Below are 56,490 nucleotides of genomic sequence, written 5' to 3'. Positions count from 1 at the left end.
TGCGATGGGCTTTGTCGGCCATCTCGGATCCACGTGAAGGGGCCGCTTCGGTTGTCCTGTCACTCGGGCTCGGGTTGTCCGTACTGGCCGCCGTCGGTCAAATCGACGGTACATTGCGCAACGCGATATCAGGCAATCTGCCTGACGTGGCTCCGTCGTATTTCTTTGTCGACATCCAGAAAGACCAAATGCCCGGCTTTAGTCATCGGTTGGAATCCGACCCCGCCGTCAGCCGCATCGAAAGCGCTCCAATGCTGCGCGGTATTATCACCCAGATCAACGGCCAGCCCGCCCGAGAGGTGGCCGGTGATCACTGGGTTTTGGATGGCGACCGAGGCGTCACCTATTCCACCACGCAACCCCAAAATGCCCGTATCACAGCCGGAGAATGGTGGCCCGAGGACTACACTGGCACCCCGCAAGTCAGCTTCGCCGCCGAAGAAGCCGAAGAAATGGGCCTCGCCCTTGGCGACGAATTGACAGTGAACATTCTAGGACGCGACATCCGTGCCGAAATAACATCTCTTCGCGAAGTCGACTTTTCGACTGCAGGTATGGGCTTCATCATGTCGATGAACCCCTCTGCTTTGGCCGGTGCTCCACACAGTTTCATCGCCACCGTCTATGCCGAGGAACAGGCCGAGGCCGCCATTCTGCGCGATCTGGCCGGACAGTTCCCGAACATCACAGCCATCCGGGTGCGCGATGCGATTGATCGTGTCTCGGGCCTGCTGGCCGGGCTGGCTGCGGCGACCTCTTACGGCGCAGGTGTTTCCTTACTGACCGGCTTTCTGGTTTTGATTGGAGCCGCCGCTGCGGGAGAAATTGCGCGCCAGTATGAATCCGCGATCCTCAAGACTCTTGGCGCGGACCGTCGGCGCATCCTTCTCAGCTTTGCGCTGCGTTCGATTCTGCTCGGCGCGGCGGCAGGCGGCGTAGCGCTGCTGACAGGCATATTGGGAGGTTGGGCCGTCGCCACCTACATCTTCGACACCGGCTTCACGGTCATCTGGACCTCAGCCTTGGGTATCGTTCTGGCCGGAGTCCTCGTAACTTTGGGCGCGGGCCTTATCTTTGCTTTGCGCCCGCTCGCGGTGCGACCGGCCCGTATCTTGCGCGCTGCCGATTAGCGGACGCAGGCCACAGGTTGCAATATCTGCAACAACCGGTCGTTGTCGCAGACCAGTGCGTCCAGCGTGATTTCGTCCAGCGAAGCGTAGAACACCTCGGCCGCGTCCCGCAGGGCCACACGCAACCGACAGGCATCTGTCAAGGGGCAGGTGTTGTCGGCATCGGCAAAACACTCCGCAATTGGCAGGTTGCCTTCGACATGACGAAAGACGGACCCAATGCGGATCTGATCCGCCGGGCGCGCCAGCGACATACCGCCGTTCCGGCCGCGTTGAGTACTCAGATAGTTCAGTTGGCTCAGTTGGTTGATCACCTGTGCCAAATGATTTTCCGAGATATTGCACACGTCTGCGATCTCGGCCTTTGTCACCAACCGATCCATATGAGCGGCGCAATACATCAAAAGACGCACTGCGATGTTTGTCCGTTTGGTAATCCGCATGATGGCCTCCCTGACTTCAACGTGAGACCTTATTGCATGTTCGGGAAAAAAGCGGTTTGACATACATCAATCGCTTTCAAAGGACTTAGAGCCCGTGGCAGACCCCTATTTCTTTGGCTATGGCAGCCTTGTGAACCTCTCGACCCACGATTTCCCCGACCCTCATCCGGCCCGGCTGAAAGGCTGGCGGCGCGCGTGGCGGCACACCGATCTGCGCCCGGTGGCATTTCTAACCGCGGTGCCGGATCCGGCTTGCGAGATCGAAGGAATGATCGCTCATGTCCCGAAAAACGACTGGGAAGCGCTGGATGAACGGGAATGGGCCTATGACCGGGTTCCGGCAACACAAGCGACTACACATCCCCTAACCCATGATGTCGAAATCGCCGTCTATGCGGTGCCACATGGCCGTCACACCGAACCCAGCAATCGCCACCCGTTGTTGCTCAGCTATATCGACGTGGTTGTACAGGGATATCTGCGCGCTTTCGGAGAAGACGGTGTAGATCGGTTTTTTGAAACAACCGACGGGTGGGATGCCCCGATCTTGAATGACCGAGCCGAGCCCCGATACCCACGCCACCAGCAGTTGAAACCGTCCGAGACTGTTATAGTGGATGACCGCCTGAGCCACCTCTCGGCGCGGATCGGGCAGACAGCATAAAAAAGGCGGGGCTGTAGGACCCCGCCTCTTTGGAATTCAGTGTTATCACGATCAGCCGCGCGCGCGGATCACCTGCAGCAACGGCAGTAACGTTGCCATTTCCGGACCGCGCTCCATGCCCGTCAGCGCCTTGCGCAGCGGCATGAACAAACCTTTGCCTTTACGGCCTGTGGCCTCTTTTACAGCCTTGGTCCAAGTGCCCCAGGTCTCGCCGTCAAACGAGCCTTCGGGCAACAGAGCCATCGCTTCGGTGATGAACTCACGATCCTCATCAGCGATCAGTGGCTCGGCCCCATCGCGGCACAGCTCCCACCAACCTTTGAGGTCGGCCAGAGTTGAGATGTTCTCGCGCGCCATTGCCCAGAACGGTTCCGCCAATTCCGCCGGAACACCAGCATCGGCGACTGCATCCGCCACATCGGCCAGCGGCAGCGACTGCAGGTGCTTTGCGGTCAGCGGGAACAGGTCCTGCACGTCGAACTTGGTCGGCGCGGCGCCAAATCGGTTCACATCAAAGCCTTCGATCAACTCGGCCATCTCCGAGCGCAGCTCGACTGGATCAGACGACCCCAGACGTGCCATCAGGCTCAGCAGCGCCATCGGCTGCACGCCCTGTTCGCGCAAGTCACGCAGCGCCAGCGTGCCCAGGCGTTTCGACAGCGCCTCACCCTGCGGGCCGGTCAGCAGCGAATGGTGCGCGAAACGCGGGCAGGTGCCGCCCAGCGCCTCGATGATCTGAATCTGCGTCGCGGTATTGGTCACATGGTCCGAGCCGCGCACCACATCGGTGACGCCCATCTCGGTGTCATCCACCACCGACGCAATCGTATAAAGAACCTGTCCATCGCCTCGGATCAGAACCGGATCGGAAACCGAGGCCGCATCAATCGAGATATCGCCCAGAATGCCGTCGTTCCACTCGATCCGCTCATGATCCAGCTTGAACCGCCAGACGCCATTGCCGCGTTCGGCGCGCAGCGCCTCTTTCTCTGCTTCCGACAGGTTCAGCGCGGCACGGTCATAGACCGGCGGTTTGCCCATGTTCAGCTGTTTCTTGCGCTTCAGGTCCAGCTCGGTCGGCGTCTCGAATGCCTCGTAGAACCGGCCCATCTCGCGCAGTTTGTCAGCAGCTTCCGCATAGCGGTCCAAACGGTCGGACTGACGCTCAACCCGGTCCCAATGCAGGCCCAGCCACTCTAGATCCTGCTTGATCGCGTCGACATATTCTTCTTTCGACCGCTCGGGATCGGTGTCGTCGATGCGCAGGATGAACGTGCCGCCGGCCTTGCGGGCGATCAGATAGTTCATCAGGGCAGTTCTCAGGTTGCCCACATGGATGTAACCGGTGGGCGACGGGGCAAAACGGGTGGTGGTCATGGAGTTCTCCTGTTGGCGCGGCTCATGTCACAGGATGGACGTTTTGTCCAGCAGAGGCGTTCAGGTCGGCTCGACCGGCCAGTGTCGGTTCAAGTCCTCCAGCCCGGCGCAGATCAGTTCGGACAGAACATCCAGATTGATATCTGCCAGCTTGTTCACGTAAAGACAGGATTTGCCCAGCTTGTGCTTACCCAGACGGGAAAGGATATCGCCAAAATCCGCATAGCCGGGCATGATGTAAATCGACAATGCAGCCTTGCGCGGAGAAAACCCGGTGGCTAGGAAATCGCCCTCGCGCCCGGATTTGTAGCGATAGTGATACCGGCCATAGCCCACGATAGACGGGCCCCACATGATCGGTTCGAACCCGGTCACCTTGCGGAAAAGTCCATCCAGAGCCCTGGCATCTCCGGCCTTTCCGGATGGCTGCACCTCGGAAAGAAAACTCTCAACACGCTGGCCCGTTGGGACAGTCTTGTTCTCAGATCGCGGCATAAACAAAAATTAACACGCATTGTTCATCCGCGCAGCCCATATCTCTGGTGTATAAACTGGCAAGAGACTCGCACCGACCTAACTCACCTAAAGGTGTTCTGACAGGGAGAACCACAATGACCATCAAACTAACACGCCGCACGGCACTGGGTTCCGCGGCGGCTTTGCCATTTGCTGCAGCCGCGACCCCGCTTTTGGCCGCAGGAACTGAGACCAAAGTCAATTCGGCCATCGCCAAATCTTTCACGCTGGGCGATTTCACTGTCACGACGTTGCTGGACGGCAGCCTGCCCCGCGACGGAGCGCAAGGAATTTTCGGCGGCGGCGCCTCGGACGAGGATTTTGCCAAGGTATCGGCTGACAATTTTATCTCACCGGACGTCGCCCAGTTCTTTTTTACCCCGACGCTGGTCAATACCGGGTCCGAGCTGGTCCTGTTTGACACGGGCCTCGGCCAAGGCGGTATTCAGGCCGCCCTGGCGGATGCAGGTGTCACACCGGACCAGATCGACGTCGTTGTCATCACCCACATGCACCCCGACCATATCGGTGGCATGACGACCAATGATGCGCCGACCTTCCCGAACGCACGTTATGTGACCGCATCACCCGAATATGACTTCTGGGCCGCTCAGGACGCGGGCAATCGCGTAGGGGATCTGGTCGCTGCAAAAGTCACTCCGCTGGCCGAGAAGATGTCCTTCCTTGAGGATGGCGGCGAAGTGACGTCAGGCATCACCGCAGTGGCCGCTTATGGCCATACACCTGGCCACACTGTGTATCATCTGGAGAGCAACGGCCAACGGTTGGTGCTGACGGCAGATCTGGCCAACCACTATGTCTGGTCCTTTGCGCATCCGGAATGGGAAGTGCGATTTGACATGGACAAGGCCGCAGCCACCGCAGCGCGGCGCAACGTGCTGGGAATGCTGGCCGCCGACAAAGTGCCGATGATCGGCTATCACATGCCCTTCCCGGCTGCTGGGTTCGTGGAGACCCGCGGTGACGGCTTCCGGTTTGTGCCGGTCAGTTATCAATTGATGGGTTAAGCCCCTAGTAATCTGGGTCCGGCCGCACCTTTGAGCCATCCGTGAAACGGGACAGGCGAAAGGCGGCCGGATCGACACAAGGTGTGGTTTCGGCGACGAGGTCGGCCATCAGACGACCCGCCGCCGGGCCGATGCCGAAGCCGTGGCCTGAAAAACCGGTCGCTATGAACATGCCCGGCATGTCTTCGACCCCAGAGATCACAGGTACCGCGTCTGGCGTGACATCAATCATGCCCGCCCAGCTTTGAACGATCTCGGAGTGATCCAACATAGGAAACCCTTTGCGCGCCTGTGCCCAAGCGCGCCGCAGCACCTTGGCTGAGGGTTCAGGGTCCAGAACCCGGCACTTTTCGAATGGCGTCACATCGGTGGGCAGCCAACTCCGATCCTCCTGCGTTTCAATGCTCCAGCGATTGGAGAGCCGAAAGCGCAAGGATCGCCATTCCTGTGCAAAGGCGGTCAGGAATTGTCGGGCCAAACGAAAACTGTCAGGCACGATATCAACCGTATTTTCATGACCGGATGCGATTGAATAACCACCATCCGCGCGCTTGCGCATGGCGAACTCATCAGCCCAAAGTGCTGCCTCTGGCCCCTCAACCGGCGACGTGCGCAGAACCGTGTTCAGAACCTTCAGCTGAGGCAGATCAATTCCTGCATTTCCGGCAAATAGACGCGACCACGCTCCCCCTGCCAAAACAACATAATCACAAGCCACACGACCGCGTTCCGTGAAGACACCCGTGACGCGACCTCCCTCGGCATCGACACTGCGCACCGCGCAATTGGTCATCAGCACCGTACCCTGTTCCCGCGCCGCCTCGGCAATCGCGGGTGCCGCCCATTGCGGCTCTGCCCAACCGTCCTGCGGCATATAGAGGGCGCAGTCAAAGTCAGTCTGGTTGCCCGGCAACAAAGTGTTCAGTTCGGCCCCATTCACCAGTTTCGCACCGGTCTGTAACCCGTCCACGTTACGCAACCAGCGTTCCAGATGCCCACTGCTGCGCTTACCCGAGGCACCAAACAGGATGCCTGAACGGGTGTATCCGGTCTGGCGCCCGATCCGCTGATCCATCCCCTGCCACAGGTTCAAGGCCTCGGCCATCAGCGGAATCTCCCGAGGATCACGCATGCCCAGACGCACCCACCCCCAATTGCGAGAGCTTTGCTCTCCCGCGATCTGTCCCTTTTCGCAAAGCAGAACCCTGGCGCCGCGTTCAGACAATTCCAAAGCCGTCGAAGCGCCGATAATACCGCCACCGATGACAACGACATCGACGGTTTTCGGAAGGTGCAAATCAGGTTCAACGGGGGTTGGTTTTGGACCGGGCATCAACCGCTCATATTTCATGGCTCGGACCACCATGAATGCCCGAGGGCGCCGATCTGGCAACACGGCTTGCGCGACTAAGCTCCCGTTTTCTTTCACCTGTGGCCAACACGCAAAAGCGGTGCGAGCAACTCGCACCGCTACACTCGAAAACAATTGTTTCTTAAGCTGCGCCGCGCAACTCAGCCCACTTCTGAAGCAGGACCGCTGTAAACCCCGTTTCTTGTGGCCGGGCCTCCTCATTGATCTGAGCCTGCTCAGGCAATTCCGGGAAAGCGCGCTGAACTCTCTCAGCTTCTTCTGCCGGCTCAGGTTCCTCGCGTTCTTCTTCCTGCAAAAGATCGGCAATCGCCGAATCCAGCTTGGATTCGTCCAGAACGCAGCCCTGTGACTCCATGGACTTATACTTTAGCGGCGGATGGAGAGGTTTGTCATATTCCTCGTACATAGTAACACCAAATCGTTAACCCAGACATTCAACCACTTGCGCGACGCATGCAGGGGTTAAGCACCTGACCACCTGCCAGCAAAACAACTGAAATGTGTCGCAACGCCCCATGTGGGGCATCAATTAAGCCAAATTGTGGCAAGAAAATGTCGCAATTTCAAGGCGTCAGTTGGTCGACATCTCTGAAAATAAATTCACCGTCAACGATGGGGAAACTGTACCTTCCCCGCGATAAGCATTGGGTCTCAACAAGAAACAGCAGGATTGCGCCGGCGAATCCCGGTGAGATCAGCTTCGATCCCGCCAGCGGTTGATGATCGGGTACCTGCGATCCAGCCAAAACGCCCGGTTGCTCAGGCGGGTTCCAGGGGCGGACTGAAAGCGTTTGTATTCGCTGATGTAGATCAGGTGCTCGACCCGGCGCGCTTCAGCTTCGTCAAAACCAGCGGCCACGCAATCGGCAATCGAGCCATCCTGATCGACCAGAATATCCAGAATCGCGTCCAGAACCGGGTAATCCGGCAAGCTGTCACTGTCTTTCTGGTCTTCGCGCAGTTCCGCGCTTGGGGGTTTGTCGATGACGGACGGGCGGATCACTTCGCCTTCAGGGCCCATCATCCAGTTGCGGTGATTGGCATTGCGCCAGCGGCACGTCTCGAACACCCGCGTCTTATAGAGGTCCTTGATCGGGTTATATCCGCCATTCATATCGCCGTAGATAGTGGCATAGCCCACCGCGATCTCGGACTTATTGCCAGTGGTCAGCAACATCTCGCCGAACTTGTTCGAGATTGCCATAAGCAGCAAACCGCGCAGGCGGGACTGGATGTTTTCTTCGGTCAGGTCAGCCTCCCGCCCGGCAAACAAACCGGCCAGAGTGTTGGTCACAGCAGCCCGACTGTCCGAGATCGGCACATAGTCAAAGTGAACGCCCAGTGCCTTTGCGACCGCCTCGGCATCATCCAGCGAGCCTTGGCTGGTGTATTCCGAAGGTAGCATCACGCAGCGCACATTCTCAGCCCCGATGGCATCCACGGCAATCGTCGCAACCAAGGCGGAATCGACCCCGCCGGAAAGACCCAGCAGCGCCTTTTTGAACCCGGTCTTACCCATATAGTCGCGCAGGGACTGCACCATCGCGCGATAATCCTGTTCCCACTCATCTGGCTGAGGCACGATTTCAGTGGGTACGATGCGCCAGCCCTCGTCGCCACGTTCAAGATCAACATGAGTCACGGCCTCATCAAAAACGGGCATCCGGAACGCCAATTCCCCGCCCGGATTCAGACCAAACGTGGCTCCGTCAAACACCTGATCGTCCTGACCGCCCACCATATTCAGATAGATCAGCGGCAGGCCTGTCTCGACTACACGAGCCACCATGTGGTTCAGTCGAATGTCGTATTTGTTACGGAAATAGGGCGAGCCATTAGGAATCAACAATAACTCGGCTCCGGTCTCCTCAAGCGTTTCTGCCACATCCGGGTGCCAGCTGTCTTCACAGATCGGGCTGCCGATGCGCGTATTGCTGACCGAGTAAGGCCCGCCCAGAGGCCCGGCATCATACAGGCGCACTTCGTCAAACACGGTTTCATTCGGAAGGTGGTGTTTCAGAGCCTTGCTGCTGACACGGCCGCCTTTGAGGATCAGGTAGGCGTTGAAAAGACTATCGCCTTCGACCCACGGCCCGCCGATCGCAATCGCCGGACCATCAGCGCATTGGGTTGCCAGTTCTTCGACCTTGGTCATCGCAGCCTGATGAAACACCGGCTTCATCACCAAGTCCTGCGTATTGTAACCGGTAATGAACATCTCGGGGAAAGCCACCAGGTCAGCCCCGGCATCGCGCGCCTGTTCCCATGCGGCCAAGGCCTTGGCGGCGTTGCCGTCGATATCCCCCACAGTGGGGTTGAGTTGCGCCAGAGTGATACGGAAACGGTCGGCCATTGTGCCCTCTTGCCCTCGTCAGTGTTATTGCCATTTAGCAGATCATTGCACGAGTGAAAGGCAAATGCGGCAAAACCCGTTGCTCTGCCCCCACGGGTACCTTAGTTTTGAGCAAAAGGACGAATTCCGGGCAGGCAGGACCAAACATGAACGCTTTCCGCATTTCCATAGCCGCTTCAGCAATGGCTTTGATCGCTGCAAGTGCCGCCGCGCAAAGTGATGATGTGATCGTCGCCGACGACGATGTAGGCGGCGTCTATGAAGGCACTTTCGAAAACGGACTACGCCACGGAACGGGCACGTATCGCCTGCCCGACGGGTTTGAATACCAAGGCGAATGGGTTGAGGGCGAAATTCAAGGCAAGGGTGTCGCGCGCTATGCCAATGGTTCTGTCTACGAAGGCGATTTTGTCAAAGGCCAGCCCGAAGGGCGGGGCAAGATCACCTATCCCGATGGCGGCACCTATGACGGCGAATGGTCCGAAGGCACGATAAATGGTCAGGGCGTAGTGAGCTACGCCAACGGCGCGCAATACGAAGGTGGCTTTCGGAACGCTCTGCATCATGGCAAGGGTGTGCTTACCGACCCCAGCGGGTACAGCTATGACGGGGATTGGGTCGATGGCGTCAAGCAGGGCAAAGGCAAGATCACCTATTCCAAAGGCGGCGTTTACGAAGGTGACATCCAGGATGGCCAACGCCACGGTCAGGGAACCCATACATCTCCGGACGGTCAGGTTTACACGGGCGCATGGGTTCTAGATCAGGCCACCGGGAAAGGTCGAATACTGCAGGCCAACGGCGATCTTTACGAAGGCGACCTCGTGAATTGGCGCCGGCAGGGGCAGGGCAAGGCCACCTATGCCAATGGTGCGACTTACGAGGGGGAATATTCTGACGACCGCCGCCACGGCAAAGGGCGATTTTTGGGGACAGATGGGTTTGACTATACCGGTGAGTGGCAGGACGGCCAGATCGAAGGATTTGGCGAGCTGACATATCCCGACGGCTCGACCTATATCGGCGATTTCAGCGCCGACCTACCTCATGGTAAAGGTATGCATACTTTCGCTGACGGTATCATCTACGATGGGGAGTGGATCGCCGGAATTTTCGAAGGCAGCGGCAAGGCGACCTACCCGAACGGAGTTGTCTATACCGGTCAGTTCCAAAACGGCGTGAGCCACGGCACTGGTGTTCTGACCTTTGCCAACGGATACCGCTATGAAGGGGGATGGGCCAAAGGGGTCCGACAAGGCAAGGGCAAAGCCGAATTCCCCGACGGCACAATCTATGAAGGCGATTTCAAGAACGGCCAGCGCCACGGGCGGGGCACCATCACCATGCCAAGCGGCTACACCTATACCGGTGATTGGGCCGAGGGCAAAATCAGCGGCAAAGGCGTCGCAACCTTTGCAACCGGAGACGTCTATAGGGGCGGTTTTCTCGACAACAAGCGCCACGGGGACGGTACAATGCGCTATGCCAATGGCGAGGAAGAATCCGGCATCTGGGAAAACGACGCCCTCGCGACGCCAGCCGACGTTGAACCCGATGCCATTCCCGAAACCACCCCGGATGACACCAGCAGCTCGGGCGGATGAACCCGGGCCTTTACCAAGGTACAGGTTTTCCCGCCCAATCATAAAAGCCACCGGTATCGTCCGGCGTCAAACGCTGCATTACGGACAGTAAATTGGCGGCTGCGGTGCCCGGTGCGACCGCTGGGTGACGACCAAGGTATTTCCGGGTGAACTCTGTTTTTACGGTGCCGGGATGCAAAGCAACACAAATTGCCTGTTTGTGTGTGCGGGCGAGTTCTATGGCCGCTGTGTGAACGATCTGATTCACCGCCGCCTTAGATGCACGATAGCTGACCCATCCGCCCAACCGGTTATCCCCAATCGAACCGACACGCGCGGAAAGCACCGCAAAAACGGCGCGACGGTCGCGCGGTAACAGGCGAGCGGCATGGCGCAAGATCAATGCCGGCCCAACGGCATTCAAAGCGAACTGGTCCATCATCGCCTGCGCCGAGAGGGTCCGGAAGGACTTTTCTGGTTCAGCACCGTTGATCTCTAACGCGCCAGAAGCAACGAAAATCAAATCGAAAGAACCTGAGAGCTCGTTAAGAGTGTGGTGGACCCCGTCAGGGTCAGTGAGGTCAAACCCGTTAGTTGAACGCGACAAGGCGGTTACGTCAAAACCCTGCCCCTTTAAGCGCCATGAAACTGCCTGTCCAATTCCCCCAGATGCGCCAATGACCAATGCTTTTTTCATGGCGCATCACCTAGTCGTATGCGCCAGCGGATCAATGCAGCGCAGAAAAGAAAACATCTCAAAAGCAGTTACACAACAAATGGGTCTTTTCATTCTGCACGGGCGCTGTATAAATTCCGCCCATGATCAACCGCGCAGATATCCTTGTTGCCGACACCGCCCTTCGCGGTGCGTCGCTGCGTGGCCTACTGATCCTAATCCGCCTCTGAGCGTGCCATCCGGCGCGCCCGCTCAGAGGAGGACGCCCGCGCGCCAAAGGCTTTAGGACAGAAGAAGAAAGAGAATCCCATGACCAACGTGACCGACCAAGACCGCGTCTTGATCTTCGATACCACTTTGCGCGACGGCGAGCAGAGCCCCGGCGCCACCATGACCCATGACGAAAAGCTCGAGATTGCCGAGCTGCTGGACGAAATGGGCGTCGACATTATCGAAGCTGGTTTTCCCATCGCATCCGAAGGCGATTTCAAAGCCGTCTCCGAGATTGCCCAACGGTCGAAAAACAGCCGTATCTGTGGCCTCGCCCGCGCCAACTTCGCCGATATCGACCGCTGCTGGGAGGCGGTGAAACATGCCGGCAAGAACCGGATTCACACCTTCATCGGCACCTCTCCGCTGCACCGCGCCATTCCGAACCTGACACAGGACGAGATGGCCGAGAAAATCCACGAAACCGTCAGCCACGCGCGCAACCTGTGTGAAAACGTGCAATGGTCGCCGATGGATGCGACCCGGACGGAATGGGATTACCTGTGCCGTGTAATCGAGATTGCGATCAAGGCCGGAGCCACCACGATTAACATCCCAGATACCGTGGGCTACACCGCCCCGCTGGAAAGCGCAGATCTGATCAAACGCCTGATCGAAACGGTTCCGGGTGCGGATGAAGTGGTATTCGCGACCCACTGCCACAACGATCTTGGCATGGCGACCGCAAATTCGCTGGCCGCTGTTGCCGGTGGTGCGCGTCAGATCGAATGCACCATCAACGGCTTGGGCGAACGCGCGGGCAACACCGCGCTGGAAGAGGTGGTGATGGCGCTGCGCACCCGCAACGACATCATGCCCTGGACGACAGGCATCGATACCACCAAGATCATGCATATCTCGCGCCGGGTGGCGACGGTGTCGGGCTTCAACGTACAGTTCAACAAGGCCATCGTCGGAAAAAACGCGTTTGCGCATGAAAGCGGCATCCATCAGGACGGTATGCTGAAGAACCGCGAAAACTTCGAGATTATGCGGCCCGAGGATATCGGCCTGTCCGGGACGTCTTTGCCGCTGGGCAAACACTCGGGCCGGGCGGCGTTGCGCGACAAGTTGGAAACGCTGGGTTATGAGGTCGGCGACAACCAACTCAAGGACATCTTCGTGCGGTTCAAGGATCTTGCTGACCGTAAGAAAGAGGTGTTTGACGACGACCTGATCGCATTAATGACGCTGGACGACGATGAGGCCAACGATCATTTGCAACTGGTGTCGATGAAGGTCACCTGCGGCACCGGTGGTCAGGCGGAATCGACAGTCGAGCTTGAAGTGGACGGTAAGGACATTATCGCAACGGAGCACGGCGACGGCCCGGTGGACGCGACCTTCAAAGCCGTACGCGCGATCTATCCGAACAAGGCGCATCTGCAGCTGTATCAGGTGCATGCGGTGACAGCTGGGACCGATGCGCAGGCTACCGTTTCGGTGCGCCTCGAAGAGGACGGCATGATTGCAACCGGACAATCGGCCAACACCGATACCGTGGTTGCGTCGGCCAAAGCCTATATCCACGCCCTGAATCGCTTGATCGTGCGCCGCGAAAAAACCGGCCCCGGTGCCGATGCGCGTGAGATCAGCTACAAAGATTTGACCTAGATGCGATAGGTGGGCTCCCGCACCCGTGGCGGCCCGGCTCCGCCGAACCTTCTTGGGTTTTGGGCCCGGCGCCGCGCCGCCGGGCCCAACTCTATTGGCTGCATCTCTGACACGGACAAGCGAAGCAGAAGCCCCCCGTTTTGGAACCTAAGTTCAGAGCCCTTCAAACAGGCTCGTTAGGCGAGCCGCCTCGTCTTCAAGCCCATAGGGCGCGTTGATGAAAAACATGCCCGACCCGACCATGCGGTGCCCCTCTCGCACCGCGTCGAAGCGCACTTCGTGACACAGGGTTTTGGGCAAGTCTTGCGTCCTCAATGCGGAAACCATTGCGCTGTGCCGATCGTCGGTCAGGATCGGATACCACAACGCTATCACCCCAACATTCCATTTGCGATGCAGTTTGGCGATGATGCCCGGCAAGCGGTCATATTCCGATTTCACCTCATAACTCGGGTCTATCAGCAACATCCCACGCCGCGGCGTCGGCGGCAGCAGAGACTGCACCAGCTCGTACCCATCCTGCCGATGTACTTTCGCACCATACGGTGACATGGCCAGAGCCAGAGCCATATGTTCCTGCGGATGCAATTCGGCAAAGTGCAGCCTGTCCTGTTCTCGCAGCAAACTGGCGGCGATCAGGGGCGAGCCCGGATAGGCCGCCGCACCTTCTCGTAGCTGAACCGTTTCTATTGCACGGCTCAGTGGATGCTCCGCGCCAAACCATTCAGCTTTTTGGACGCGCTGGATGCCTGCCTCAGCTTCGCCTGTGCGTACGGCCTCAGCAGCGTCCAGCTTGTACAGACCCCGCCCCGAGTGGGTTTCGAGATATGTCAGCGGCTTGTCCTTGCGCGTCAGATAATCCAGCGCAACTGCCAACAAACTGTGCTTTTGCACGTCAGCCAGATTTCCAGCGTGGTAAATGTGTTGATAAGAGAGCATGTTGCCTTCTAAAGTCCCTCTCAATAAGGCGGAAAGGTGCTGATTGTCGCGGAATCAGCCCTTTTACCGAGCGTGCTGGCACCCTATAAGTCATCCGTCCCGGAACCGTCGAGTCGCGGGCAGTAGAAAAACTGACATACAGGATCAGGGGAATCATGGGGATCTTTGGCAATCTGGGCGGCCTGTTCACAGCGGACATGGCTATCGACCTTGGGACAGCGAACACGCTGGTTTATGTCAAAGGGCGTGGTGTGATCCTGTCTGAACCTTCCGTGGTGGCTTACCACGTGAAAGACGGTGTCAAAAAGGTGCTGGCCGTAGGCGAGGATGCAAAGCTGATGCTGGGCCGAACCCCCGGTTCCATCGAAGCGATCCGCCCGATGCGTGAAGGTGTGATCGCTGATTTCGACACCGCCGAGGAGATGATCAAGCATTTCATCCGCAAGGTGCACAAACGGTCGACCTTCTCGAAACCCAAGATCATAGTTTGCGTTCCCCACGGCGCGACACCCGTTGAAAAGCGGGCGATCCGTCAATCGGTTCTGTCCGCAGGTGCACGTCGTGCCGGGTTGATTGCCGAACCGATTGCAGCGGCGATTGGTGCCGGGATGCCAATCACCGACCCGACCGGCAACATGGTCGTCGATATCGGCGGCGGTACCACCGAGGTTGCAGTCCTGTCGCTGGGCGACATCGTCTATGCCCGCTCGGTCCGTGTTGGTGGCGACCGGATGGACGAAGCCATCATCTCGTACCTGCGCCGTCAGCAGAACCTGCTGGTTGGTGAATCTACTGCTGAACGCATCAAAACAACCATCGGTACTGCACGGATGCCCGATGACGGGCGCGGACAGTCGATGCATATCCGCGGTCGCGATCTGCTGAACGGCGTGCCGAAGGAAATCGAGATCAGCCAGGCCCAGGTGGCCGAGGCATTGTCTGAACCCGTCCAGCAGATTTGCGAAGCGGTGATGACCGCGCTGGAGACCACGCCGCCCGATCTGGCGGCAGACATCGTGGACCGGGGCGTGATGCTGACCGGCGGGGGCGCGTTGCTGGGCGATCTGGATCTGGCGCTGCGCGAACAGACCGGTCTGGCTGTGTCGATTGCCGATGAAAGCCTGAATTGTGTGGCTTTGGGCACCGGCAAGGCCTTGGAATACGAAAAACAACTGCGCCACGCGATTGACTACGAAAGCTAAGGCGCGCACCCTTTGCAAATAGGGTAAACTCGGCACGAGCAGCACGGGAAGGAGTCCTGTGGCAAAAGACCGATCACAGCGCGACGAATACACCACCCCCTTGCGCCGCCTGCTTTTGGGGATCGTGGTGCTGTGCTTGCTGGCTATCTTTCTGGTCTGGCGCATCGATAGCCCACGCGTGGAGCGGTTCCGGGCGCAGGTCGTGGACAGGGTCGTCCCCTCGATGGAATGGGCCATGGTTCCGGTCACCGCTGTGGTCAATCTGGCCCGTGATTTCCAAAGCTATCAACGCCTGAGTGAACAGAACCAGGAACTGCGTAGCGAATTGCGCCTGATGCGCGCCTGGAAAGAGGCCGCCTTGCAGTTGGAACAGGAAAACGCGCGCCTGTTGGATCTGAACAATGTGCGCCTCGACCCGCGTCTGACTTACATCACCGGTGTCGTCATGGCCGATAGCGGCTCACCGTTTCGGCAGTCCGTTTTGCTCAACGTGGGCGAGCGTGACGGCATAACCGACGGCTGGGCCACCATGGATGGGATAGGTGTGGTCGGACGTATTTCTGGCGTGGGTCCGGATACGGCGCGGGTGATCCTGTTAACTGATGCCTCCAGCGCGATCCCGGCAACCATCCAGCCCTCGGGGCAGACCGCCTTGATCACCGGTGACAATACATCGGCACCGGCAGTGGATTTTCTGGAAAACCGAGAGCTAGTCCGTCCTGGTGACCGCGTAGTGACCTCGGGCGATGGCGGCGTGTTTCCTGCGGGCCTGCTGATCGGTCAGATCACTGCCGATCCCGGAGGCCGCTTAAGGGTCCGCCTGTCAGCGGATTTCGAGCGACTCGAATTCCTTCGAGTGCTGCGATACCAATCAGCGCCACTTATCCGCGACCCCGGTGATATCGTCGGCCCGAGAAGCCCCGAAACAGCCCTAAGCCCTGCCGAGGTTGGGGATGGATAGCGCTGCCTCGCAACTTTGGTCCAAACGGGGGCTATACCTATGTCTGGCCGCGCTGATCTTGTTTCTGCATCTGCTGCCGCTGGACACAAAACCGGATCGCTGGCCCTTTCCGGACCTTCTGATCGCCCTGACCTTTGCTTGGGTGCTACGGCGGCCTGAATTTGTGCCAACCCTGCTGGTGGCCCTCGTGATGCTGATGGCGGACCTGTTGTTGCAACGCCCGCCCGGCCTGCTGGCAGCGCTGGTGGTTCTGGGCGCGGCTTATCTGCGCTCGGCCGCGTTTGGATTGCGGGATTCCGGTTTTGTCGGCGAATGGTCGACCGTTGCCGTGGTGATCACGGCAGTTTTCATGCTGAATCGCATCATTCTTGCTATTCTGTCAGTGCAACAGGCAGCATTGGGGCCAGTGGTGATACAAGTGGTTCTGACAATTGCGATTTATCCTTTGATCGTTCTGCTGAGCCAGAATGGATTCGGTGTGCGCCGCAGATCATCGCCTGATGGCGGCACAGTGGGGGCTTGAGGATGAAGCAGCGCAAACCCACACCCCAAGGCCTTGCACATAAGCGCCTTCCTCGCAGGGCTTTGATCTTGGGCGGGCTGCAAGCTGTCTTTATAGGCGGTCTTGCAGCGCGGATGCGCTATATGCAGGTAGATCAGGCGGACGAATACCGTCTACTGGCCGAGGAAAACCGGATCAACATCCGCCTGATTCCACCAACCCGCGGACGGATTTATGACCGGAACGGAGAGATCATCGGCCAGAACTCCCCCTCGTACCGGATCGTCATGGTGCGTGAAGATGCTGGCGACGTTGATCAGGTGATCGCCAAACTTACGGATCTGATCCCCTTGACCCAGGATGAAATCGAGCGCGCCAAGACGGAAATGCGCCGCTCAGCCCCCTTCCTGCCCGTCACGCTGGCCGATCAGGTCACGTGGGAAGATATCTCAAAGGTTGCCGTCAACGCTCCCGCATTGCCCGGTGTGATCCCCGAAGTAGGGCAGACCCGGCAGTACCCCCGGTACGAAGACTTCGCCCATGTGGTCGGTTATGTCGGCCCGGTCAGCGATTATGACCTTAGCCAGATCGAAGACCCTGAGCCGGTGCTGCGTATTCCCCGTTTCCAAATCGGCAAGGTGGGGCTGGAAGCCAAGCAAGAGATCGCCTTGCGCGGCAAGGCCGGGGCGAAACGGGTCGAGGTCAACGCTACTGGCCGCGTAATGCGCGAGTTGGACCGGCAGGAGGGCGAGGCTGGGGCCGATCTGCAGCTCTCGGTCGACGCGGACCTGCAACAGTATGCACAAGCACGACTGGCAGGAGAAAGCGCCGCCGCAGTGGTGATCGATTGCGAAACCGGTGATATCCGGGCCATCAGCTCTGCCCCCAGTTTCGACCCGAATCTGTTCGTGCGCGGCATATCGGTCGCCGATTACCGGGCACTGACCCAGGATAACTACCGACCGCTCGCCAACAAGACGGTGCAGGGCACCTACCCGCCGGGCTCGACCTTCAAGATGATCACCGCCATGGCCGCGCTGGAAGCCGGAGTGATCGGGCCGTCCAACACGGTCTACTGCCCAGGTCACCTGAAAGTCGGCAGCCGCCGCTTCCACTGCTGGAAACGTGGCGGGCATGGCACGGTTGATTTGGAAACCTCGCTGAAGCGAAGCTGCGATGTTTACTACTATGACGTGGCCCTGCGAGTGGGGATCGACAAGATATCCGAGATGGCGCGCATCTTCGGGCTGGGCGTCAAACACGATATCCCGATGTCCGCCGTGGCCGCCGGACTGGCACCCAATCAGGAGTGGAAACAGCGCGTGCACGGGCAAGACTGGCTAGTGGGTGACACCGCGAACGCCTCGATCGGCCAGGGCTTCATGCTGGCTTCGCCTTTGCAATTGGCAGTCATGACCGCGCGCATTGCGACCGGACGGGAGGTGAAGCCGCGCCTGGTGCGATCAATCAACGGGATTGAGCAACCCTCGGGTGCGGGGGAGCCGCTGGCGGTGAACCGGAACAACCTGGAACAGGTTCGTCAGGCGATGTGGTCGGTGTCGAACGACCGGCGCGGCACTGCCTATCGCAGTCGCATCATCGCGGATGATTTCCGAATGGCGGGCAAGACCGGCACCAGTCAGGTGCGCAATATTACCAAGGCCGAACGGGCCGCCGGTGTGATCCGCAATGAAGACCTGCCATGGGAACGCCGCGACCACGCGCTGTTTGTCAGCTTTGCGCCCTATGACAACCCGAAATACGCTGTGGCCGTTGTGGTGGAACATGGCGGTGGCGGCTCCAAGGCTGCGGCTCCGGTGGCCCGGGACATCATGCTGCAGGCGCTCTATAACGGCACACCCCCGCTCGAGGCCTATCCGACCGCCGATCGGGACCGTATCAAGGAACAGCAAAAACGACTGGAAGGGGACCGCCGCCCCAAAGCGCGTCCGACCGAGAAGGACCGCGCATGAGCTATCTTGAATACGCCGTAAAGTCCCCGCCCTCGGGGTTCCGCAAGTTTCTGTATATGAACTGGCCGCTGACGCTGCTTCTGATCAGCGTGGCGAGCGCCGGGTTCCTGATGCTGTATTCCGTGGCCGGCGGGTCATGGACGCCGTGGGCCGAGCCCCAAATGGAGCGTTTCGGGCTGGGGCTGACCGTTATGTTCATTATCGCACTGGTGCCCATCTGGTTCTGGCGCAACATGTCGGTGCTAGCCTATCTCGTCTCAATCGCTCTGCTGGTGTTTGTGGAGTTCTTCGGAACGGTCGGCATGGGTGCGCAGCGTTGGATCGACCTTGGCTTCATGCGACTTCAACCCTCCGAAGTCATGAAGGTCGCGCTCGTCATGGTTCTGGCGGCCTATTACGACTGGCTGCCACCTCATAAAACGTCGCGCCCACTTTGGGTGCTGATCCCCGTTATCCTGATCCTGATCCCCACATTCTTTGTTTTGAAACAACCCGATCTTGGCACGTCGATCTTGCTATTGGCGGCGGGCGGAGGACTGATGTTCCTGGCTGGGGTCCACTGGGCCTATTTCGCCGCCGTCATTGCCGCCGTGGTCAGCCTGATTGCAACTGTCTTCAACAGCCGCGGGACAGAGTGGCAGTTGCTCAAGGACTATCAGTTCAGACGGATCGACACTTTCCTTGACCCTTCAACCGATCCGCTAGGGGCCGGCTACCATATCACGCAGTCCAAGATCGCACTGGGATCCGGCGGCTGGAATGGGCGCGGGTTCATGCAGGGCACGCAATCACGATTGAACTTCCTGCCCGAGAAACACACCGACTTCATCTTTACCACCCTGGCCGAGGAGTTCGGCTTTGTCGGCGGCATCACCCTGCTAACTCTCTATGGCCTGATCCTGATCTTCTGCCTGGTCACTGCGCTTTCAACGAAGGACAGGTTCTCGTCTCTGGTGACGCTGGGCATCGCGCTGAACTTCTTCCTGTTCTTCGCCGTCAATATGTCAATGGTCATGGGTCTTGCCCCGGTTGTGGGCGTTCCCCTGCCAATGGTCAGCTATGGTGGTTCGGCCATGTTGGTTCTGATGGCAGCCTTCGGCATTGTCCAAAGCGCCCACATCCACCGCCCCCGCTGATCTGAAAGGCCCGTCATGACCGTGAACGTCCTATTTTCCGCGCGCCCTACCCTGTGGCCCGTGTATGAGCCATTGCTGACCAAAGGTCTGACTGAGGCCGGGGTGGATTTCCGCCTTGGCCCCGACTTCGAACCGGATCAGGTCGATTACGTCGTCTATGCCCCAAACGGGGGATTGTTGGATTTCACCCCCTATACGCGGCTGAAAGCCGTGCTCAGCCTCTGGGCCGGGGTTGAGAAAATCGCGGATAATGACTCCCTGACCGTACCGCTGGCACGAATGGTGGATCACGGATTAACGCAGGGAATGACCGAATGGGTGGTTGGCCACGTGCTGCGCTATCACCTTGGGATGGATCAGCACATCACCGTTCAGGATGGAAACTGGACGCCTGATGCCCCGCCACTTGCGACAGAGCGTCAGGTCTGTGTGCTGGGGCTGGGTGCCCTCGGCAAAGCCACTGCCCACGCATTGGCTGCACTGAATTTCAACGTTACCGGTTGGAGCCGTTCAGCCAAAGACATCGCCGGCATAACCTGCATGCACGGCGAGGAGGGGTTGGGTGCCGCTCTGTCGCAGGCCGAGATCGTTGTTCTGCTGCTGCCCGATACACCAGCGACCGTGAATACCCTGAATTCTGAAACCCTGGCCCTGCTGCCCAAAGGCGCGTGCATCATCAATCCGGGCCGGGGCCCGTTGATTGACGATGACGCGCTGCTGACCGCGCTGAATTCCGGACAGGTCGGCCATGCCACGTTAGACGTTTTCCGGGTGGAACCCTTGCCGCCCGAGCACCCTTACTGGGCGCATCCGAACGTGACGGTAACGCCGCATATCGCTTCGGAGACCAGGCCCGTCACTGCAGCGCAGGTTATCTGCGAGAATATTCGCCGAGGTGAGGTGGGCGAACCCTTCCTGCACCTCGTCAATCGCGACCTAGGGTATTAGGCGGCAATTAAGCCGCGCCCTTTCAGCAAAGCCTCAACCCCCGGCAGGCGCCCGCGAAAGGCCAAGTAAAGTTCCTCTGCCTCGCGAGAACCACCGGTGGACAAGATGTTGTTCTCCAGTGCTCTGGCGCGTTCCGGATCGAATGCGCCACCCGCCTCTTCGAATGCAGCAAAGGCGTCGGCATCCATGACCTCGGACCACATGTATGAGTAGTAGCCCGAACTATAGCTGTCACCCGCAAAGACATGCGCAAAGTGCGGCGTTGCGTGGCGCATCCCGATGGCCTGCGGCATCCCGATCTCGGCCAACACCTCGGCCTGTTTTGCCATCGGATCGGCAGGCGCGGCCCCATCGTGGAACGCCAGATCGACCAGCGCCGAAGCCACGTACTCCACCGTCTGGAACCCCTGATCGAAATTGGCGGCCTTAAGTACTTTCTCCAGCATTTCCTGCGGCATTGCTTCGCCAGTCTGAGCATGCGTAGCGAATTCCGAAAGAACCTCAGGCACCTCCAGCCAATGTTCGTAAAGCTGGCTTGGCAGTTCGACGAAATCCCGCGCCACGCTGGTACCCGAGATGCTTTCATAGGTCACATCGGACAGCATTTGGTGCAGCGCGTGGCCGAATTCATGGAAAAGGGTCCGCGCGTCGTCATAAGACAGCAATGCTGGGTCGCCTTTGGCGAAGTTGCAAACATTGATCACGATGGGCGCCTGGACCTTGGGAAACTTGGCCTGAGACCTCATTGCACTGCACCACGCACCTGACCGCTTTGATCCTCGGGCGAAGTAGTCGCCAATAAACACCGCAATATGCTGGCCGTTCCGCGTCACCTCCCACGCGCGGCAATCGGGGTGATAGAGCGGTACGTCCAGAGGCGCGAATTCCAGCCCGAACAGGCGATTGGCGCAGGAAAAGGCGGCCTCTATCATTCGGTCCAACTGCAGGTAGGGCTTTAACGCAGCCTCATCGAGATCATGCTCGGCCTTGCGGCGTTTCTCGGCGTAGTAGCGCCAGTCCCACGCTTCCAGAGGACCATTGACGCCATCTTCTTGCATCATCTGCGTCATGGTTTCTGCGTCTGCATCAGCGCGCAATTTGGCTGGCTCCCACACCTGCATCAGCAAGTCACGCACCTTTTCGGGCGTACGGGCCATTTCGGTTTCCAGCTTGAAATCGGCAAAGCTGTCATAGCCCAGCAGTTTCGCGCGCTCTTCCCGCAGGTTCAGAATTTCAGCGGCGATCTCCCGGTTATCTGTCTCACCACCATTTGCTCCTCGTGCGGTCCAAGCCTGATACGCCTTTTCCCGCAGATCACGGCGAGACGAGAATTGCAGGAATGGCACGATCAACGACCGGGACAAGGTAACAACGGCCCCATCCGCACTCTTTTCCTCTCCGGCGGCTCGGGCGGCATCCACGACGAATTCCGGCAGACCTTCCAGATCATCCTCAGTCAGAGCCATGTACCAGTCCCGTTCATCGGCCAGAAGATTCTGGGTGAAAGAGGTCCCTAGCGAGGCCAATCGCGCTTTGATTTCCTGCATGCGGGCATCTTCCTCACCCTGCAGCGCCGCACCTGCGCGGACAAACCCGCGATGAGTTAGCAAAAGAACTCGGGCCTGTTCTTCGGTCAGGTCCAATTCATCCTTGCGCGCCCACAGATCGGCCACGCGTTGAAACAAGGCCTTGTTCGAAGAAATGCCCGAGAAATGCGCCGCCAGCTTGGGTGAAAAGTCTCGTTGCAACTCCTCGCGTTTGGCGTTGCTGTCTGCACCTGCGACAGTAAAAAACACCGACAGAACCTTATCCATCTCCTCGCCTGCGGCCTCAAGCGCCTCGATCGTGTTGCTGAATGAGGGAGTGTCCGCGTTGCTTGCGATCGCGTCAATCTGGGCGTTGTGGGCCTGCATGGCCTGGTCCAGCGCAGGGGCAAAATCGTCATCGGAAATTGCATTAAACGGCGCGATTTCAAATGGTGTTGTCCAGTCGGACAGGATCGGGTTGGTCATGCGGATCTCCTTTGCCCGTCAAGCTAGGGAGGCCGGTTGGAATGGTCCAGAGGGCGCGCGACAAACCCGTCACTTTCTGTCGTTAAACTTCTTGCTCAATCCATGCGTCGCACGCAGGGTCAGCAGGAAAGGAGACAGGATATGAGCAAATCAAACCGATCTGCGGGGATCATGACGACGGCTATTCATGCGGGCGATCCGCCCGATGCTTCGACCAACGCCTCTGCACCCCCGATTCACATGAGCTCGACTTATGTCACAGAAGACCTTGCCGGGTTTTCAGCCCATGACCTGACTCCCGACAGCCCCTATGTTTATTCCCGCTGGGCCAATCCGACCGTGGCTGGGCTGGAGGCAAAAATCGCCGCGTTGCAGGGGACCGAAGCATGTCTCGCCACGGCGTCGGGAATGGCGGCTGCGTCTGCGATCTTTTTCACCTTTCTGTCAGCCGGCGACCATTTAGTGATTTCGGACGTTTCCTATGCCGGTGTGGCAGAAATTGCGCGGGAAACCCTTCCCCGCATGGGCATTGAAGTGTCTGCCGTGAACATGTCCGATCTGACCGCGGTGGCGGCGACGATCCGCCCGAACACACGGTTGATCCACACGGAAACACCCGTCAATCCGATCAACCGCCTAACCGATCTGGCTGAGATTTCGAAGCTGGCCAAACAGGTTGGTGCGCTGCTGAGCTGCGACGCGACCTTTGCCTCGCCTCTTGGGATGGATACAGTGGCGCTGGGTGTCGACCTGACCATGCATTCGATCACCAAATATATTGGGGGTCACGGGGATGCGATCGGTGGAGCCGTGGCCGGACCGAGCGAACTGGTCTCGAAAATGCGCGCCGAGGCAGCTATTCACCACGGCGGAATATTATCACCTTTCAATGCCTGGCTGATCGCGCGTGGAGCATCGACCCTGCCCCTTCGGATGAAAGCCCATGAGGTCGGCGCCAAGGCGGTTTCTGACTGGCTGGAGGCTGATCCAAGAGTGAGCCGCGTGATCTATCCGGGTTTGGCCTCACATCCGCAGGCGGATCTGGCAAAACGGCAAATGACCAACATGTCAGGCATGATCTCGTTTCAGGTCGGCAGCACCGCAGATGGTGAGCGTGTCGCACAGCAGATGATTGAACGGCTGAAGGTCATTCACTACGCGGTGTCGCTTGGTCATCATCGCAGTTTGATCTTCTGGATGGGGACCGACGCGCTGATGGAGACATCGTTCCAATTGCAGGGCGCGCAGTTGGAGGATTACCGACGTTATGCAGGCGACGGAATTTTCAGACTGTCGGTCGGCTTGGAGGATGCAGAGGACCTGATTGCCGATTTGGATGAGGCGCTGGGATAGATACTCCCGCCCCCGCAGCGCGCACCTAAGATGCGCCTTGGCGGGGTTGGGCCAAGCCGCGCGCTGACGCGTGCGGCGATTGTACCTAGCTTTGAGTTCGCGAGCAGATCGGACAATCGGCGCGGCGGGACAAGGTGATCTTGCGGCTTTCACCGTAGAGTGCATCGTAGATCAACATCTCACCGCGCAAGGCTTGCCCTGCGCCGGTGATCACCTTTATCGCCTCAACCGCCATCATCGACCCCACCACACCGGGCAGAGGGCCAATCACCCCGGCCTCGGCGCAGGATGGAGCCAATCCGGGGGCCGGAGCCTCGGGGAATATGCACTGATAGCAGGGGGAGTCATTGGCCGGGTCAAAGACACTCAGCTGGCCTTCCCACTGCGACAGCGCGCCAGAGATCAACGGTTTGCCGAGCGCCACCGCTGTGCGATTGGCCAGATAGCGCGTGTCGAAATTATCGGTGCCGTCGAGGATCACGTCAAAATCGTCAAACAGCTCGGACGCGATCTCATCAGTCAGTCGGCGGTGATAGGGCAAGACAACCACATTAGGGTTTTGCGCTTGCATCGCCTGCTGTGCCGAGAAAACCTTGGGCATGCCGATATCAGCGTCGCGATGGATCACCTGCCGTTGCAGGTTGGCGTTTTCAACCTCATCATCGTCGATCACGCCGATGGTGCCGACTCCGGCGGCTGCCAGATATTGCAGGGCGGGCGCGCCTAACCCGCCGGCACCGATGACCAGCACCCGCGCCTGTTTCATCTTCTTCTGACCCGGCCCGCCCAACTCACGCAGGACGATGTGGCGGGCATAGCGTTCAAGCTCGATTTCAGTGAACTGGTCGGAAGGCATCGCGGGCTCCTGGGCTGAGGCTGGCGCCGCGCGATTGCGCAACACTTTCAGCACTTGCCCATAGAGCAGAACCAGCAACGCGGTGCCAGCTAATATCAGCCACATCGCCGCAGAATCGCCGGTCGCCTCGCGCAATGGATGGCCATCTGGAAGGACCAACTGCGCTGTGATCACCCCCAGTAACAGGACACCGACCGACGTCATGCGCGCGATCCGGGACACGCCGGCCAGATAGCCGATACCCCACAGGCCCGCAGCCAGGATCAGAACCAGCAGCATCAGCCGCGCCCGGTCGACCCGAAACCACCCGCGCCACGTGCTGTTTCGCTAAGCGCATCAGCGACGTCAAACGAAGCCTGCACGACGGGAGCTACGACCAGTTGCGCGATACGCTCACCATGGGTGATCTCGAACACCTCTTGCCCGGCGTTCAGAACGATCACACCCAGCGGACCGCGATAGTCGCTATCAATTGTGCCCGGCGTGTTGGGCAGGGTGATGCCGTGTTTCAGTGCCAGGCCCGAGCGGGGTCGGACCTGCACCTCGAACCCTTGCGGGATTTCGATCCGCAAACCAGTCGGCACGAGGGCGCGCTGGCCGGGTTCAAGCTTGATCGGAGCCCCATCCGGCAGGTTCGCCCGCACGTCCGCACCGGCGGCCCCGGCGCTTTCATACGATGGCAAAGGCACCGCCGGATCAGCGCCCTCCTCGCGGATCACACGAATTGCAACCATCACTGCTCCTCTTGTCTAGCTGGTCAAAGCGTCAGCGATCTTGAGCGCCAGGCGCTCGGCGACCTGATCCTTGCCCATGCGCGGCCATTCCTCGGCCCCTGCGTCCGAAATCAGGATCACCGCGTTCTCAGACCCACCCATAATCCCCGTAGCCGGGCTGACATCATTGGCTACGATCCAGTCGCAGCCCTTGCGCCCGCGTTTGGCGGTGGCGTGTTCAATGACGTTGTCTGTTTCGGCGGCAAAGCCAACAACCAATGCGGGGCGACCCTTTTCCAAATGCGAGATGCGCTTCAGAATGTCGGGGTTTTCGGCAAACTCCAGCGCGGGCAGCCCGTCGCGGCTTTTCTTCAATTTCTTGTCCGAGGCGCTGGCCACGCGCCAATCCGCCACTGCGGCTGCAAACACGCCTGCATCCACTGGCAGCGCGGCATCTACTGCGTCGGACATCTGTTTGGCGGTTTCAACTGACACAACCTGCACTCCCTCAGGCGGGGGAACGTCTGCTGGGCCGGTCACGAAGATCACTTCGGCCCCCAGCGCTGCCAGCGCCCGAGCCACTGCCGTACCCTGCGCCCCCGAAGACCGATTTGCGATGTACCGCACCGGGTCGATAGGCTCATGCGTCGGGCCGGAAGTCACCAGAACGCGTTTGCCGCTGAGCGGGCCGTTGCCAAGTTCCGCTTCGATAGCCGCAACAATCTCCAAAGGTTCCGACATGCGGCCGGGTCCGTATTCACCGCAGGCCATATCGCCCTCGTTTGGTCCAATAAAACGCACTCCATCAACCTGCAACTGCTTCAGGTTGCGCTGCGTTGCGGGGTGATCCCACATCCGAACATTCATCGCTGGCGCACATAGAACCGGCGTGTCCGTCGCCATCAACAGAGTCGAGGCCAGATCATTCGCCAGCCCCCCGGCCATCTTGCCCATCAGATCAGCGGTCGCCGGGACAACCACAATCAGATCGGCAGAGCGCGAGAGCTGGATATGGCCCATCTCGGCCTCATCCGTCAGATCGAAAAGATCGCGATAGACTTTCTCTCCAGCCAAAGCTGACACAGACAGCGGAGTTACAAATTCCTCGGCAGCGCGGGTTAATACAGGAGTGACTGATGCTCCACGTTCCTTAAGTCGCCGGATCAGATCCAGCGACTTATAGGCCGCGATCCCGCCGCCGATGATCAGCAGAATGCGTTTCGATGCCAACATGTTGAACCCTTCCCGTCCCGGTCGGCCCCGACATTAGGCAAGGGAACCGGACAGTTCCAGCGGTTAATTCTGAGTCTTAAAGGCCAAGCAGGGGTCTTCGCGTTCGATGCCCGGGCTGTCAATCACCGCGTCGAATTCGCCCTCGACCATGCCTTCCTCGGATTGGCCCAGCACAAACACGGTCAGACCCGGGCTCAGACGAGACAGAAAGGTCGGAATACCCCGGTCCTTGCGAGCGTGACCGTTGCCCGTGATCACCGCGACCGGGCCGCCGGTTTCATCGGTGGCGCGTAGGATGGCGCGGGTCAGCACCGCATCACGCAGACGTTGAATGGCGACCAGTTGCGGCAGGGCGCTTTCCGGGATTGCGTCACAATGCGCCGCCAGTTGATCGGCCTCCCGTGCCGCCTGTTCTTCGGTCGGCAAGGGAACGGTCAAACCATATCGCGCGGCATCCGCACCAAGAGCGGTGGCAGCGCCCCGCTCCATTGCGGCACGAGCTGCGGCGCGTGGCACCATCGCCCCATAAACCGGTGCGTCCGACGCCTGAAAAACCGGGTAATACATGCTGAGCGGCGGCCAGCCGGACTCGAGCCATTCCAGAATTCTTGAGAGTTCCTCTGGGTCGGATACCGCCTTATCCGCGAGGCGCTGCGCGCCCTCTTCTGTCACCATCTCCCACACAACAGCCGAGGGCGTGATCGCCTTCAAGGCCTCTGCCTGAATGACATGGTGCTGTGGGTTGTCGTGAATCTCGCCCAAGATAACTACGTCTGCCGATGTCATCGCAGACAAAATATCTTCAGGTATCAGGTCATCGGCATGGCTGGGGCTGGCCATAACCACAAGTGCACAAAGCAGAATCGCAAGCTGTCTCATGCGATGAAGTGTTGCACCTCACGCGATTGAGCTTCAAGGTTCTTGCGCATTTTAACGAAAGCTGCGGCTTCAAGCTGGCGCACACGCTCCTTGGACAGCCCAAGCTCCTGCCCCAAGCTTTCCAGCGTCCGGGCCGGTTCACGCAATTTGCGTTCCCGCACGATGAACCGTTCGCGATCGTTCAGCGCCTGCATGGCGATCACCAGCCATTCGCGCAGTTGCTCGGTGTCGTGGCTGTTTTCCACCGTCTCGGCAGCCTGTTCGCTTTCATCCTCAAGCGCATCTATCCATTCGCGCCCGTCCTCGTCCGCGGATTGTACGGCGTTGAGCGAGAAATCCGAGCCGGACAACCGACCTTCCATCATCTCGACATCACGCAGAGGCACGCCAATCTCGGCGGCGATCAACTGGTGAAGTTGGTGGCGATCCAGGTCCATTCCTTCTGTCGCAGCCTCGCGTTCCAGCCGCGCCTGGACCCGACGCATATTGAAAAAAAGCGATTTTTGGGATGAGGTCGAGCCGGTCCGCACCATCGACCAGTTGCGCATAACGTAGTCCTGGATGCTGGCCTTGATCCACCAGACCGCATAGGTCGAAAAGCGAACGCCCCGGTCAGGGTCGAACTTGTCGGCCGCTTTCATCAGGCCCAATCCAGCCTCTTGAATCAGGTCATTCATCGGCGCGCCATAGCGCTTGAACTTGGCCGCCATGGAAATCGCCAACCGCATATAGGCCGTGATCAGCCGGTGCAGGGCCTGTTCGTCGCGTTCATCGCGCCACGCATATGCCAGCTTGAGTTCGGTCTCCGCGTCCAGCAGTTCGGCCTTCATCGCTTGACGGGACATCGAAAAATCGTTCGCATTGTCCAGTGCCATTGAAATCTCCCCTTTTCACAGGCGCGGGCCGGACTTGCCTTGCCGACCTAGGGTCGATACGCAGAACAAAACCGGGTGGATCACCAGAAAGGTAATTATAGTGTATCCGGATTTAACCTTTGTGTTGGGCGGCGCGGCCTCGGGGAAGTCGGCATTTGCCGAACAACTTGTTGTATCTGCAAAGAAAAAGAGGGTGTATCTCGCCACATCACAAGTGTTTGATGACGAGATGCGCGACAAGGTCCAGCGTCATATCTCTCAGCGCGGCGCAGGTTGGACGACAGTCGAAGCCCCGTTCGACCTTGGCCCTGCTTTGGGTGATCTGACACCGGAAGACGTATGCCTGATCGACTGCGCCACCATGTGGCTAACCAACCATCTGCTGGTCGAGAACGATCTGGAACAGGCGCAGGTCGACCTGTTGCAGGTGCTGAAGTCCTGCCGCGCACCTGTGGTGATCGTCTCAAACGAGGTCGGCCACGGGATCGTGCCGGACAGCGCCCTGTCCCGCCAGTTTCGTGAGGCGCAGGGTCGATTGAACATTGCTTTAGCGTCACAGGCCGATCTGGTGGTACAAGTTACCGCTGGATTGCCACTGGTGTTGAAAGGGCAAATGCCGTGACCCGCCTGCATATGGTCCGACACGGGCCAACCCATGCAAAGACGATGGTCGGCTGGTCCGATTTGCCCGCCGACCTCAGCGATCACGGCGCTATCGCACGCCTGCACGATCACCTGCCGGCAGATGCACTTGTGATCTCCTCCGATTTGTCTCGCGCCGCGGATACGGCATCGGCCATCCAGGGTTCGCGCCAGCGTCTGCCCCATCACGTCGACCTGCGCGAAATCCATTTCGGCACGTGGGAGTTGCGCGGCTTCAAAGAGATCGAGGCTGAAGACCCCGACCTCGCCTTCGCCTATTGGGATAACCCCGGTGACGTGCGCCCGCCCGAAGGCGAAAGTTGGAACGACGTTCGAGCGCGCGTCGACGTCGTGATCGACCGCCTGATCGCCGATCATACAGGCCGCGATCTGATCATCGTCGCCCATTTCGGCGTGATCCTGACGCAGGTCCAGCGCGCCCTTGGACTCGATGCCCAAGAGGCGTTCAGCCACCGGATCGACAACCTTTCGGTCACCGAAATCACCCACCACGGCGACCGCTGGTCAGTAGGACGAATCAATCACTGTCCGTGATCACACACCACACAAATCACTGATTTACGGAACAGTCACACCGCGCCATCCTTGTAGCATGACTTATGATTTGTTTATCGGAGACCGCCTGTTTTCCAGCTGGTCCATGCGTGGCTGGCTGATGCTGGAGAAGTTCGGTCTGCCTTATCGAAACCACATGATCGGCCTCTATTCCGGCACCATGACCGAGGATATGAAGCCCCTCGCCCCGGCGCGTCTTGTGCCCGCCCTACGCCTGCCCGACGGCACTGTGGTGGGCGAAAGCCTCGCCATGGCCGAAACGCTGGCCGAACGCCACCCAGAGGCCGGGCTGTGGCCTACTGACCCCGCCGCCCGCGTCGCCGCGCGGTGGCTATGCGCTGAGATGGTCGCCGGGTTTGCTTCTTTGCGCGGGGAGTGCCCGATGCAGCTGAAACACTGCTGGCAGGAGTTTGAGCCGTCGCACAAGACGCAGGCCGATCTGAAACGGATTGAGACCCTCTGGGCGCACGCACGCAATGTCTTCGGCGCGGCGTCTGGCCCGCTGTTCGGCAACTATTCCCTAGCGGATGTCTTCTACACACCGGTCGCGGCACGGATCATCGGGTACGGCCTACCGGTGTCAGGGGCCAACCGCGACTACTGCTTGGAATTGCTGTCCGACCCCACGGTAAGACAATGGCGGGCGATGGGGATGACCGTGGACTACGACCCGTTCCCCTACGCGCTGGCTCTGCCTTCCTCGGCCTGGCCAATCGGTGGCCAATCTGAAGCGCACACGGTCGAGGGAGGCCCATCGGTTAACGACACCTGCCCTTATTCCAGCAAGCCAGTTACGCATTTTCTAGAGTTGAACGGGCAGTGTTGGGGCTTTTGCAACCAATTCTGCCGTGACAAAACCGTCGCGGACCCGGGCGCTTGGCCGAAATTCACCGAAATGATCACCGCCGTTAACCATTCTTAAACCGCAGCCATGGCAGCAACGACTTGTTAACCAAAAAGGTCGTTCATGGTCGCCCGTTCTCATACTGTTGCTTTTCAGGGTGTCGATGCACGCCCGGTCGAGGTGCAATGCGCCGTATCGCCGGGCCTGCCCGCCTTTTCCATCGTCGGCCTGCCTGACAAAGCCGTTTCCGAAGCCCGCGACCGGGTACGCAGCGCACTGAGTTCTATGGCCATCGCGCTACCGTCGAAACGGATCACCATAAACCTGTCGCCCGCCGACTTGCCTAAAGAGGGCAGTCATTTCGACCTGCCAATCGCCGTGGCATTGCTGTCGGCCCTTGAGATCATCCCAGCGGATGCCGCCGAAGGGGCAGTTTCCTTGGGTGAGCTATCGTTAGACGGCTCGCTGGTGCCTGTGGTCGGTGCCTTGCCGGCCGCCATGACCGCTGCCGCCGAGGATCGCATATTGCTCTGCCCCCGCGCCTCCAGTGCCGAGGCCGCGTGGGTCGATGCTACGCAGGTGATCGGGGCAGGCTCTCTGGGCGATGTGGTGCGCCATTTCTCCGGCCAGTCGCCCTTGCCCGCCGCCCAGCCCGGAGAGGTCAACCTCGTACCCAGCGCCCGCGATCTGCGGGATGTGAAAGGGCAGGAACGAGCCAAACGCGCGCTCGAGATCGCGGCCGCTGGACGGCACCACCTGATCATGATCGGCACGCCGGGGTCGGGCAAGTCCATGCTGGCCGCCCGCCTGCCCGGAATTCTGCCACCGCTGACCCCGACCGAGGCACTGGAAACGTCGATGATCCAGTCCCTGTGCGGATTGCTGGACGAAGGTGGCATCAGCCGCACCCGCCCGTTTCGCGAGCCGCACCACACTGCCTCGATGGCTGCAATCGTCGGGGGCGGCAAAGGCGCGAAACCGGGGGAAATCTCACTAGCCCATAACGGCGTCCTGTTCATGGACGAATTCCCCGAGTTTCCCCGCACGGTTCTGGAAACCCTGCGCCAACCCATCGAAACCGGAGAAGTCATGGTTGCGCGCGCCAATGCGCATGTGAAATACCCCTGCCGGTTCATGCTGGTGGCTGCCGCCAACCCTTGCAAGTGCGGATACCTGACCGACCCGGCCCGCGCCTGTTCGCGCGCGCCTGTCTGTGGCGAGGATTATCTGGGTCGCATATCCGGCCCGTTGATGGATCGGTTCGATCTGCGGATTGAGGTCCCGCCGGTCGGGTTCACTGATCTCGATCTGCCACCTTCGGGTGACAGCTCGGCCACGGTTGCGACGCGCGTCGAAGCGGCCCGCGCCATTCAGGCAGACCGTTTCGCGGGCACATCAACCCGACAAAACGCCGACGTCGAAGGCAAGATGCTGGAAGAGATCGCGGCACCGGACGCCGAGGGCAAGGAGTTGCTGTTGAAAGCCGCCGAGCGTTTCGGCCTCTCCGCCCGTGCCTTTCATCGCATTCTGCGCGTGGCGCGGACGATTGCTGATCTGGAGGGCGCATCCGACGTCAGACGCCCCCACGTGGCCGAGGCGCTGAGCTTTCGAATCAGCGCCAAAGTAGCATCTTAGACCTTGGCCTCAATCGCCTGCCAGATCTTTTCAGCGACGTTCACGCCATCGAACCGCTCCAGTTCCTGAATACCGGTCGGAGATGTCACGTTGATCTCGGTCAGATAGTCCCCAATCACATCGATCCCGACGAAAACTTGTCCTTTTTCCTTCAGCAAGGGGCCAATCGCGGCGCAAATCTCAAGATCGCGCTCCGACAGGCCGATCTTTTCGGGACGCCCGCCCACATGCATGTTCGAGCGTGTTTCACCCGCAGCCGGAACCCGGTTGATCGCGCCAACGGGCTCACCATTCACCAGGATCACTCGTTTGTCGCCATTACTCACATCGGGCAGGAATTTCTGAACGATCAGCGGTTCGCGCGAGAAACCGGTGAACAGCTCATGCAAAGAGGTTAGGTTGCGGTCATTCGCATCCAGCCGGAACACACCCGCACCGCCATTGCCATAAAGCGGCTTGAGGATCACGTCGCCGTGCTTTTCCTTGAACGACTTGATGGTCTGCAAATCGCGCGCAACCGTTGTTGGTGGCGTCAGGTCGGGGAAGTCCAGAACCAGCAGCTTCTCGGGGTAATTGCGCACCCAAAACGGATCGTTCACTACCAGCGCCCGCCCTTTCAGACGATCCAGTAGGTGGGTCGAGGTGATGTAATGCATGTCGAACGGCGGGTCTTGACGCAGCCAGATTACGTCAAAATCGGCCAGATCAACCTCACGCTCAGGCCCTAGTTCGGCCGGCTCGCCCGCCACGCGCTGGACTGTCAAGTCGTGTCCACGGGCAGTGATGCGCCCTTCCTGATAGGCCAGTTGATCGGGCCCGTAGAAAAACAGCGTATGCCCGCGCGCCTGTGCCTCTTCGGCCAGTCGGAAGGAGCTGTCTGCATTAATGTCCACGGCCCCGATTGGGTCCATCTGAAAGGCGATTTTCATAGCGTGTCCCTCAGTTTCACGCCAGATACATGGCCCAGCGGGGCCGGGGGTTCAATGGGGATCAGGCCTGACCAAAGGCGTTTTCGATGATTTGAACGGCCCCGGTTGCGTCCACCAATGCGGCGTCAAACCGGGCGTTGGTCAGTTGCCCTTCAGGTTCAGTTTCCAGAAACTGCGCGGCAGAGGCATAGATGCGGTCCATCTGACGGCGGCTGATCCGGGTCGCAGCAACCTCAAAGCTAGTGCTTTTCTTGACCTCGATGAAAACGACGCCGTCTGCATTGCGGGCGATAAGATCGATCTCACCCCCGGCGCCGCGCCAGCGGCGATGCGCGATTGAGAACCCGCGCCGTTCGTATTCGGACGCCACCTGCTGCTCCGCCGCCTGTCCGGCGTGATAGGAAACCGAACTTCGGACGGATCGCGTGGTCATGTCACCCCTTTCCCAGTTTCAGGGCCTTCTGGTAAATCGGACGGCGCGGCAGCTTGTACATTTCCGACACCAAATCCGCCGCGTCCCGAACCGAATGCTTCTCTAAGGCCCGCTTCAAAGCCTCTTCTACGTCGGATTCGTTAACAGATTCCGAATGGCTGCGATCCACCAGCAAAACGATCTCACCCTTGACCGTCTGTCCCTGCAACGCCGCTGCCAATTCGCTCAAGGACCCGCGTCGCACCTCTTCAAATTTCTTGGTCAGTTCGCGGCATAATGCTGCCTGGCGGTCGCCACCCATAACCTCGGCCAAATCAGCCAGGCACGCCGCCACGCGTTTTGGCGATTCGTAGAACACCAACGTGCCTGGGATGTCCCGCAGCGCTTCGATCCGCGTCCGGCGCGCACCAGACGCGTTGGGCAAAAATCCCGCAAAAAAAAACGCATCCGTCGGCAATCCCGCAAGCGTCAGTGCCATCAACGCCGCAGAGGGCCCGGGCGCGCAGGTTACCATATGACCGGCTTCTGACGCCTGCCGACCCAGATCATAGCCCGGATCGGCGATCAACGGCATTCCGGCCTCAGACGCATAGGCAACCGATTTACTTTCAGCCAGCGCATCAAGGATTTTCCCCCGTGCGCCCGCGCCGCTGTGATCGTGATAGGCCAGAATGCGCCGCCCCTCTAGCGGGACTCCGTGAATCTCCATCAACCGGCGCAGGCTGCGCGTATCTTCCGCGGCGATCATATCCGCCGAAGCCAGCACATCCAGTGCTCTGAGCGTGATGTCGCGCGCCGTCCCGATCGGAGTGGCAACAAAATACAGGCCAGCGCCCAATCTGACTTTTTGGAAATTCAAAGCTGGACCCTCACAGCGTGACGTTTATTATCGCGGCGCAATAGATTGGTGGTACCCCAAACCGCCGGGACAGGGAGTTTTCATTCAGATGTTTACCGTTTGCAAGCCCGTTCGCAAACTGGCGCGTACCGCAGCCATTCTGACAACCGCAGTATTTCTTGCCGCCTGTGACGTCGGCACTATCGGTGGCGGGCCGTCTATCAACACGTCAGAACCGGTCCCTGTAGCTCTGCTGGTGCCCGCAGGATCAGGACAAGCTGGTGATGCAGCGCTGGCACGCAGCCTCGAGAATGCGGCCCGTCTGGCGATGGCTGATCTGCAGAATGTTAAGATCGACCTGCGGGTTTACGATACACGTGGCAGCTCGAACACAGCCGCCGAAGTTGCCCAGCGGGCGGTCGCCGACGGGGCCAAAATCATCGTTGGACCCTTCTATTCCCAAGCAACAAACTCGGCTGGCCTAGCCGTGCTGAACAGCGGTGTTAACGTTCTATCCTTCTCAAACAATACAAGCATTGCAGGCGGCAACGTCTTTGTCCTGGGGTATACGTTCGACAACACGGCCAACCGCCTCGTCAACTTTGCCGGTCGCCAAGGCAAGAACGCCGTTGTGATCGTCCACAGCAACGATACCGCCGGTCAGTTGGGGCAATCCGCAATAGCAAACGCGCTCAGCAACAGCCGTGTGAATAACGCAGGCTCGGTCGGGTATGACCGGTCGCAGCAAGGCGTTATCAACTCTATACCAAACATTAAGGCAACCGTTGACGCTTCGGGTGCTGACTCAATCTTTCTAACGGCGACGACGGCGGGCGCGCTGCCGCTGTATTCCCAGCTGCTGCCGGAAGCGGGCGTATCCCCGGCCGCCACGCAATATATCGGCCTGACACGCTGGGATATCCCCGAGCAAACCTTGGATTTGCCAGGGGTACAGGGAGGCTGGTTCGCACTACCGGACCAAACAAAGGCCCAAACCTACCGCCAACGATACAACAATACCTATGGTGAAGCCCCCCATCCCAACAGCAGTTTGGCGTATGACGGCATCGCCGCAATCGCTGCACTGGTTAGCCAGGGCAAATCCAACGCGTTGACCGCCTCGGCGCTGACGCAAAATGCCGGTTTCAAGGGTGCTGGCGGTATCTTCCGCCTGCGTCCAAACGGTACCAATGAACGAGGTCTGGCTGTCGCCACGATCCAGAATAAACAGGTAGTAGTGATTGACCCTGCCCCACAAAGCTTCACAGGCGCCGGTTTCTGATCGACCGGGCCTGACGCTGCCCCCCAAGGGTGAGCTGATTTGCCCCGCCGATGAGATTTTCGACAGCGTTGCCGTCATGGCGCAGCTGTCGGAAGCCTTCGACAATACATCGGACAATGCCACCCGCAGGAATGAAACCGTGCGCATTCTGCGTGACGCCCAGAAATCTGGGCGTCAGGCCATTGCCGATGCCTTTGCCAAACACCCCTTCGACGCGCGGCCATTGACCCATTCCTACACGTACCTGACAGACGGGCTGGTCTGCACTGCCATGAAGGTCTCAAGCGAAGTCCTGCATCCGCTGGCCACACCGACGCAGGGCGAGAAAATCGCGGTGATGGCGGTGGGAGGCTACGGGCGTGGAGAGATGGCCCCCTCGTCAGATGTCGATCTGCTGTTTCTGACCCCGTACAAAATCACCGCCTGGGCCGAGAGCGTGATCGAATCCATGCTCTATATCCTGTGGGATTTGCGTCTGAAGGTTGGTCATTCCTCGCGCACGATCAAGGATTGCCTGCGGCTGGGTGCCGAGGATTTCACCATCCGCACAGCCATGATGGAACAACGCTGGCTGGCGGGTGACACGGAACTGGCTCAGGAACTGGAAAGCCGCCTGAAATCTGACCTGTTCAAGGGCAGCGAACGTCAGTTCATTGAAGCCAAACTGCATGAGCGCGACGAACGTCACAAAAAGCAGGGCCAGCGCTATATGGTCGAGCCCAATGTCAAAGAGGGCAAAGGCGGGCTGCGCGACCTGCAGTCGCTGTACTGGATCGCCAAGTATATTTACGGGGTTCAGGATGTTGCCGAACTGGTGCCGCTGGGCCTGTTCACCCCCGAAGAGTTCAAGACCTTTGTCGAGGCTGAAGATTTCCTCTGGGCGGTGCGGTCGCACCTGCATCTCGTGACCGGGCGCGCGACCGAACAGCTGACCTTTGACCTACAGGTCGAGGTGGCCGAACGTATGGGTTACGAAGACCGCGCAGGTCGCCGGGCGGTCGAGGTCTTTATGCAGCGCTATTTCCGCGAAGCGACCTATGTGGGCGAACTGACCCGCATCTTCCTGACCAAGCTGGAAGCCTCGCACATGAAAGGCGAGGCCATTCTGGAGCGCATCTTTCGCCGCCGCCCGCGGGTCAAGGCGGGCTATAAGGTGGTGCATGGCCGTCTGGATGTGGCCGACCCGGAGACATTCCTGACCGACAAGCTAAACCTGCTGCGTTTGTTCGAAGAAGGTCTGCGCACCGGCATGCTGATCCACCCGGACGCGATGCGATTGGTGACAGCCAACCTGCACCTGATTGACGAGGATATGCGCGAAAACCGCGAGGCGCGGCGCATCTTTCTGGATCTGATGCTGAAACACGGAAATCCCGAACGCGCTCTGCGCCGGATGAACGAGCTGGGTGTATTGTCGGCGTTCCTACCCGAGTTCGAGCACATCGTGGCGATGATGCAATTCAATATGTATCACAGCTATACGGTGGACGAGCATACCATCCAGTGCATCGTCAATCTTGCCCAGATTGAACGGGGCGAGTTGATTGAATCGCTGCCTCTCGCGTCGTCGATCCTGAAGGGCGGGGTGAACCGCAAGGTGCTGTATGTGGCGCTGCTGCTGCATGACATCGCCAAGGGGCGGCCAGAAGATCACTCGATCCTAGGCGCGCAAATCGCTCGTAAGGTTGCGCCACGGCTGGGGCTGAGCAAGGCGGAATCGGAAACCGTGGAATGGCTGGTGCGCTATCACCTGTTGATGTCGGATATGGCGCAGAAACGCGACATATCGGATCCGCGCACAGTACGGGATTTCGCCAAGGCGGTGAAAACGGTCAAGCGACTGGACCTGCTGACTGTTCTTACGGTCTGCGACATCCGAGGCGTTGGGCCGGATACATGGAACAACTGGAAAGCCACCCTGCTGCGCGCCCTGCATGCCGAAACCAAGCGCGCACTTGAGACCGGGATGGAAGACCTCAACCGCGCCAATCGCGGCACCGAGGCCAAGAAGGCCCTGCGCGCAGAACTGGCAGATTGGTCCAAGTCCGATCTCAAGACCGAAACAGGCCGGCATTATCCTCCATATTGGCAGGGTCTGAACCTCTCGACCCATGTTGAATTTGCCGAGATGCTGAGGGCGCTGGAACGCAGCGGCGACCCCGGCGAGATGGAAATCCGTCTGCATCCTGACGAGGACCGCGACGCTACCCGCGCCTGTTTTGCGATGGGCGACCATCCGGGGATTTTCGCGCGGATCGCAGGGGCTCTGGCACTGGTCGGGGCCAACGTGGTCGATGCGCGCAGCTACACCACGAAAGACGGCTATGTGACAGATGCCTTCTGGATACAGGACGCCGAAGGCCACCCGTTCGAGGCCAGCCGCCTGCCGCGCCTGAATCAGATGATCCAAAAGACACTCAAGGGCGAGGTCGTGGCCCGCGACGCGTTGAAATCGCGTGACAAGATCAAGAAACGCGAGCGCGCCTTTAATGTGCCGACTCACATTACCTTCGACAATGACGGGTCCGAGATTTACACGATCATCGAGGTTGACACCCGCGACCGCCCTGGCTTGCTGTTTGATCTGACCCGGACGCTTGCCGCTGCCAACGTCTATATTGCCAACGCAGTCATCGCGACTTATGGCGAGCAGGTGGTGGACACCTTCTACGTTAAGGACATGTTCGGGCTGAAATACCATTCGGAAAGTAAGCAGCGCACGCTTGAAACCAAACTACGCAAAGCCATCACCGAAGGCGCCGAGCGCGCGGCCTCATGAAGCAAATCCGTTTGTTTTCGGGCCTGTTCACGGTCGGGTTCTGGACGCTGGCCAGCCGAATTCTGGGGTTTCTTCGAGAGATTCTCCTGACCGCCTATATCGGGCCGGGGCCGGTGATGGATGCCTTTGTAGCCGCCTTCCGCCTGCCCAACATGTTCCGCCGCTTCTTTGCGGAGGGCGCGTTCAATGCGGCCTTCGTGCCGATGTTCTCAAAACGGCTGGAGGGTGAGGAAAACGCCGAAGGCTTTGCGCAGGATGCGTTCAACCTGCTGGCCGTGGCCGTGTTGGCGCTGGTCGGGCTGGCGATGATATTCATGCCCGCTCTGGTCTGGATAACCGCCGAAGGGTTCTATGGCGATGAACGGTTCGATCTGGCAGTGGACTATGGCTACGTTGTCTTCCCCTACATCCTGTTCATGTCACTGGCGGCGCTGTTTTCCGGTGTTTTGAACGCCACCGGCCGCTTTGCTGCTGCCGCCGCCGCGCCTGTATTGCTGAACATCTTTGCCTGCACGGCCCTGATTACTGCAGCAGCCATGGGCGGTGAGGTGATCCGCTGGCTGATCACGGTCATTCCGCTGGCCGGTATCGCACAACTGGCGCTGGTCTGGGTGGCGACCGAACGCGCCGGCATTCGCATCCGTCCCGGCCTGCCGAAACTCAGCCCCGAAATGCGCCATATGGTGCGTATTGCAGTACCCGCTGCTCTGGCCATGGGTGTGACGCAAGTCAATCTGGTGGTCGGACAGTTGGTGGCCTCGAAAACCGAAAAAGCGGTGAGTTGGTTGTTTGCGGCGGACCGGTTGTATCAACTCCCCCTCGGCGTGGTCGGCATAGCCGTCGGCATTGTCCTGCTGCCCGATCTCTCGCGCCGCCTGCGAGCCGGCGACAAGAACGGCGCCCGCAATGCCTTTTCCCGCGCCGGAGAGTTCACGCTGCTGCTGACCATCCCCTCGACCGTAGCCTTTGTGATTCTGCCGAACCCTCTGGTTTCGGTCCTGTTTGAGCGCGGCCAGTTCAGCTCCGAGGACACTGCGGCGACGGCTCTGGCCGTGGCGGTTTACGGCATTGGATTGCCCGCCTTCATGTTGCAAAAACTGCTGCAACCGCTCTATTTCGCGCGCGAAGATACCCGGACCCCGTTTCACTATGCGGTAGTCGCAATGATTGTGAATGCAGGGTTGGCCTTTGGACTTTACCCTGTGGTCGGGTGGATTGCCCCTGCCATCGCCGCCTCAGCCGCCGGATGGGCCATGGTCGGGCTGCTGATCCTCGGAGCGCGCCGCATGGGAGAAGAGGCCCGGTTCGATGATCGTTTCAAACGCCGGGCGTGGCGCATCGTGGCGGCATCGCTTGGGATGGGCGTCGTCCTGTATGCGGCCATTCATCTTTTCGGCTGGGCTTTCGAACTGTCGGGATGGCGTTATCTGGCTTTAATCATTCTGATCAAGGTCGCGGCAGCTACCTATTTCTTCTTAGGCCACCTGTTCGGCGCGTTTGAGATCTCGGAGTTCAAAAAGGCTCTGCGCCGGTCGTGATCAGTCGCGGCGGATGTGCCGCACGATCCGCGCCCAACCACCCGGTGCCAAAAAGAAGGACAGGCCGAACCCGGTGGCAAATCCGCCCAGGTCGGCCACCCAGTCAGACGTACCGCCGAACAGCAAGCCGAACACCAGTTGGATGCCCATAAGCACCGCAATAAGGCTGAACGCCCGAGACTGGTTTTCCCCAACCAACGACAGCTTGCGCCACAGCAGCCACGTGAAAGCCCCGATCAGGCCGTAGACGGGCGGGAAACCTCCAACCAGCGGGTAGCTGGGATCCAGCAGCAACGCGTAAGCCAGCGCCCCTCCCACACCAGACAGCACAAAGATCAGCAACATCTGGAATCCGCCAAAGACTTCGGCCACCATTTTACCCATTGCCAATACGAAGACGCAGACAAATACGGCTTGCGTGAAACTGCCCGAGACGAACGGGTAGGTCACGAACCGGATCACATGCTCGAACGGCCAGCGCCCATTCTCAACCATCCAGTCGAAGATATCGGGCGAGAAAGAATAGCTCTGCAGCGCATCCAGCCGCCAGCCCACCGCAGCCGGGCCTCCGATCAAACCGCGTGTGCCCAGGGTAAAGGCCAGTTCCACCCCGATGATGAACAAGACCAAAGCCACCACGACGGGGGGTAAAGGGTTCACGGCGGGTGTGTAATGCTCACTGCTCATTGGGCTGGCCTTTCGCGGCTGTTGACGTCCCTTGGCCTCATGGGTAAGCGACGGGGGCTGATTTTTCCAGACGGGAGTTCCCTTCGATGACCGAGACCCAGTTCACACCACGCGTGTTTTCCGGCATCCAGCCGTCGGGAAACCTGCACCTTGGCAACTATCTGGGTGCGCTCAAGCGGTTTGTGGATATGCAGCAGCCGGATATGGAGACCATCTATTGCATGGTCGATCTGCACGCGATCACTGTCTGGCAGGACCCCAAGGAACTGGCGCATTCGACACGCGAACTCTGCGCGGGCTTTATCGCCGCCGGACTTGATCCTGAAAAGTCGATCCTGTTCAACCAAAGCCAGGTGCCCGAGCATGCCCAATTGGCGTGGATATTCAACTGCGTCGCCCGCATGGGTTGGATGCAGCGGATGACCCAGTGGAAGGACAAGGCCGGCAAGAACCAGCAGAACGCCTCGCTGGGACTGTTTGCTTATCCGTCACTAATGGCCGCCGACATTCTGATTTATCACGCGACCCATGTTCCGGTTGGGGACGACCAGAAACAGCACCTGGAACTGACCCGCGACATCGCCATCAAGTTCAACCACGATTACGGTGTCGACTTCTTTCCGATCACCGAACCCGTAATCGAAGGGGCCGCGACCCGCGTCATGAGCCTGCGCGACGGGTCGAAGAAGATGTCCAAGTCCGATCCCTCGGACATGAGCCGCATCAACATGACTGATGACGCTGACACGATCGCCAAGAAGATTCGCAAGGCTAAGACGGACCCGGAAGCCTTGCCCTCGGAACTGGACGGATTGGACGAACGCCCCGAGGCGCGCAACCTGGTGAATATCTATGCAGCCCTCAGCGACCAGACTGCTGAACAGGTTCTGACCGAATTTGGCGGCAAGCAATTCGGTGAGTTCAAGCCGATGTTGGCAGAGCTTGCGGTCTCGAAACTGTCGCCGATCTCGTCCGAAATGGCTCGTCTGATGGGTGAAGAGGCCGAGATTGACAGAATTCTCGCTAAGGGAGCAGAAAAGGCCCGCGCCATTGCGACCCCGATCCTGCAGCAGACCTACGAAATCGTGGGGATGGTTGGCGCAAAACAAGGCTAATTGCTCTGGACCTTACCGTGGCGCCTTCCTAGGTTTGCGCAAAAGCTTGGGAGGGCGTCATGGCAGTCGGCAAGAATATCCGCACCTATTTCGAGGGTCAGTGGCATGACGGAGACGCGCCGATCATGCGTGCCGCCGACCACGGGTCTTGGCTGGGTTCCTCGGTCTTTGACGGCGCCCGGTATTTCGACGGCCTGGCCCCAGATCTGGAGGCGCATTGCGCCCGCGTGAACCGATCTGCCGAAGCATTGATGCTGACGCCCAGCGTAACAACTGAAGAGATGGTCGAGATCGTCCGCGAGGGACTGGGCGCGTACGGCCCGGACTCTGCGGTCTATATACGCCCGATGTATTGGGGCATTGACGGCGACACGACGGCCATCATTCCGCGGGAAAACAGCACCGGATTTGCGATCTGCCTCGAAGAAATTCCTATGGCGCCCGAAACGGCCTCGGCCACTTTGGGATACACCCGGTTCCGCCGACCGGTTTTGGAATCGGCAGTAGTGAATGCCAAGGCCGGATGCCTTTACCCCAATAACGCGCGGATGTTGCAGGAGGTCCGCTCGAAAGGATTTTCCAACGCTCTGGTCGCCGACGCTCTGGGCCATGTGGCGGAAACCGCAACTGCCAACATCTTCATGGTCCGCGACGGAGAGGTTTTCACCCCTACCCCCAACGGCACCTTTCTGGCCGGCATCACCCGCGCGCGCCATATAGAAAACTTGCGCGCTGATGGTGTCACAGTACACGAAGCCATTCTCAGCTTTGACGATTTCCACAAGGCCGACGAAGTCTTCATGACAGGCAACATGAGCAAGATCACCCCCGTAACTGCGTTGGAAGATACCCAATATCAGGTCGGCCCAATCGCTCGCCGTGCACGCGAACTATATTGGGACTGGGCTGCCAGCACCCGTTAGGCTCTGGTTGCCAGCACGCAATTGGTCGGGCATGATCGCCTAAATTGAATGAGGACACTTCATGCGCAAATTCCTGGTCGTTCTGGATGACAGTCGCGAATGCCTGAACGCGATGCGCTTTGCCGCCATGCGCGCAGCCCATACCGGAGGCGGCGTCACAATCCTGTCGGTCATCCCGCCGGACGAGTTCAACCACTGGATCGGTGTGGCCGAAGTGATGCGCGAGGAGGCGCGTGAACGCATCCACGCCCATTACGAGGTTTTCGCCAAATGGATGCGCGACAAGCAGGGCATCGATCCTGAATTGGCCATTCGCGAAGGCGACCCGGTTCCGCAAATCATCGAACATGTTCAATCCGACCCCGAAATCGGAGTTCTTGTACTCGGCGCGGGTGTCGAAAAGAAAGGCCCTGGTCCGCTGGTGACGCAACTGACCAAGAACTCGGGCAGTCTACCGATTCCGATCACCATTGTTCCCGGTGACCTGAGTAAGGAAAAGCTGGAAGAGATTACCTGAGGCCTGACCATGACGCGCAGCATCCAGTTCTGGTTCGAATTCGCGTCGACCTATTCCTACCTCAGCGCCATGCGGATCGAAGATCTGGCGGCGCAGAATGGGGTAGCTGTTGAATGGCACCCTTTTCTTCTCGGCCCGATTTTCGCCGCGCAAGGCTGGGATAATTCACCGTTCAACATCCACCCGGCCAAAGGACGTTACATGTGGCGCGATATGGAACGGTTGTCGGCCCAACGCGGTTTACAGTTCTCGCGGCCTGATCCCTTTCCGCAAAACGGATTGAAGGCTGCGCGACTGGTCCTGACGATCGAAGCGCACCCTCAACGGGCGGCGTTTGTCCGCGCCGTCTACGCCGCCCAATTTGTCGATGGACAGAACATCTCGGACGATCAGGTGCTGGTTAATTGCCTGTCACAGGCCAGCCTCCCTGCCGAAACACTTGCCCGATGCCACGATCCCGCGATCAAGGCCGCCCTCATGGAACAGACGCAAATCGCACAGACCAAGGGGATTTTCGGCGCGCCCAGTTTTCTGGTGGGCGATGAACTGTTCTGGGGTGACGACCGTTTGGATGATGCAATGCAACTGGTGGCCGAAATTTAGAATCGTTCCAAATCTTGACTTCCCCGGTCTGGACCCGCATATCAGGAACAACTGATACGGAGCCGTTCCATGTTCATTCAAACCGAATCCACGCCGAACCCTGCAACGCTGAAATTCCTGCCCGGTCAAACCGTGCTCGAGGCTGGCACTGCAGACTTCCCATCGGCGGAAGCGGGTGAGAAATCGCCCCTTGCCAAACGGATTTTCGCGGTGAGCGGAGTTACCGGCGTTTTCTTTGGCAATGACTTCGTGACCGTGACCAAATCGGACGACGTTCAGTGGGACCACATCAAACCCGCGATCCTGGGTGCCGTGATGGAGCATTTCCAGTCAGGCCAACCCGTATTGGGCGAAGATGCCGTTGACGCCTCCGGTCACGCAGAACACTTCGGCGAAGACGCCGAAGTTGTTAATCAAATCAAAGACCTGCTGGACTCACGAGTGCGCCCGGCGGTGGCTCAGGACGGTGGTGACATTACCTTCCACGGGTTTGACCGCGGTGTCGTCTACCTGCACATGCAGGGTGCCTGTGCGGGCTGCCCCTCCTCGACACTGACGCTTAAAATGGGGATCGAGAACCTGCTGCGTCACTACATCCCCGAAGTGACCGAGGTTCGCCCTGTTGCCGTCTGACTCAATCATTCTGGCGTTTGACACATCGGCCGCGCATTGCGCGGCCGCTTTGTTGCGGGGTGATAGCATTATCGCATCGCGTGTCGAACCCATGTCACGCGGTCAGGCCGAGCGGCTCATGCCATTGCTGGAAGAGGTTCTGGCCGAGGCTGACTGTACCTGGCGCGATCTCACGGCGATCGGAGTTGGCATCGGGCCGGGAAATTTCACTGGCATCCGCATCTCGGTTTCCGCCGCACGGGGGCTGGCACTTGGGCTTAACACACCAGCCGTAGGCATTTCGGGGTTCGATGCGTTGGCTGAAGCTGGGGAGGGGTTTCCTGCCATCCGCGCCCCGCGCGAACAGGTCTATGTCGCCCTGAAGGACCAAGAACCCGCCCTTATGGAGCAGAAACAGGCAGAATCACTCGGGCCTCTGATCCTGAATGACGACCCCGATCTACAGGTCCGCGCCATTGCCCGGCTGACGTCCCAAAGATGGTCCACCGTGACCGAACCCCCGGCCCCTCTTTACGTGCGGCCCGCCGACGCGGCCCCGTCGAAAGACACCCCACCGGTTTTGCTGGACGAATGACCCCGCAGGTTCTGGCCCATACCCACGCGGCGGCCTTCACCCAGTCGCGCCCTTGGACGGCCGCGGAATTTGCCGACCTTCTGAACAACCGGTTCACACATGTCATTGGCAACGCTAAGTCTTTCGCTCTGTTTACGGTCATTGCGGACGAGGCTGAATTGCTGACAATTGCCACACATCCCGACTATCAGCGCAAGGGCTTGGCCCTGTGCTGCATGCAGGACTGGCAGGCAAAAGCAAAAAGTTTAGGCGCCACCTGCGCCTTTCTGGACGTTGCGGAAGACAATCACCCGGCCATCGCTCTGTACGGGCGCTGTGGATATGTGCCCTGCGGCCGGCGCAGAGGTTACTATCCGCGCGAAAAAACAGGGAAAATTGACGCTATAGTTATGGCCTGCGACCCGATCTAAGCACCATTCCCGTATTTTTTCGACCAATTGGTCAATAATCTGTTGACCGCACCGGTTGCAAACGCCCTTAATTCCCGCCATCACAACAGTTATGCTCGCTCGCAGTGGGTAAACGGGACTATCTTGGCCCCGACCGAAAAAAACAAACGGGAGTATGAAATGACCCTGATGAAATCCTTGATGGGCGCTGCCGCAGCCGTCGCGCTGACCGCAGGTGCGGCCCTGGCCGAACCGGCCCTGATCTTCGATCTGGGCGGTAAGTTCGACAAATCCTTCAACGAAGCCGCACATAACGGCGCGTCGCGTTGGGCCGAGGAAACCGGCGGCACCTACCGTGAGATCGAACTTCAGTCCGAAGCCCAGCGCGAGCAGGCCCTGCGCCGCTTTGCCGAAGCTGGCCTGAGCCCGATCATCACCATGGGTTTCGCAATGGCCGATCCGCTTAGCACGGTTGTGGCTGATTACCCCGACACGAAATTCGTCGTCGTCGATGTGAACTGGCTGGACGCGCCGAACCTGCGCCAGGTGGGCTTTGCCGAGCATGAAGGCTCGTATCTGGTTGGCATGATGGCCGCCATGGCCTCGGAATCCGGCACTATCGGTTTCATCGGTGGTATGGATGTTCCGCTGATCCGTCACTTCGGCTGCGGCTATGCGCAAGGTGCCAAGGCTGTGAATCCGGATATCAACGTGGTTGCAAACATGACTGGTACCACCCCGGCCGCATGGAACGACCCGGTTAAGGGCTCCGAGTTGACCAAGGCGCAGATCAGCCAGGGCGCTGATGTGGTTTATGCGGCTGCTGGCGGTACCGGCGTTGGTGTTTTGCAAACCGCAGCCGACGAAGGCATCCTGTCGATCGGCGTAGACAGCAACCAGAACCACCTGCACCCGGGCAAGGTTCTGACCTCAATGCTGAAACGCGTTGATGTCGCCGTCTATGACGCGATGAACGCGGGCGACGAGCTGGAAACCGGTGTTTTCGCCATGGGTCTGGCCGAAGACGGTGTTGGCGTCGCAATGGACGAAAACAACGCTGAACTGGTCTCGGATGAGATGAAAGCGGCCGTTGAAAAAGCCCGTCAGGACATCATCGACGGCAACGTCAGCGTTGTCAGCTATTACGAGAACGACAGCTGCCCGGCACTGCAGTTCTGATATCGCGCGGGGCGGAGGTTTGACCTCCGCCTCGCATCCACTCTGCCGCGATCCGCGCGGCCCTTCGGCAATCTGAGGACAAGACATGACCGTCCCCGCCATTGAGCTCAAAGGGATTTCCAAAGCCTTTGGGCCGGTTCAGGCCAACAAAGACATTTCCATCAGCGTCGCCCCCGGCACGATCCACGGGATCATCGGTGAAAACGGTGCGGGCAAATCCACGCTGATGAGCATTCTCTACGGTTTTTACAAAGCCGATAAAGGTGAGATTTGGATCAACGGCACCAAGACCGACATTCCTGACAGTCAGGCGGCGATTGCGGCCGGCATCGGGATGGTGTTCCAGCATTTCAAACTGGTTGAGAATTTCACCGTTCTGGAAAACATCGTTCTGGGCGCCGAGGATGGCGGGCTGCTGGCCCCGTCTCTGGCCAAGGCCCGCAAAGAGTTGAAAGAACTGGAAGAAGAATACGAACTGTTCGTTGACCCCGACAAACGCATCGACGAGATCGGCGTAGGGATGCAGCAGCGGGTCGAGATCCTGAAGGCGCTGTACCGCAAGGCCGAGATTCTGATCCTCGATGAACCCACCGGCGTTCTGACACCGGCCGAGGCGGATCAGCTTTTCCGCATCCTCGACCGTCTGCGGGCCGAAGGGAAAACGATCATCGTGATTACGCATAAACTGCGCGAGATCATGGAAAACACCGACACTGTTTCTGTGATGCGGCGCGGTCAGATGACGGCGACGGTGAAAACCGCCGAGACCAGCCCCGAGGAACTGGCTGAGCTGATGGTCGGTCGCAAGGTACTGCTGCAGGTCGACAAGGTGCCTGCGAAGCCCGGCAAACCCATTCTTGACGTCGAAAACCTGCGCGTTTTCGATTCCGCAGGCGTTGAGCGGGTCAAAGGTATCGACCTGACCGTACGAGCCGGGGAAATCGTTGGGATTGCCGGTGTTGCGGGTAATGGTCAATCGGAACTGCTGGAAGTTCTGGGCGGAATGCGCCCGGGTCAGGGCTCGATCAAGCTGAACGGCGCGCCTCTGGCGCTGAGCGGCGCGGGCTCAGACGGACAGGCCCGTCGTGCGCAGCACATTGCCCACGTCCCGGAAGACCGCCAGCGCGAAGGTCTGATCATGGATTTCCACGCGTGGGAAAACGTGGCCTTCGGCTATCACCGCGACCCGGCTTATCAGCGCGGTATCTTCATGGACAACGCCGCCCTGCGTGCCGACACCGAAGCCAAGATCGAGAAATTCGACGTGCGCCCGCCCAATGGTTGGCTCACCGCCAAAAGCTTCTCGGGCGGGAACCAGCAGAAGATCGTCGTCGCGAGAGAGATCGAGAGGAACCCCGACCTGTTGCTGGTCGGTCAGCCAACCCGTGGTGTGGATATCGGCGCGATCGAGTTCATTCACAAACAGATCGTCGCTCTGCGCGATCAGGGAAAGGCGATCCTGCTGGTCTCGGTCGAGTTGGAAGAAATCTTCTCGTTGTCTGATCGGATCGCGGTGATGTTTGACGGACATATCATGGGCGAACGCCTGCCCCATGAGACGGATGAAAAAGAACTGGGCCTGCTGATGGCCGGTGTTGCGGGAGAGGCCGCGTAAGATGGACAAAATGCCCAAATGGGCTGACGTGGTGCTGATCCCGCTGATCAGCCTGTTGTTGGCCACTATCCTTTCCGCACTGGTGATCCTCGCCATCGGTGAGAACCCGGTCGAGGCCGTGAACCTGATGGTGACCGGCGCGTTGGGGTCAACCTATGGCTGGGGCTACACGCTCTATTACGCGACCAACTTCATGTTCACCGGGCTGGCGGTGGCGGTGGCCTTCCACGCGCGGCTGTTCAACATCGGCGGTGAAGGTCAGGCCATGCTGGGCGGGCTTGGCGTTGCCATGATCTGCCTCTACATCCCCTGGCCGCATTGGAGCATTGCCTTGCTGGGTGCCGGGCTTGCTGCGGCCCTGTTCGGCGCCGCATGGGCTGCGATCCCGGCCTATCTGCAGGCCAAGCGCGGCAGCCATATCGTGATCACCACGATCATGTTCAACTTCATCGCAGCCGCCTTCCTCAACTATATGCTGGTTAACGTGATGCGCCCGCAGGGCTCGCAAGACCCAGCGACCGCACGTTTCCCTGAGGCTGTACACCTGCCGACCTTCCAGTCCATGTTCTCGACCGCTGAAAACGTGGTTTTCCGGGGTGCGCCTGCAAATATCTCGTTCTTTATGGCGGTTCTAGCCTGTGTCGTTGTCTGGGCGCTGATCTGGCGCACGCGCCTGGGTTATGAAATCCGCGCCTATGGGCATTCGGAAACCGGGGCCGTCTATGCCGGGATTTCGCCTGTGCGGATCACCATCGTCGCCATGCTGATCTCAGGCGCGCTGGCCGGTCTGATGGCCATCAACAACGTGATGGGCGAGGCAGAAAGGCTGGTTCTCAACTCAACCGAGGGCGCGGGCTTTATCGGCATCGCTGTGGCTCTGATGGGCCGCTCGCACCCCTTCGGTGTGTTCCTTGCAGCGCTTCTATTCGGCTTCCTCTATCAGGGTGGTGCCGAGCTGGCGCTGTGGACCTCAATCCCGCGTGAACTGATCGTGGTGATCCAGGCGCTGGTGATCCTGTTCACCGGCGCGCTGGACAACATGGTACGGATGCCGCTTGAGAAGCTGTTCCTGAGCCTGCGGAGAGGGGCACAGTGATGGAGTTCTTCGTTACACTCATTCAAGTTCTCGACTCGACCATCCGCTTGGCCACGCCGTTGTTGCTGGCCTGTCTGGCCGGGCTGTATTCCGAACGCGCCGGCATTTTCGACATTGGTCTGGAAGGCAAGATGCTGATCTCGGCCTTTTTCTCTGCCGCCATTGCGGCCGTGACGGGTTCGGTCTGGCTGGGCCTTATGGCGGGGATCGGCGCGTCGTTGGTTCTGTCTGCGCTGCACGGCGTGGCCTCGATCACCTTCCGGGGCAACCAACTGATCTCGGGCGTTGCGATCAACTTTCTGGCCTCGGGCCTGACGGTGCTGATCGCCCAAAGCTGGTTCAAACAGGGCGGGCGCACCCCGTCCTTGTTCGGCGGCGGTCGGTTTGAGCCGATCAATTTCCCCTTCGCCGAGGCGCTGAGCGGCGTACCGATCATTGGCCCGATCTACTCCGAACTGCTGTCTGGCCATTCGATCCTGGTATACATAGCCTTCCTGATGGTCCCGTTGACGTGGTGGGTCTTGTACCGCACCCGGTTCGGCCTGCGACTGCGGGCAGTTGGTGAAAACCCGGCTGCGGTGGACACGGCGGGTGTTTCAGTCGTCGGCCTGCGATTTGCCGCCGTCGCCATTTGCGGTGTGCTCTGCGGGATTGCCGGAGCTTACCTCGCCACAGCGCTGCAAGCCGGGTTCGTCAAAGAGATGACGGCTGGGCGCGGGTTCATTGCGCTGGCCGCATTGATCTTTGCGAAGTGGCGGCCTTGGCACGCGATGTGGGCCTGTCTGCTGTTCGGTCTGCTGCAAGCAATCGCGTTGCGGTTTCAGAACATCGACTTGGGCGGCGTGGTCATTCCGGTGCAGGTCATGGACGCCCTGCCCTATATCCTGACAGTGGTCATTCTGGCCGGTTTCGTGGGCAAAGCCATTCCGCCACGCGCGGGTGGTGAGCCTTATGTGAAAGAACGCTGATAAGTCCAGTTTAGGATTAAATCAGTCCTGTTCGCTGCAGAGCGGCATGCAGAGTTGATTTTGCATGCCGCAACCGCTCTAAAGGGGTATGCGCGTGTGTCCTGTTATAGCCGAAATCGGATCGAACCCTGCCGGGGTTTGGGATACACATGAAGCCTGCGCCCCCAAGGCGCATTTTTCTGTTCAGCCAGATCGGTTTACCGGGTACACACCGGGCAACTTGATATTCGCCATACAGCCGCATCCTGCGCGCCGTATTAAAGCCTCATCCCAATGGTTTGAGACAGGCCGCATCACCCTGCGTGGTGGGTCTGATTTCACCCGGTAACTCAAAAAATGCAGATTTACCTTCCTATTGCCGAAGTCTCCGTCAACGCCTTTCTGCTGCTGGGGTTGGGCGGGATGGTCGGCATCCTTTCAGGCATGTTCGGTGTCGGCGGCGGGTTTTTGATGACCCCGCTGCTGTTCTTCATCGGCATCCCTCCAGCCGTCGCCGTTGCAACCGAAGCCAACCAGATCGTCGCATCTTCTTTTTCCGGCGTGCTTGCGCATTTCCGACGAAGGACGGTCGATCTCCGAATGGGCACGGTCTTGTTGATCGGGGGATTGACGGGCGCTGCGCTTGGGGTGGTGGTGTTCAACTATCTAAAAAGCCTGGGCCAGGTCGATCTGCTGGTCACGCTGTGCTACGTCGTCTTCCTTGGCGTTGTCGGAAGCCTGATGTTCATCGAAAGCCTTCGCGCGTTGCGCAAAGCGAAAAAGGGCGGAGGCGCACCGGCAAAGCGGCGTCAGCGTGGCTGGGTTCACGCAATGCCCTTCAAGATGCGCTTTCGCACCTCGGGCTTGTATATTTCGGTTATTCCGCCGGTGATGGTCGGGCTGTGCGTTGGCGTTCTATCAGCCATCATGGGTGTGGGCGGCGGGTTCATCATGGTACCCGCCATGATCTACTTGCTGGGAATGCCGACCAAGGTTGTGGTTGGCACCTCGCTGTTCCAGATCATCTTCGTGACCGGCTTTACCACTATGCTGCACGCGACCACGAACTATACGGTCGACATCGTTCTCGCCGTTCTGCTGCTGGTTGGCGGCGTGGTGGGCGCGCAAATCGGTACGGTGATCGGGGCCCGGATGCCAGCCGAGCAATTGCGGGTTCTGCTTGCTGCGCTGGTTCTCGTGGTCTGCGGCAAGCTGGCGTTGGATCTGCTGATTCAACCGTCCGAGCTGTATTCCCTTGGCAGCGAAGGGGGCCATTGATCATGCTGAAACGCCTGATTGCCCTGCTGGTCCTGTGCTGCACTCCGGCCTTCGCTGTTGATGAACAGGTTGTGCTGGGTCTCAGCCAGGATCGCGTTGCCATCACCGCAACCTTTGACGGCTCGGAAATCCTGATCTTCGGTGCCGTAAAACGGGAAACACCAATTCCTTCCGGCCCCCCGCTTGAAGTGATCGTGGCCGTGGTTGGACCGTCCAGCCCAGTTATGGTCCGGCGCAAAGAGCGCAAACTTGGGATTTGGGTTAACACCGACAGTGTTCTGGTCGACCTTGCCCCCAGTTTCTATGCCGTTGCCACCAGCGGGCCGCTGAGCGATATCCTCTCGGACACCGAGGACCTGCGCTATCGAATTTCGATAGAACGCGCCATCCGTTCGGTCGGGGCAGAGATGCATATCCAAGGCGCGCAGGAATTCGCAGAGGCCGTGGTGCGCATCCGCGAAAATGAGGGGCTGTATTCGGTCCGTGAAAACACAGTAGCGGTCGATGAGCAAACTCTGTTCCGCACGTCGATCAAGATGCCCGCCGACCTGACCGAAGGCGATTACAGGGCACGTATCTTCCTCACCCGGGGCAAGGCCGTTGTCTCGCAATTCGAAACCACCATCGACGTGCGCAAAGTGGGCTTGGAGCGGTTCCTCTACAACCTCTCCCGCCAGCAACCGGTCTGGTACGGGCTGATGTCGCTGGTCATCGCGATTGCCGCAGGATGGGGCGCGTCGACTGCATTCCGGCTGTTGCGCGAGAACTGACGCCTATCCGCGCCCAATATAGGGCATGGTTGTCGCCATCACGGTCATGAATTGAACGTTGGCTTCGGGCGGCAGGGACGCCATATGCATCACCGACCGGGCGGCATCTTCGACGTCCATGGTCGGGTCGGGTGTCTGCCCCGCAGCTTTTGCGTTGTCCACTAGCCCCTGCACCATCTGCGTGCGCGCATTACCGATATCGATCTGACCGCAAGCAATACCAAAGTCCCGCCCGTCCAGAGACAGGCTGCGGGTCAGACCCGTGATGGCATGTTTCGTGGCCGAATAATGTACCGAGTTCGGTCGCGGCACATGCGCCGCAATTGAGCCGTTGTTGATGATCCGGCCACCTTGCGGGAATTGATGGCGCATAGTCCGAAAAGCCTCTCGGGCACAATGAAACATGCCATTCAAGTTCACGTTGACGCTTTGGTACCAATCTTCCAGCAAGATCTCGTCAATCGTGCCGCCCGGAGCGAAGATGCCAGCGTTGTTGAATAGCACGTCCAGACGATCAGCCTTGTCCTGAAAGGATTGGAAGGCCGACTGGACCATCTCGGCATCCGTTACATCCGCGACGAGTGGGATGGCGTTTACGTAGTCCGAGGCCATCTCGTGCAACACGTCTGCACTACGGGCCAACAGGCCGACCGTCCAGCCCTCGGCCAGAAACAACTCAGCCGTTGCGCGCCCGATGCCCGAGCTTGCGCCGGTTACGATGATGGTACTCATGTCTCTTCAGCCTCCAATGTCAGCGACGCTGCCGGGACGGAACGCAGGTCGTCCACGCGCAGCGGATGGGTGGGCTTGGCCAGCCGGTTACGCACCACCCAGATCAGCCGCTCCTGCGCGCGCGTAATGGCGACATAGGCCAACCGCTTCCACAAAGGTTGCCCCGCCTCGGTCCGGCCCATACGAGCGGCGGCATAGATGTCGGGCGCAAAGACCTGTACCGTGTCCCATTGCGAGCCTTGCGCCTTGTGAATAGTCACCGCCGCGCCGTGCAGGAATGTCGCTCCCATCCGCGCGGCATAGGGGATGAAGGGCTCTTCCTCATCCGGTTTCTCGATCTTGACGATGGACGCAGCGCTGACCTGCGGGTCCTCGGCCCCCATCACGTGCAGACGTGAAAACCCGGGCTTGCGCCCCGGTCCCAGGTAGATGACCTGAGCCCCCTTGATCAGCCCGCGCGCCTCAAGGTCCAGCCGTTTCTTGCGATGCTTCAGCGGCAGCTCGATGCCATCGCAGATCAGAGGCTCGCCTTCCAGCAGCTCAGTATCCGGAGCGCCGTGGACATTCCGAAATGCCTGAATCAGTCGGATACGCGTGGTGTTGCGCCAGACCAGAACCGGGCTGCGGGCCATAAGGTCGACCTCGACCCGCTGCCCCCAAACCACGCGGTCGTCTTGCCGCGCAGTCTGTTCGACCAGCCGTTCGAAGTCCTCAAACCCCATCTGGGGATCAGCCAGCGCGTGAGCTAGGTCCAGGATCGGGTTATCGGCATCCTGCCTATGAACCCGGTGCAGGATCTGTTTGCGAGGTTCGGGCAAGGCGTCAAACACCATGCTGCCCGATTGGTTGACAGGCGCCAACTGGGCCGGGTCGCCGAACAGCAGGAGTGTTGGAAAGATTTCTTGCAGGTCCTCGAACTGCCGGTCGTCCAGCATCGAGGCCTCATCCACAAACCCAATATCCAGCGGCTCATCCCGACGTTTCCAGCCGGTGATGAAATCCGATCCACGCAGGCCTGCTGCGGCGAGTGCGCCGGGGATTGATTTGTTGTTTTCGTAGAACGCCGCAGCCCGGTCCAGCGCTTCATCGGTCAGGCCTTCGATCTCGGGACGTTCGTCATTGCCGGCCAGCCATTCGGCGATCCGTTCGTATTCCGGGTCATAAACCGGTGTGTAGAGAATACGGTGAATGGTCGTCGCCGGAACGCCGCGCAGGCGCAGCACGCTGGCAGCCTTGTTTGTGGGCGCAAGTATGGCAAGGCTGCGCTTTTCCCGCGCTTTGCGACTTTCGAAATCGCCAGACACGATCTGAACACCGGTTTCCGCCAACGCTTTGTACAGTTCGGCCAAAAGCAGAGTTTTACCCGATCCCGCCTTGCCGATCACCGCCATCACACCGGACTTTCCAGCGCCCGGCAATTTCAGCAGGGCATCGTCATCCAAGTCTACGCCAGCAGATCGCAACATCTCGGAGATGCTGTCGTAGGCAGCGGCCTGGTCGTCAGAAAAGGTCACGGGAGGTATAGACATGGCGCGACCCTACAGGGCCGCGCCTGCTATCACCAGAGAGGGAATGGCGTTTTCACCTGGTCAGGCCGACAGGGCGAACCGAGTCTGGCGACCAATGCCAAATGCCGTCTTGAACCAAAGCCGCGACAGCTCGCGCGGGATACCAGCGCGTTCGGCCACACGGTTGCAATCGTCGGCCGAATAGGGCCACAGCCCGACAGAAATCTGATCTCTCCCCTTCCCTTCCGATCCCAAAACCACCGGAGATGATCCGATCAGGCGATAAATTCGAATCATCCGCGCGTCAAATACGCCAGCGATATGCGTCAGGCCGAAGCCTTCCATCATCTCGCCACCGCTCAGCATAATGGATCCTGCCGTATGCGGGCTTGCGGTGCGAGACAGACAGAACCTCGTGACCTCCCAAATCAAGGGGCTGCAAATAGGTTCGCCACCTGTCAAATGGCCGAAGATATCATTAACCATAACTGGACCAGTGGTTGGCAAGACACGCATCGAGCCGCCATGGCTGCCATCCTCTTCTTCCCAAATGACGTAGAGCGGGTTCAGGTCATCATACTGATCCCGCTCCTCTCCTTTTTCGTTGACGTGTACGTCCCAACCCAGTCGGGTTTTGAACTGATCCGCGCGATCTCGGAACATCCCCTCGGCGAGGTCCGGAAACTTGTTCAGTTCATCGGCATACAGATAGCGCAACATGACATTTTTCCCCTTGTCGTCCTGTGCAGGAACGAAGGGGGTACAAAGTCATAGTTAATTTCCCGTTCTGGGGGTGCGCGCCTCTTAAACCACTATTAATCCTCGGCTGAGCGCTGTGGCGATGGCATGGGTTGTGTTCTGCGCCCCAAGCTTGGCGCGTGCACCCTCGATATAGACTCGCAACGTGTGTTCAGAGATTGACAGGGAATGGGCCACTTGCGCCCGGCTGTAGCCCAGCGCGAGCAAGGTCATCGCGTCTACTTCGCGCGGCGACAGTCCTCGGGACGATTCGGGCTGACGGTCCCTTTCGAACTCCAGCGCTTTACGATTGAAGTAATGAGCGATCAGAATGAGTTCTCGCCCGTGCCGTTCGATGAAAGCCTGCCACGTTTCGTCATCACAGGTGTGGTTGACCGTAAACAGCGCGAATTGCCCATTCGGCCCTCGGATCGGAATTGAATAGCCCTGATTGCCAACCCCGTGGCTTTGAGCGTCACGAAGAAATGCTTTGGCCACTTTGCTGGACCAGTCCAGCGTTTTCCAGTCGACCGGGTGAAACCGCTGAAAACAACCCAGAATAACAGGATCAATTCTGTGATAATTCTTTTCCAGATAACGCTCAGCCCAGGCGTCAGGATAGGTCGTATAGCCGTACTGATCACCGGCACCATCAACCCAATGGTATATGAGGTGTTCGACTTTCAGCCGGTCACGCAATCGAACGGCGACATTGCTTAATTCGTCAAGCGTGTTGGTGTTTTCCAAGTCCTCCAGGACCCGGCTCATATTGAGTTTTGTTCCCATCCCCGGGCGTCCGCACCTCAGCCTTGATGGACGCGATCTCGGCCGCCGCAATCAGCTTGGTGTCGTCCAACTGCTCGGCCAGCGCGATCAAACCGTTCTCAACAGCGAAGGCGTTGAGGTCCGACAACACGTCCAGTATCCACTCATTCTGCGCCATCAGGGTCTCTCCGAAACCGTTAACGAAGGGTTAACACAACCATAACATGTGCAGTATTTTTTTGCCTATTCACTGGTTTCTACTCCCCAAAAATCGCGGGCAGAAGAGATCTAAGTGGCTGAAAATATTTGGATATACT

The 56,490-nt window shown here is 59.3% G+C and carries 55 protein-coding genes (1 of these 55 only partly in view); 32 read left to right on the top strand and 23 right to left on the bottom strand.

What is annotated here, in order from left to right:
* Window positions 1-1,130 carry the end of an ABC transporter permease gene (locus ABLN94_RS13100; protein WP_352992973.1) on the top strand. 1,399 nt of this gene lie to the left of the window's left edge, so only the last 1,130 of its 2,529 coding nucleotides appear in the window; its start codon lies beyond the left edge, outside the window; the stop codon is at window positions 1,128-1,130.
* On the opposite strand, the gene ABLN94_RS13095 is transcribed toward ABLN94_RS13100, so the two are convergent.
* Window positions 1,127-1,573 carry an RrF2 family transcriptional regulator gene (locus tag ABLN94_RS13095; protein WP_170488882.1) on the bottom strand — a complete coding sequence of 149 codons (447 nt, stop codon included), beginning with the start codon at window positions 1,571-1,573 and terminating at the stop codon, window positions 1,127-1,129. The two genes, ABLN94_RS13100 and ABLN94_RS13095, sit on opposite strands and share 4 nt — an antisense overlap.
* 94 nt (window positions 1,574-1,667) lie before the next feature.
* On the opposite strand from ABLN94_RS13095, the gene ABLN94_RS13090 reads away from it, so the two are divergent.
* Window positions 1,668-2,237, top strand: a complete 570-nt coding sequence (locus tag ABLN94_RS13090) for a gamma-glutamylcyclotransferase family protein (protein WP_352992971.1) — start codon at window positions 1,668-1,670, stop codon at window positions 2,235-2,237.
* A 51-nt stretch (window positions 2,238-2,288) separates the two neighbouring features.
* Here the strand turns inward: ABLN94_RS13090 and gltX are convergent, their stop codons facing one another.
* Both gltX and ABLN94_RS13080 read right to left on the bottom strand, forming a co-directional pair.
* Window positions 2,289-3,614, bottom strand: coding sequence for a glutamate--tRNA ligase (gene gltX, locus ABLN94_RS13085; protein WP_352992969.1), 1,326 nt, complete (start codon window positions 3,612-3,614; stop codon window positions 2,289-2,291).
* Window positions 3,615-3,674: 60 nt separating this feature from the next.
* Complete coding sequence (locus tag ABLN94_RS13080) at window positions 3,675-4,109, bottom strand: DUF1801 domain-containing protein (protein ID WP_352992967.1); 435 nt, start codon at window positions 4,107-4,109, stop codon at window positions 3,675-3,677.
* Between the two features lie 116 nt (window positions 4,110-4,225).
* Between ABLN94_RS13080 and ABLN94_RS13075 the strand changes: the two genes are divergently transcribed.
* Window positions 4,226-5,158 (top strand): MBL fold metallo-hydrolase, encoded by a 933-nt coding sequence (locus ABLN94_RS13075; RefSeq protein ID WP_352992965.1) that lies wholly within the window; start codon window positions 4,226-4,228, stop codon window positions 5,156-5,158.
* 4 nt (window positions 5,159-5,162) lie between these two features.
* Here ABLN94_RS13075 and ABLN94_RS13070 read toward each other — a convergent pair whose 3' ends face one another.
* From ABLN94_RS13070 to ABLN94_RS13060, 3 genes are all read right to left on the bottom strand, one after another.
* Window positions 5,163-6,491, bottom strand: coding sequence for an NAD(P)/FAD-dependent oxidoreductase (locus ABLN94_RS13070; RefSeq protein WP_352992963.1), 1,329 nt, complete (start codon window positions 6,489-6,491; stop codon window positions 5,163-5,165).
* Window positions 6,492-6,651: 160 nt separating this feature from the next.
* Window positions 6,652-6,885 carry a hypothetical protein gene (locus tag ABLN94_RS13065; RefSeq protein WP_352992962.1) on the bottom strand — a complete coding sequence of 78 codons (234 nt, stop codon included), beginning with the start codon at window positions 6,883-6,885 and terminating at the stop codon, window positions 6,652-6,654.
* Between the two features lie 339 nt (window positions 6,886-7,224).
* A complete protein-coding gene (locus ABLN94_RS13060; protein ID WP_352992960.1) occupies window positions 7,225-8,883 on the bottom strand; it encodes an NAD+ synthase in 1,659 nt (552 codons plus the stop codon).
* Window positions 8,884-9,029: 146 nt separating this feature from the next.
* Here ABLN94_RS13060 and ABLN94_RS13055 point away from each other — a divergent pair, with 146 nt between their 5' ends.
* Window positions 9,030-10,487 carry an MORN repeat-containing protein gene (locus tag ABLN94_RS13055; protein WP_352992959.1) on the top strand — a complete coding sequence of 486 codons (1,458 nt, stop codon included), beginning with the start codon at window positions 9,030-9,032 and terminating at the stop codon, window positions 10,485-10,487.
* A gap of 10 nt (window positions 10,488-10,497) precedes the next feature.
* Here the strand turns inward: ABLN94_RS13055 and ABLN94_RS13050 are convergent, their stop codons facing one another.
* The gene (locus ABLN94_RS13050) at window positions 10,498-11,163 is read right to left on the bottom strand and encodes an SDR family NAD(P)-dependent oxidoreductase (protein ID WP_352992958.1); all 666 of its coding nucleotides are present in this window, start codon (window positions 11,161-11,163) and stop codon (window positions 10,498-10,500) included.
* Between the two features lie 288 nt (window positions 11,164-11,451).
* Between ABLN94_RS13050 and ABLN94_RS13045 the strand changes: the two genes are divergently transcribed.
* Complete coding sequence (locus ABLN94_RS13045; protein WP_352992957.1) at window positions 11,452-13,026, top strand: 2-isopropylmalate synthase; 1,575 nt, start codon at window positions 11,452-11,454, stop codon at window positions 13,024-13,026.
* Between the two features lie 153 nt (window positions 13,027-13,179).
* Here the strand turns inward: ABLN94_RS13045 and ABLN94_RS13040 are convergent, their stop codons facing one another.
* Entirely contained in the window at window positions 13,180-13,965 is a 786-nt protein-coding gene (locus ABLN94_RS13040; RefSeq protein ID WP_352992956.1) for a 23S rRNA (adenine(2030)-N(6))-methyltransferase RlmJ, read from the bottom strand.
* Window positions 13,966-14,120: 155 nt separating this feature from the next.
* Between ABLN94_RS13040 and ABLN94_RS13035 the strand changes: the two genes are divergently transcribed.
* Genes ABLN94_RS13035 through ABLN94_RS13010 form a run of 6 tightly spaced genes read left to right on the top strand, consistent with a single transcriptional unit; the run spans window position 14,121 to window position 20,687 of the window.
* Complete coding sequence (locus ABLN94_RS13035) at window positions 14,121-15,167, top strand: rod shape-determining protein (RefSeq protein ID WP_039523195.1); 1,047 nt, start codon at window positions 14,121-14,123, stop codon at window positions 15,165-15,167.
* Window positions 15,168-15,225: 58 nt separating this feature from the next.
* On the top strand, window positions 15,226-16,128 hold the full coding sequence (gene mreC, locus ABLN94_RS13030; protein ID WP_352992953.1) for a rod shape-determining protein MreC: 903 nt from the start codon (window positions 15,226-15,228) through the stop codon (window positions 16,126-16,128).
* Window positions 16,121-16,651 carry a rod shape-determining protein MreD gene (locus ABLN94_RS13025; RefSeq protein WP_352992951.1) on the top strand — a complete coding sequence of 177 codons (531 nt, stop codon included), beginning with the start codon at window positions 16,121-16,123 and terminating at the stop codon, window positions 16,649-16,651. Before mreC ends, ABLN94_RS13025 begins: the two co-directional genes overlap by 8 nt.
* A 2-nt stretch (window positions 16,652-16,653) precedes the next feature.
* Entirely contained in the window at window positions 16,654-18,603 is a 1,950-nt protein-coding gene (gene mrdA, locus ABLN94_RS13020) for a penicillin-binding protein 2 (protein WP_352992949.1), read from the top strand.
* Window positions 18,600-19,739 carry a rod shape-determining protein RodA gene (gene rodA, locus ABLN94_RS13015; RefSeq protein WP_352992948.1) on the top strand — a complete coding sequence of 380 codons (1,140 nt, stop codon included), beginning with the start codon at window positions 18,600-18,602 and terminating at the stop codon, window positions 19,737-19,739. Before mrdA ends, rodA begins: the two co-directional genes overlap by 4 nt.
* 15 nt (window positions 19,740-19,754) lie before the next feature.
* Window positions 19,755-20,687 carry a 2-hydroxyacid dehydrogenase gene (locus ABLN94_RS13010; RefSeq protein WP_352992946.1) on the top strand — a complete coding sequence of 311 codons (933 nt, stop codon included), beginning with the start codon at window positions 19,755-19,757 and terminating at the stop codon, window positions 20,685-20,687.
* On the opposite strand, the gene ABLN94_RS13005 is transcribed toward ABLN94_RS13010, so the two are convergent.
* Window positions 20,684-22,699: a M3 family metallopeptidase gene (locus tag ABLN94_RS13005; protein WP_352992944.1), complete on the bottom strand. Its 2,016-nt coding sequence runs from the start codon at window positions 22,697-22,699 to the stop codon at window positions 20,684-20,686. The two genes, ABLN94_RS13010 and ABLN94_RS13005, sit on opposite strands and share 4 nt — an antisense overlap.
* Before the next feature lie 141 nt (window positions 22,700-22,840).
* Between ABLN94_RS13005 and ABLN94_RS13000 the strand changes: the two genes are divergently transcribed.
* On the top strand, window positions 22,841-24,052 hold the full coding sequence (locus ABLN94_RS13000; protein ID WP_352992942.1) for a trans-sulfuration enzyme family protein: 1,212 nt from the start codon (window positions 22,841-22,843) through the stop codon (window positions 24,050-24,052).
* An 85-nt stretch (window positions 24,053-24,137) separates the two neighbouring features.
* Here the strand turns inward: ABLN94_RS13000 and ABLN94_RS12995 are convergent, their stop codons facing one another.
* The 5 genes from ABLN94_RS12995 to ABLN94_RS12975 form a co-directional block, all read right to left on the bottom strand.
* Window positions 24,138-25,187, bottom strand: coding sequence for a HesA/MoeB/ThiF family protein (locus ABLN94_RS12995; protein WP_352992940.1), 1,050 nt, complete (start codon window positions 25,185-25,187; stop codon window positions 24,138-24,140).
* Window positions 25,187-25,642 carry a dUTP diphosphatase gene (gene dut / locus ABLN94_RS12990; protein ID WP_352992938.1) on the bottom strand — a complete coding sequence of 152 codons (456 nt, stop codon included), beginning with the start codon at window positions 25,640-25,642 and terminating at the stop codon, window positions 25,187-25,189. Before dut ends, ABLN94_RS12995 begins: the two co-directional genes overlap by 1 nt.
* A 15-nt stretch (window positions 25,643-25,657) precedes the next feature.
* Window positions 25,658-26,854 carry a bifunctional phosphopantothenoylcysteine decarboxylase/phosphopantothenate--cysteine ligase CoaBC gene (coaBC, locus tag ABLN94_RS12985; protein ID WP_352992936.1) on the bottom strand — a complete coding sequence of 399 codons (1,197 nt, stop codon included), beginning with the start codon at window positions 26,852-26,854 and terminating at the stop codon, window positions 25,658-25,660.
* Window positions 26,855-26,917: 63 nt separating this feature from the next.
* Window positions 26,918-27,733: a ChaN family lipoprotein gene (locus ABLN94_RS12980; RefSeq protein WP_352992935.1), complete on the bottom strand. Its 816-nt coding sequence runs from the start codon at window positions 27,731-27,733 to the stop codon at window positions 26,918-26,920.
* Entirely contained in the window at window positions 27,730-28,608 is an 879-nt protein-coding gene (locus ABLN94_RS12975; RefSeq protein ID WP_352992934.1) for an RNA polymerase factor sigma-32, read from the bottom strand. Before ABLN94_RS12975 ends, ABLN94_RS12980 begins: the two co-directional genes overlap by 4 nt.
* Before the next feature lie 100 nt (window positions 28,609-28,708).
* Between ABLN94_RS12975 and cobU the strand changes: the two genes are divergently transcribed.
* The 4 genes from cobU to ABLN94_RS12955 are packed head-to-tail and all read left to right on the top strand — an operon-like array spanning window position 28,709 to window position 32,305.
* Entirely contained in the window at window positions 28,709-29,230 is a 522-nt protein-coding gene (gene cobU / locus ABLN94_RS12970) for a bifunctional adenosylcobinamide kinase/adenosylcobinamide-phosphate guanylyltransferase (protein WP_352992932.1), read from the top strand.
* Window positions 29,227-29,805, top strand: coding sequence for a histidine phosphatase family protein (locus ABLN94_RS12965; RefSeq protein WP_352992930.1), 579 nt, complete (start codon window positions 29,227-29,229; stop codon window positions 29,803-29,805). The genes cobU and ABLN94_RS12965 overlap by 4 nt, the downstream gene beginning before the upstream one ends.
* Before the next feature lie 58 nt (window positions 29,806-29,863).
* Complete coding sequence (locus ABLN94_RS12960) at window positions 29,864-30,748, top strand: glutathione S-transferase (RefSeq protein ID WP_352992928.1); 885 nt, start codon at window positions 29,864-29,866, stop codon at window positions 30,746-30,748.
* Window positions 30,749-30,793: 45 nt separating this feature from the next.
* Window positions 30,794-32,305, top strand: coding sequence for a YifB family Mg chelatase-like AAA ATPase (locus tag ABLN94_RS12955; protein ID WP_352992926.1), 1,512 nt, complete (start codon window positions 30,794-30,796; stop codon window positions 32,303-32,305).
* On the opposite strand, the gene gshB is transcribed toward ABLN94_RS12955, so the two are convergent.
* The 3 genes from gshB to rsmI all read right to left on the bottom strand — a co-directional run bounded on the left by gshB (window position 32,302) and on the right by rsmI (window position 34,526).
* A complete protein-coding gene (gshB, locus tag ABLN94_RS12950; RefSeq protein ID WP_352992924.1) occupies window positions 32,302-33,234 on the bottom strand; it encodes a glutathione synthase in 933 nt (310 codons plus the stop codon). The genes ABLN94_RS12955 and gshB overlap by 4 nt on opposite strands.
* Window positions 33,235-33,295: 61 nt before the next feature.
* Window positions 33,296-33,667, bottom strand: coding sequence for a YraN family protein (locus ABLN94_RS12945; protein WP_352992923.1), 372 nt, complete (start codon window positions 33,665-33,667; stop codon window positions 33,296-33,298).
* Window position 33,668: 1 nt separating this feature from the next.
* The gene (rsmI, locus tag ABLN94_RS12940; protein WP_352992921.1) at window positions 33,669-34,526 is read right to left on the bottom strand and encodes a 16S rRNA (cytidine(1402)-2'-O)-methyltransferase; all 858 of its coding nucleotides are present in this window, start codon (window positions 34,524-34,526) and stop codon (window positions 33,669-33,671) included.
* 88 nt (window positions 34,527-34,614) lie between these two features.
* Here rsmI and ABLN94_RS12935 point away from each other — a divergent pair, with 88 nt between their 5' ends.
* The 3 genes from ABLN94_RS12935 to murJ are packed head-to-tail and all read left to right on the top strand — an operon-like array spanning window position 34,615 to window position 40,104.
* Window positions 34,615-35,787, top strand: coding sequence for a penicillin-binding protein activator (locus ABLN94_RS12935; protein ID WP_352992919.1), 1,173 nt, complete (start codon window positions 34,615-34,617; stop codon window positions 35,785-35,787).
* A complete protein-coding gene (locus ABLN94_RS12930; protein ID WP_352992918.1) occupies window positions 35,747-38,566 on the top strand; it encodes a [protein-PII] uridylyltransferase in 2,820 nt (939 codons plus the stop codon). Before ABLN94_RS12935 ends, ABLN94_RS12930 begins: the two co-directional genes overlap by 41 nt.
* Window positions 38,563-40,104: a murein biosynthesis integral membrane protein MurJ gene (gene murJ / locus ABLN94_RS12925; RefSeq protein WP_352992916.1), complete on the top strand. Its 1,542-nt coding sequence runs from the start codon at window positions 38,563-38,565 to the stop codon at window positions 40,102-40,104. Before ABLN94_RS12930 ends, murJ begins: the two co-directional genes overlap by 4 nt.
* On the opposite strand, the gene ABLN94_RS12920 is transcribed toward murJ, so the two are convergent.
* The gene (locus tag ABLN94_RS12920; protein WP_170488784.1) at window positions 40,105-40,791 is read right to left on the bottom strand and encodes a rhomboid family intramembrane serine protease; all 687 of its coding nucleotides are present in this window, start codon (window positions 40,789-40,791) and stop codon (window positions 40,105-40,107) included.
* An 86-nt stretch (window positions 40,792-40,877) separates the two neighbouring features.
* Between ABLN94_RS12920 and trpS the strand changes: the two genes are divergently transcribed.
* From trpS to ABLN94_RS12855, 13 genes are all read left to right on the top strand, one after another.
* Window positions 40,878-41,906 (top strand): tryptophan--tRNA ligase, encoded by a 1,029-nt coding sequence (gene trpS / locus ABLN94_RS12915; protein ID WP_170488781.1) that lies wholly within the window; start codon window positions 40,878-40,880, stop codon window positions 41,904-41,906.
* A 59-nt stretch (window positions 41,907-41,965) separates the two neighbouring features.
* Window positions 41,966-42,829 carry a branched-chain amino acid aminotransferase gene (locus tag ABLN94_RS12910; RefSeq protein WP_352992914.1) on the top strand — a complete coding sequence of 288 codons (864 nt, stop codon included), beginning with the start codon at window positions 41,966-41,968 and terminating at the stop codon, window positions 42,827-42,829.
* Window positions 42,830-42,890: 61 nt separating this feature from the next.
* Window positions 42,891-43,346 carry a universal stress protein gene (locus ABLN94_RS12905; protein ID WP_170488775.1) on the top strand — a complete coding sequence of 152 codons (456 nt, stop codon included), beginning with the start codon at window positions 42,891-42,893 and terminating at the stop codon, window positions 43,344-43,346.
* 9 nt (window positions 43,347-43,355) lie between these two features.
* On the top strand, window positions 43,356-43,949 hold the full coding sequence (locus ABLN94_RS12900; RefSeq protein WP_352992911.1) for a 2-hydroxychromene-2-carboxylate isomerase: 594 nt from the start codon (window positions 43,356-43,358) through the stop codon (window positions 43,947-43,949).
* A 69-nt stretch (window positions 43,950-44,018) separates the two neighbouring features.
* Window positions 44,019-44,582 carry a NifU family protein gene (locus ABLN94_RS12895; protein WP_170488768.1) on the top strand — a complete coding sequence of 188 codons (564 nt, stop codon included), beginning with the start codon at window positions 44,019-44,021 and terminating at the stop codon, window positions 44,580-44,582.
* Window positions 44,572-45,156: a tRNA (adenosine(37)-N6)-threonylcarbamoyltransferase complex dimerization subunit type 1 TsaB gene (tsaB, locus tag ABLN94_RS12890; protein WP_352992910.1), complete on the top strand. Its 585-nt coding sequence runs from the start codon at window positions 44,572-44,574 to the stop codon at window positions 45,154-45,156. The genes ABLN94_RS12895 and tsaB overlap by 11 nt, the downstream gene beginning before the upstream one ends.
* Entirely contained in the window at window positions 45,153-45,566 is a 414-nt protein-coding gene (locus ABLN94_RS12885) for a GNAT family N-acetyltransferase (RefSeq protein WP_352992908.1), read from the top strand. Before tsaB ends, ABLN94_RS12885 begins: the two co-directional genes overlap by 4 nt.
* A gap of 159 nt (window positions 45,567-45,725) precedes the next feature.
* Window positions 45,726-46,724: a BMP family lipoprotein gene (locus tag ABLN94_RS12880; RefSeq protein WP_352992906.1), complete on the top strand. Its 999-nt coding sequence runs from the start codon at window positions 45,726-45,728 to the stop codon at window positions 46,722-46,724.
* A gap of 85 nt (window positions 46,725-46,809) precedes the next feature.
* Complete coding sequence (locus ABLN94_RS12875; protein ID WP_352992904.1) at window positions 46,810-48,339, top strand: ABC transporter ATP-binding protein; 1,530 nt, start codon at window positions 46,810-46,812, stop codon at window positions 48,337-48,339.
* 1 nt (window position 48,340) lies between these two features.
* Window positions 48,341-49,435 (top strand): ABC transporter permease, encoded by a 1,095-nt coding sequence (locus ABLN94_RS12870; RefSeq protein WP_352992902.1) that lies wholly within the window; start codon window positions 48,341-48,343, stop codon window positions 49,433-49,435.
* Window positions 49,435-50,403, top strand: coding sequence for an ABC transporter permease (locus ABLN94_RS12865; protein WP_352992900.1), 969 nt, complete (start codon window positions 49,435-49,437; stop codon window positions 50,401-50,403). Before ABLN94_RS12870 ends, ABLN94_RS12865 begins: the two co-directional genes overlap by 1 nt.
* Before the next feature lie 336 nt (window positions 50,404-50,739).
* Window positions 50,740-51,660, top strand: coding sequence for a sulfite exporter TauE/SafE family protein (locus tag ABLN94_RS12860; protein WP_352992898.1), 921 nt, complete (start codon window positions 50,740-50,742; stop codon window positions 51,658-51,660).
* A gap of 2 nt (window positions 51,661-51,662) precedes the next feature.
* Window positions 51,663-52,430 carry a TIGR02186 family protein gene (locus tag ABLN94_RS12855; RefSeq protein ID WP_170488750.1) on the top strand — a complete coding sequence of 256 codons (768 nt, stop codon included), beginning with the start codon at window positions 51,663-51,665 and terminating at the stop codon, window positions 52,428-52,430.
* Between the two features lie 3 nt (window positions 52,431-52,433).
* Here ABLN94_RS12855 and ABLN94_RS12850 read toward each other — a convergent pair whose 3' ends face one another.
* The 5 genes from ABLN94_RS12850 to ABLN94_RS12830 form a co-directional block, all read right to left on the bottom strand.
* Window positions 52,434-53,162, bottom strand: a complete 729-nt coding sequence (locus ABLN94_RS12850) for an SDR family oxidoreductase (protein ID WP_352992896.1) — start codon at window positions 53,160-53,162, stop codon at window positions 52,434-52,436.
* Window positions 53,159-54,691 carry an ATP-dependent DNA helicase gene (locus ABLN94_RS12845; RefSeq protein ID WP_352992894.1) on the bottom strand — a complete coding sequence of 511 codons (1,533 nt, stop codon included), beginning with the start codon at window positions 54,689-54,691 and terminating at the stop codon, window positions 53,159-53,161. Before ABLN94_RS12845 ends, ABLN94_RS12850 begins: the two co-directional genes overlap by 4 nt.
* A 60-nt stretch (window positions 54,692-54,751) precedes the next feature.
* The gene (locus tag ABLN94_RS12840) at window positions 54,752-55,390 is read right to left on the bottom strand and encodes an acyl-homoserine-lactone synthase (RefSeq protein WP_352992892.1); all 639 of its coding nucleotides are present in this window, start codon (window positions 55,388-55,390) and stop codon (window positions 54,752-54,754) included.
* Between the two features lie 84 nt (window positions 55,391-55,474).
* The gene (locus ABLN94_RS12835; RefSeq protein WP_352992890.1) at window positions 55,475-56,194 is read right to left on the bottom strand and encodes a helix-turn-helix transcriptional regulator; all 720 of its coding nucleotides are present in this window, start codon (window positions 56,192-56,194) and stop codon (window positions 55,475-55,477) included.
* A complete protein-coding gene (locus ABLN94_RS12830; protein ID WP_352992888.1) occupies window positions 56,133-56,351 on the bottom strand; it encodes a hypothetical protein in 219 nt (72 codons plus the stop codon). Before ABLN94_RS12830 ends, ABLN94_RS12835 begins: the two co-directional genes overlap by 62 nt.
* Window positions 56,352-56,490: the final 139 nt, after the last annotated feature.

It is taken from the genome of Ruegeria sp. SCP11 (genome assembly GCF_040329455.1).
GTDB lineage: Bacteria > Pseudomonadota > Alphaproteobacteria > Rhodobacterales > Rhodobacteraceae > Ruegeria > Ruegeria atlantica_E.
The sequence above is the reverse complement of the archived record's forward strand: the minus strand, read 5'-3'. Positions and strand labels throughout refer to the sequence as shown.

Excerpts from the sequence above, each read along its gene's own strand:
- ABLN94_RS13075 (WP_352992965.1), top strand. The coding sequence starts at position 4,226 with ATGACCATCAAACTAACACGCCGCACGGCACTGGGTTCCGCGGCGGCT.
- ABLN94_RS12995 (WP_352992940.1), bottom strand. The coding sequence starts at position 25,187 with ATGCTGCTGGTTCTGATCCTGGCTGCGGGCCTGTGGGGTATCGGCTAT.
- ABLN94_RS12855 (WP_170488750.1), top strand. The coding sequence starts at position 51,663 with ATGCTGAAACGCCTGATTGCCCTGCTGGTCCTGTGCTGCACTCCGGCC.
- ABLN94_RS12865 (WP_352992900.1), top strand. The coding sequence starts at position 49,435 with ATGGAGTTCTTCGTTACACTCATTCAAGTTCTCGACTCGACCATCCGC.
- ABLN94_RS12975 (WP_352992934.1), bottom strand. The coding sequence starts at position 28,608 with ATGGCACTGGACAATGCGAACGATTTTTCGATGTCCCGTCAAGCGATG.
- ABLN94_RS12895 (WP_170488768.1), top strand. The coding sequence starts at position 44,019 with ATGTTCATTCAAACCGAATCCACGCCGAACCCTGCAACGCTGAAATTC.
- ABLN94_RS12945 (WP_352992923.1), bottom strand. The coding sequence starts at position 33,667 with ATGACCACGCGATCCGTCCGAAGTTCGGTTTCCTATCACGCCGGACAG.
- ABLN94_RS12910 (WP_352992914.1), top strand. The coding sequence starts at position 41,966 with ATGGCAGTCGGCAAGAATATCCGCACCTATTTCGAGGGTCAGTGGCAT.
- ABLN94_RS13050 (WP_352992958.1), bottom strand. The coding sequence starts at position 11,163 with ATGAAAAAAGCATTGGTCATTGGCGCATCTGGGGGAATTGGACAGGCA.
- ABLN94_RS13080 (WP_352992967.1), bottom strand. The coding sequence starts at position 4,109 with ATGCCGCGATCTGAGAACAAGACTGTCCCAACGGGCCAGCGTGTTGAG.
- rodA (WP_352992948.1), top strand. The coding sequence starts at position 18,600 with ATGAGCTATCTTGAATACGCCGTAAAGTCCCCGCCCTCGGGGTTCCGC.
- ABLN94_RS12850 (WP_352992896.1), bottom strand. The coding sequence starts at position 53,162 with ATGAGTACCATCATCGTAACCGGCGCAAGCTCGGGCATCGGGCGCGCA.
- ABLN94_RS13060 (WP_352992960.1), bottom strand. The coding sequence starts at position 8,883 with ATGGCCGACCGTTTCCGTATCACTCTGGCGCAACTCAACCCCACTGTG.
- ABLN94_RS12875 (WP_352992904.1), top strand. The coding sequence starts at position 46,810 with ATGACCGTCCCCGCCATTGAGCTCAAAGGGATTTCCAAAGCCTTTGGG.
- ABLN94_RS12860 (WP_352992898.1), top strand. The coding sequence starts at position 50,740 with ATGCAGATTTACCTTCCTATTGCCGAAGTCTCCGTCAACGCCTTTCTG.
- ABLN94_RS12830 (WP_352992888.1), bottom strand. The coding sequence starts at position 56,351 with ATGGCGCAGAATGAGTGGATACTGGACGTGTTGTCGGACCTCAACGCC.
- ABLN94_RS12900 (WP_352992911.1), top strand. The coding sequence starts at position 43,356 with ATGACGCGCAGCATCCAGTTCTGGTTCGAATTCGCGTCGACCTATTCC.
- trpS (WP_170488781.1), top strand. The coding sequence starts at position 40,878 with ATGACCGAGACCCAGTTCACACCACGCGTGTTTTCCGGCATCCAGCCG.
- ABLN94_RS12905 (WP_170488775.1), top strand. The coding sequence starts at position 42,891 with ATGCGCAAATTCCTGGTCGTTCTGGATGACAGTCGCGAATGCCTGAAC.
- ABLN94_RS12955 (WP_352992926.1), top strand. The coding sequence starts at position 30,794 with ATGGTCGCCCGTTCTCATACTGTTGCTTTTCAGGGTGTCGATGCACGC.
- ABLN94_RS13095 (WP_170488882.1), bottom strand. The coding sequence starts at position 1,573 with ATGCGGATTACCAAACGGACAAACATCGCAGTGCGTCTTTTGATGTAT.
- ABLN94_RS13065 (WP_352992962.1), bottom strand. The coding sequence starts at position 6,885 with ATGGAGTCACAGGGCTGCGTTCTGGACGAATCCAAGCTGGATTCGGCG.
- ABLN94_RS12845 (WP_352992894.1), bottom strand. The coding sequence starts at position 54,691 with ATGTCTATACCTCCCGTGACCTTTTCTGACGACCAGGCCGCTGCCTAC.
- murJ (WP_352992916.1), top strand. The coding sequence starts at position 38,563 with ATGAAGCAAATCCGTTTGTTTTCGGGCCTGTTCACGGTCGGGTTCTGG.
- ABLN94_RS12920 (WP_170488784.1), bottom strand. The coding sequence starts at position 40,791 with ATGAGCAGTGAGCATTACACACCCGCCGTGAACCCTTTACCCCCCGTC.
- ABLN94_RS13055 (WP_352992959.1), top strand. The coding sequence starts at position 9,030 with ATGAACGCTTTCCGCATTTCCATAGCCGCTTCAGCAATGGCTTTGATC.
- ABLN94_RS12935 (WP_352992919.1), top strand. The coding sequence starts at position 34,615 with ATGTTTACCGTTTGCAAGCCCGTTCGCAAACTGGCGCGTACCGCAGCC.
- ABLN94_RS13035 (WP_039523195.1), top strand. The coding sequence starts at position 14,121 with ATGGGGATCTTTGGCAATCTGGGCGGCCTGTTCACAGCGGACATGGCT.
- ABLN94_RS12870 (WP_352992902.1), top strand. The coding sequence starts at position 48,341 with ATGGACAAAATGCCCAAATGGGCTGACGTGGTGCTGATCCCGCTGATC.
- ABLN94_RS12980 (WP_352992935.1), bottom strand. The coding sequence starts at position 27,733 with ATGAGACAGCTTGCGATTCTGCTTTGTGCACTTGTGGTTATGGCCAGC.
- ABLN94_RS12835 (WP_352992890.1), bottom strand. The coding sequence starts at position 56,194 with ATGGGAACAAAACTCAATATGAGCCGGGTCCTGGAGGACTTGGAAAAC.
- ABLN94_RS13010 (WP_352992946.1), top strand. The coding sequence starts at position 19,755 with ATGACCGTGAACGTCCTATTTTCCGCGCGCCCTACCCTGTGGCCCGTG.
- ABLN94_RS13045 (WP_352992957.1), top strand. The coding sequence starts at position 11,452 with ATGACCAACGTGACCGACCAAGACCGCGTCTTGATCTTCGATACCACT.
- coaBC (WP_352992936.1), bottom strand. The coding sequence starts at position 26,854 with ATGTTGGCATCGAAACGCATTCTGCTGATCATCGGCGGCGGGATCGCG.
- ABLN94_RS13070 (WP_352992963.1), bottom strand. The coding sequence starts at position 6,491 with ATGCCCGGTCCAAAACCAACCCCCGTTGAACCTGATTTGCACCTTCCG.
- ABLN94_RS13000 (WP_352992942.1), top strand. The coding sequence starts at position 22,841 with ATGAGCAAATCAAACCGATCTGCGGGGATCATGACGACGGCTATTCAT.
- dut (WP_352992938.1), bottom strand. The coding sequence starts at position 25,642 with ATGGTTGCAATTCGTGTGATCCGCGAGGAGGGCGCTGATCCGGCGGTG.
- gshB (WP_352992924.1), bottom strand. The coding sequence starts at position 33,234 with ATGAAAATCGCCTTTCAGATGGACCCAATCGGGGCCGTGGACATTAAT.
- ABLN94_RS12880 (WP_352992906.1), top strand. The coding sequence starts at position 45,726 with ATGACCCTGATGAAATCCTTGATGGGCGCTGCCGCAGCCGTCGCGCTG.
- mrdA (WP_352992949.1), top strand. The coding sequence starts at position 16,654 with ATGAAGCAGCGCAAACCCACACCCCAAGGCCTTGCACATAAGCGCCTT.
- gltX (WP_352992969.1), bottom strand. The coding sequence starts at position 3,614 with ATGACCACCACCCGTTTTGCCCCGTCGCCCACCGGTTACATCCATGTG.
- ABLN94_RS13005 (WP_352992944.1), bottom strand. The coding sequence starts at position 22,699 with ATGACCAACCCGATCCTGTCCGACTGGACAACACCATTTGAAATCGCG.
- ABLN94_RS13040 (WP_352992956.1), bottom strand. The coding sequence starts at position 13,965 with ATGCTCTCTTATCAACACATTTACCACGCTGGAAATCTGGCTGACGTG.
- ABLN94_RS13025 (WP_352992951.1), top strand. The coding sequence starts at position 16,121 with ATGGATAGCGCTGCCTCGCAACTTTGGTCCAAACGGGGGCTATACCTA.
- ABLN94_RS12840 (WP_352992892.1), bottom strand. The coding sequence starts at position 55,390 with ATGTTGCGCTATCTGTATGCCGATGAACTGAACAAGTTTCCGGACCTC.
- ABLN94_RS12885 (WP_352992908.1), top strand. The coding sequence starts at position 45,153 with ATGACCCCGCAGGTTCTGGCCCATACCCACGCGGCGGCCTTCACCCAG.
- ABLN94_RS12960 (WP_352992928.1), top strand. The coding sequence starts at position 29,864 with ATGACTTATGATTTGTTTATCGGAGACCGCCTGTTTTCCAGCTGGTCC.